The organism is Roseovarius indicus (assembly GCF_008728195.1).
Taxonomy (GTDB): domain Bacteria; phylum Pseudomonadota; class Alphaproteobacteria; order Rhodobacterales; family Rhodobacteraceae; genus Roseovarius; species Roseovarius indicus.
Genome location: NZ_CP031599.1, coordinates 341,536 through 397,578, shown reverse-complemented (window position 1 = coordinate 397,578; position 56,043 = coordinate 341,536). Strand labels below are relative to the sequence as shown.

The following is a 56,043-nucleotide window of genomic DNA, read 5'->3' as shown; positions in this document are numbered from 1 at the left end:
ACGATGAACGATCATTTCCGCAAGGCGGCACGTCGAGGGCGCCTGACCGAAGCATATGGCGGAGAACCCGAGGAACTAGCTCATGATGCCCCCGAACAGATGGCGCAATTTTGCCGTTGCGTGAACGGTCTGATACCCACCTTGCGCGATGCGGATGCCGACCTGATCCGTCGGATTGACCTTGGCGAGGAGGACCGCGCCGCTGTTGCCACCGACATGGGCCTTACGCGGAACGCGCTTGGAGTACGGCTTCACCGAGCCCGCATGGCCTTACGTGACGCGTTGACGGGCCATTGTGGAAAGTGCTGCAAGACAGGATGGGACGATTGCTACTGCCCTCCGATCGGCTGTGAAAGCCCGGAAGACGAGTTGCATTGTGCTCCAAGGGACGTAGCCAAATAGGCGAGTACTGACTCGACTAAGTGTAATGGTTTACGTCAGGGAGCGTCCACTCCTGTGAAAAGCCCGTTTTCAAGTGCCACGACGGGATAGTCCGAAATGATATGCCGAGGGGGTATATGCCGGACCCGGCAACGCCCGAGCGCTTCGTCACCTCGGAGGAAATGCTCGGCCTTGTTCAGGGTTTGAGTCGCACATGCGCCGCGAGTTCGCGCCATGCCGATGCGCCGATTTCACAGGAACTGTTTCGGCGGATAGGAGACGAAGGCCAGCGCTTGGTTGAAGCCACGAGGCTTCTGGGCCTCTGGTCCATAGATGGCGCGTACCTCCTTGCCGGATTACGTCGCGATATAGCGACCGAACTCGTGGTGCTGCTGCTGAATGTTCAGACATCGTACCAGAATTTTGCAGATCAGAAGAGCGATTCAAGGCCGCCAAATTGACGCCTCGGCAGCAAAGAAACAAGGCCGCCACGAGGACGCTGCTTGTCGCGGAACCGACCAAAGGCAAGCGAAGGAGAGCACGATGCCCGATTCACAAAAACTGCTGATGATGTAGAAGCAGCCAACCGACGCGACTTTCTTTACTATACAACCACAGCAGCAGGAACAGTTGCCGCAGGGGCCGCGGTCTGGTCATTGGCCGATTCCATGAACCCCTCGGCCGATGTGATCAGTCAGTCAACGATTGCCGTAGATTTGACCGGCGTACAATTGGGGTCGCGGATAACCGTCAAATGGGCTGGCAAGCCAGTCTTCATTTGGCGTCGCACGCCTGAGACCGTCGCAAAGGCAAGGGCCACTCCACTTGATGATCTTCCCGATCCGATTGATGACAGCGAGGGAAATCCCAATATCAATGAACCCTTGCCTGCCCTCGACGCGAACCGAGCGACCGATGAAGCAGGCGAGTGGTTGATCGTGATAAGTATCTGCACGCACCTTGGCTGTGTGCCGATCGGTCAAGATGGATCCAGCGTCGGAGAATTTGGCGGGTGGTTCTGTCCGTGTCACGGATCGCATTACGATCTGTCAGGCCGAATTCGAAAAGGTCCCGCACCGCGCAACCTCGATATTCCGCCTTATAGTCTCGGGTCCGACCTGCTGCTGAAGGTTGGAATTGCGTGATCTAGCAGAAAATACGCGAAATCTACCGTTTTCCCTGTAATGGAATGTCGTGGTGGGCGTCTCCGATCTGAAACCTTAATTGAAGGAGGCCTAGATGGACCAGAAAACCACCCAAAGCGAAAACCCAAAATCCGGCGGCTGCTGTAGCAGTCATTCCGTCAGCTTGGCCGCCGATCTCGAGCCCGTGGCCCGGGCGACTGCTTCGCCGTCCAAGGGATGCTGTTGCAGCAAAAACTGAAGCTAACCGCGAAGAAACCTTACATGGCGAGAAGGTCAGGCCAGTAATTTGGCAATGAAAGGAGATCACAGTCATGATCACGCTAAGCGCAATTGTAGGGCTCTCTACCCTGCTTCTAATCCATTCATCTCGCTCGCTGCGAAATAGCGAAATTGCCATCCCGATTTTCCTCGACCGGTGTCGCGTAGCCCTTAATTGTGAGATGGGAAATCCAAGGGAGTGGGCAAAACCTGGGGGTCACGCGGCTCTTTGGTACGCGCCGGTTAGCCGACCGTCGAGAACCGCGGCGCGGACAACGGCCACGCGGTGGGCTCCCTTGGGCGACCATCTCATGCGGCGGCGCTTGCCCATGCGGGTGTTCCCGATGTCGTCCACGCAGCCCTCTGCCCGGGACGAAGAAATCGGAAGACCCGCGCGGTACCGCCGACCATAGTCGGTCAGGCTGTCCATGTTGTTTGCAAGGTATGAGTACAGATCGCGGCACCGGGCTTGCACTCGCCGGGCCGCATCAGTCGCCACGCGGTCATCTGTAGCCAGCCGCGTGCAATCGACCATCAACCATTGGAGACTGGTCGTGGCCGTTAGAACTTTTCCATGCCAAAGGTACCATCGCAGCGTTTCGGCGGGACGTTTGAACAGCACTGGAATGCCGGAGAAGCCCCTGCTCTGCAGCAGGCCCTTTACGGCGTTCTCAACGTGCTGAATGCGCATCGAGATATGCCACCAGTCGAGAATGTGGCGAACCTTTCCACCGACGGCGACGCGCACGAGGTTCGGCAGGGCGGGTTCCCCGTCCGAAATCACCGTGACGGTTTGTTTGTGATCCCAACCGAGAGCCCTCAAGTCCTGGCGAAGCTGGCTGGCAGGTGACAGGACTGCCTGCTGAACAAGGCCGAAGCGGCGGCACTTGTCGTGGCTTTCGATCTTGCCAACCACAACATCGAGGTGTCGCTTCTGGTATTCCGGTCGGCATCGGATATGCGCACCGTCCAGGAAAACCGTCAACGCAGACGCCTCTTCGGCGGCCGAAGGAACTACAGGCTGAGTCTGCTCGCTGTCGCAGATCTCCCGGGAGACTTTGCCCAGACGATTGCGCACCGATGTATTCACCTGCTTCGCGCAAGGCAGGAAGGTTTCCAGGATTCGTGCCGCTTCCCGGAAGGAATGCCGTGCCCCAAGTTCGGCCTGAAGGCGTTGCAGTTCCGGAGTCGACCGGTCCGGAAAAAAATGAGCGAGTGGCGAAAGCGGTCCGCCCAGGACGTCGTCGGATTTTGTATCGCAGGCGCAGCGACGAATGCGCGGCGCCTTGACCTGGAACCTGCCGAAGAGGGTGTCGAGCACCCGAGGCCGATAATCATGTATGGCTCGGACCTCGTCGCAGTCAGGACATATTCTGCTGGCTTCGGAAACTTCCTCGATCTGGTCGAGCAGGATCGCATTCTGTAATTGCCCCAGGATCGTCTTCGCATCTTCGAGTAACAACCCGAACCCCTCAGGCTGCGTGCGTCGAAACGGGCGGGACAAACGGCCGAGAGGATGCCTCTTTGTGGTTCCGTTCTCAAAGGTCGTCTCGACTATAATCCGCACGTCCATGGCAGTTCCCCTCTCAATGAACCACCAACATACACAGACACCCCCAGGTTTTGCCCACTCCCGACGGGCGGAATTTCCAGGTTTCTGTACCGCGCCTCAACATACCGGCCATCGTCCAGTTCGACCCAGATCATTGAGATATCGCGAGGATCGTAGCGAACGACCACCTTTCCATCCCCGCGCCCAATGTGGCCTGCAAGGGCATCGGACCAGTACCTTATCTGGAACAGATGGATGCCGTCACGCCTGATCTTGCGCAGTTCACTCGGCAGGAAGCTCACCTGAAAGGCTTCCATCTCGAAGGGGATGTCGCCTGTCATTTGCTCTGAGAGCGCCTCCCATTTGGCAACGGGCGTGCAGCCAAGACTTGAATGAATGCTGTTGTTGTAACGGCAGATTTCCAGAGCAAACCAGCGATCGAATTCGCTCAACGTCATCGTGGCCTTGCTTTCGGCGTCATAGTCGCCCTTTGCCGCGATCGAGGATTGCGTTGTTCCCGGCAACAGGTGAACGGCCCCCATCATGGTGCCGATCAACCGTTCGATGTGACCACCGAAGTGAGGACTTGCTGGCGGTCGATAGACCAGATCGATCCCCCAATCCGCACAGGCCGACCGAAAGGCGCGCGACCGGAAATCGCGACCGTTATCGACGTGGATGCTGTGCGGTTTGCCCTGTGCCGGCCAAGGAACATCGCACGCCAATTCCGCAAGAAGTTCCTCCTTGAGGGCCACCGCCTGTGTCAGGCAAAGCGCCACTGACAGACGCGAAGGTGCCTCGAGAGAGGTGTAATATCCGGTCACCATCCGCGTTGCGACGTCGATCGCCAGCGTGACCCAAGGCCGCCCAATTGGTTTGCGTTCAAAGCCGTCGACAAGAATGATGTCCGCCGGTGTATGATCAATTTGGACGATCTCCAGTGGCATACTGGCCTTGTTCTCACCTGTGACCGGCGCAAATTTCTGGCGGGCCGCCTTTGCGCCCTCTCGTGCCTTCGCAACTTCGCGGGCATCCATCGCATCCAGACGACGCTGAACCGTTCGCCGTGTCGGCGGTTGCAAGCCCTCCTGCCAGCAAGCGCTGCGGATTTCTGTCACGACGCGCGACAAGCTCGAACGCTCCCGGCGCAAGAAATAGCGGCGAAGGTGCTCCTCGATTACCGCTTCGACTTTGCTGGATATTAACATCGTCCCGGTCGGGCGGCCCCGTTTCCGCGGAGCCAGAGCGCTGGTGCGCCCACCCTCTTCCGCCAACCGTTTTATCCAACGCCAGACCGTCGCCCTGCTGACACCAAGCTCCCAAACGGCGTCATTGATGCCACGTTCCAGGCTGCCAGTCCCATTGAGATATGCCTGAACAAGAGGGCGCAGCACCGCGGCCCTGCGCGCCTCTTCAGCACCAACAGCAACGCAGTCTTCGCCATCATCATTCATCGATATTTGCCGCAAATGTCTGTGAACCCTGTCTCAGGTTTAAGGGCAAAAATATCAGAATTAAAGGCAAAATCTCATATTTAAGGGCAAAACTCAGCCGTTGATTTCGTTGGATTTGGGAGTGGGCAAAACCTGGGGGTGTCTGTGTATGTTGGTGGTTCATTGAGAGGGGAACTGCCATGGACGTGCGGATTATAGTCGAGACGACCTTTGAGAACGGAACCACAAAGAGGCATCCTCTCGGCCGTTTGTCCCGCCCGTTTCGACGCACGCAGCCTGAGGGGTTCGGGTTGTTACTCGAAGATGCGAAGACGATCCTGGGGCAATTACAGAATGCGATCCTGCTCGACCAGATCGAGGAAGTTTCCGAAGCCAGCAGAATATGTCCTGACTGCGACGAGGTCCGAGCCATACATGATTATCGGCCTCGGGTGCTCGACACCCTCTTCGGCAGGTTCCAGGTCAAGGCGCCGCGCATTCGTCGCTGCGCCTGCGATACAAAATCCGACGACGTCCTGGGCGGACCGCTTTCGCCACTCGCTCATTTTTTTCCGGACCGGTCGACTCCGGAACTGCAACGCCTTCAGGCCGAACTTGGGGCACGGCATTCCTTCCGGGAAGCGGCACGAATCCTGGAAACCTTCCTGCCTTGCGCGAAGCAGGTGAATACATCGGTGCGCAATCGTCTGGGCAAAGTCTCCCGGGAGATCTGCGACAGCGAGCAGACTCAGCCTGTAGTTCCTTCGGCCGCCGAAGAGGCGTCTGCGTTGACGGTTTTCCTGGACGGTGCGCATATCCGATGCCGACCGGAATACCAGAAGCGACACCTCGATGTTGTGGTTGGCAAGATCGAAAGCCACGACAAGTGCCGCCGCTTCGGCCTTGTTCAGCAGGCAGTCCTGTCACCTGCCAGCCAGCTTCGCCAGGACTTGAGGGCTCTCGGTTGGGATCACAAACAAACCGTCACGGTGATTTCGGACGGGGAACCCGCCCTGCCGAACCTCGTGCGCGTCGCCGTCGGTGGAAAGGTTCGCCACATTCTCGACTGGTGGCATATCTCGATGCGCATTCAGCACGTTGAGAACGCCGTAAAGGGCCTGCTGCAGAGCAGGGGCTTCTCCGGCATTCCAGTGCTGTTCAAACGTCCCGCCGAAACGCTGCGATGGTACCTTTGGCATGGAAAAGTTCTAACGGCCACGACCAGTCTCCAATGGTTGATGGTCGATTGCACGCGGCTGGCTACAGATGACCGCGTGGCGACTGATGCGGCCCGGCGAGTGCAAGCCCGGTGCCGCGATCTGTACTCATACCTTGCAAACAACATGGACAGCCTGACCGACTATGGTCGGCGGTACCGCGCGGGTCTTCCGATTTCTTCGTCCCGGGCAGAGGGCTGCGTGGACGACATCGGGAACACCCGCATGGGCAAGCGCCGCCGCATGAGATGGTCGCCCAAGGGAGCCCACCGCGTGGCCGTTGTCCGCGCCGCGGTTCTCGACGGTCGGCTAACCGGCGCGTACCAAAGAGCCGCGTGACCCCCAGGTTTTGCCCACTCCCTTGGATTTCCCATCTCACAATTAAGGGCTACGCGACAAGGGGGCAATCATTCACGCCGAAGATATCACACCTGAAGACGCTCCGCGCATCCTGGCAATCCTCGATCGGGAGGGCCGTCTCGTTCTGGCCGGAGCTACCTGTGATGGCGGGGTCGCATGGTGCCACCCGGTCTCGGATGCCGCCGAAGCCCGCGCCGTCGTGTCCGAGGCCAGCCAGACCCGCGCGCAGGCCATGCGGGCGGCCGAGTGGCATGAACATGGCCTCGCGCGACGGCTGCGGCACCACGCCAACCTTCTCGATGCCCGTCTTGTCGATCCGCTCTGGCGTGTCTTCGCGTCTCGCGCCCTGCAGATCGCGGCGTGACGCCCGAGAGTCAGAGAAGGGCAGGGGAGGATGTGAGCCTGCGAGGACGAGAGAGAGCCTCGGGGTTCAGATCCCTTTCCTCATTCCGGAGTTTCCAATGTCCAAGATCGAACCCACCCTGGCCGCGCCGATGGCGCCGTCCAGGATTGATTTCGCCGCCGTGCTGGCTCGGCAGTCCGAGCGTGACGCGCGGATCGCAGCTTTGCGACCGGCCAACAAGGAGCGCCTCTTCGATGGCCTGACTGCCGCGGGCATCACACATGTGACTGTGTGTTTCGACGGCTATGGCGACAGCGGTCAGGTTGAGAGTATCGCTGCCTACGCTGGCGAGACCGAGGTTGTTTTCCCCAAGACCGAGATCGCCTATGCCGCATTGACCTGGGACGACCCGGAGGTCGAGACGCGGGCGCTTTCGCTGGAAGATGTCGTCGAGCAACTGGCCTACGACTTGCTGTCTGACACCCATGGAGGTTGGGAAAACAACGACGGGGCTTACGGCGAATTCTGCTTCGACGCGCGCGCGCGCTCCATCCACCTCGAGTTCAACGAGCGCTTCACCTCGTCCGAACTCACCACCCACGATTTCTGAGGGGGCGGCGATGGCACATCCCTACCACCACGCCCTGTCCTCGGTGAAGAAATGGGGCGGCACGGTCGACGACTTCATGGCAGTGCATTCCTGGTTTGACCAGAGCAAGGAGATCACGGCCGATTTTCGGCACCGGGCGCTGCGCCACCATGCGGAGGGCATCTTCATGGCCGAGACGATTTTCGGCCAGACCCTCTCGCTCTCGACCGGGCGCATCATCCCGACCCGCTGGGTGGGAGAGCAACATGTGAAGGAAGACCTCGGCTTCATTCCGAGCTTCGCCGATTGGGTGAAGGCCATTCGGCCCGAGCCTTGGATGGGTCGGACCGAACGGATCGAGGCACAGGTCGATCCGCATCTCGTCTCGCCCGTGGTCGAGGTAACGTGACATGACCGATCCCACTTATCTAAGTCTTGGCTTGCCGCTGACCGCTTCGCCACTGGCAGTGGTTCGCGCGGCGATCCGGGCGCTGCACCCCAACACACGCGCCGTTTGCGGCCTCCGAACCGCGCGCAAGCATTTCTACCGGCAAATGCTCTGCGCGCATGCCGCACGAAAGGCGGCAGACGACACGTCGATCGGCTGATCGCTCCCGGCCGACCCTTCATCCCGATTCAGTACCCGGCCTCTTGGCCGGGTCTTCCCCATTAAGGAGGTTCCCATGGCAGAATACTTCACCCATTTCTCGTGCCTGCTCGACGTCGGCAGCCCCGACAAGGCTGCCCGTGCACTCGCGCTGTTCCAGGAACTGCGCGCTGCGGATCAGGACGCCGACGACCCGGATATCGCTGGCTTCGATCTCATGCGCCAGGACGCGCCCGAGGGCAGCAGCCTCTGGATCCATGATGACGGGAACGGCGATGTCGAAGCCGTCATCCGCTTCGTCCTGCGTCTTGCTGAAGAGCTCGACCTCACCGGCCCTTGGGGGTTCCAGTATTCTCTGACCTGCTCTCGGCCACGACTCGACGCCTTTGGTGGCGGCGCGCATGCCATCGATCTCGGTGCGCGCAAATCCATCGGCTGGTCCAGCACGCAAGAATGGCTGGCCGCCGCATTGAACGGGGAGGACATCGATGCCTGAGGTGATCTGCACCACCGTCTACCAGTTCCCCGAACTCTCGGATGCCGCCAAGGAGAAGGCCCGCAACTGGTATCGCGACCTTGGACCCCACGACGACTGGTGGGATGCGGTCTATGAGGATTTCGAGCGGGTCTGCGAAATCCTCGGCATCTGCCTGAAGACCACCGCCGTCCGCCTGATGGGTGGCGGGGCGCGGGCCAAGCCTTGCATCTGGTTTTCCGGTTTCTGGAGCCAGGGCGACGGCGCCTGCTTCGAGGGCTACTGGTCCCACGCCAAGGGCGCGGCCACGCGCATCCGGGACTACGCCCCGACCGACGCGACGCTGCATGGCATCGCCGACCGTCTGCAGGCCATCCAGCGGCGAAACTTCTACCAACTCGCCGCCGAGGCCAGCCACCGTGGCCGCTACTACCATGAATACACCATGTCGATCGACGTCACGCGGGACAGTCCGAGGTGGCAGCCGCCGACCGAGGACGCCGAGGAGCTCGTGACCGAGGCGCTGCGCGATCTGGCCCGCTGGCTCTACCGCCAGCTCGAAGCCGAATACGACCACCTCACCTCGGACGAGGCCATCGAGGAGGGGATCATCGTCAACGAGTATACGTTCACGGAAGGAGGGCGGCGGTTCGGGTAACAGTGATCAAAGTGCAAGGTTCATTTGATCTTTACAGTAAGTCCATATGGACTATATTGAAGCCAATGGAGGACGCCATGTACGTTGCAGAGAAAATCCGGGAACCCGCACAGATCAACACCGTCGCGTTGAAAGCTTATGCACGCGTGGCCGATGCTTGGGGTCTCAGTCTCAAGGAAGCGGCTGGCCTTGCCGACATGTCAGAGAGCACATGGAAGCGCGCCAAGAAGCCGGATTTCGCCGGAGAGCTCACCAAGGACCAACTGCTGCGGCTCAGCGCTGTAATTGGCATCTTCAAGTCGCTCGAACTCTACTTCTCGGAGCCGCTGGCAAAAAGCTGGTTCACCCGACCGAACAAGGGGCCGCTCTTTGGTGGAAGCCGACCAGTCGACACCGCCATCGACGGGGGTTTGCCGCAGATCCTCGCGGTTCGGACCTATCTTGATGCGTTGCGTGGTGGGGCATGAAGCAGACCGAGATTTCCGATCGCGGTCTCGTTCGTCTCCTGCCCGCCACCTACCACAAGCCACCATCGCTGCGCGGTCTCGTCGATACCGATGACGAGATGGAGATCTTGGCAGAGATCGAGGGCCTGACCAGTGGGCGTCTACAGGCCGAACGCGGGCGCAACCCGCATCTGGACCCGCGCGAACTCGCTTGGCAACGCCGCAGCCGCGATCTGCGCATCTATGGGGACAGTCACGTCAACGCAGCCTTCACTTACACCCGCGTCGGCGGAAACCGCTTCAACGCCGAGGAGCGCGGCGCGTGGTACTGCGCATGGGATGTGAGGGTTTCTGTCAGCGAAGTGGCCTGGCACCGCACACGCGAACTCGGCTTTACCGGCAGCTTCCAGGACAGCGCCCGCTATGTGGAATTGCTGGCCGACTTCATCGGCGTCTTCGATGACATGACCGGTGAGGCAGATCATCCGGCGCTGCATCCGGATCCGGCTGTCGGGTATCCCGAGGGCCAAAGCCTGGCACAGCATCTACGTCGGGGCGGATCCAAGGGCCTGATTTACCCTTCGGTCCGGGCTCCTGCACCGGGCGGGAATTGCCTGGTCTGCTTCGAGCCCCACGCAATTCAGAACGTCCGGCCGGGCGCGTCTTGGGATCTTGTGTGGGATGGGACACCGCACTACTCGATTGCGGCTGTCGGCTGACAAGTTACAGCGCATGCGCCTTTGGGGGTCCGAAAAAATGAAACAGGCAAACGACAACAGCGCGGACGTCACGAACTTGAAGCCATGTGACCATCAGCCGTTCTTTGAGGCGTTGGACTGTCCGCCCCCACCGACCGACGCACTACGAGCAGCGTTTCGTAGGCGGAAGGAAGCCTTGGTGGATTCGTGCGCCGACTCGCCATCCACCAACTGACACCCATCACTTATTCCCGTCGATCCACTTCGACATGAGCCCCTTGTCGCGGAAGCATTCGTCCGGAACGGCGCGCCGTTTGATCCGGGCGAGTTTCTCCGCGAAGGCTACTTGCTTGGACGTGGGCAGCCGGTCCATGTCCGATACAGGCTTCAGCCGGGCCTGAACCTCGATCCAAGCGCTCAAAGATCGCCGGTCTTGCTGAACCTCCCAGAGCAGGAGCGTCCGGTTGCGCAGGGCGAGCGACCGCGCATAGGCAATCTGCTTGGGTGTTACGGGCAGGGCGCGGGTGCTGCTTTCCATGGTGGAACCCCCTTTCTGGCTTGGCTCTGAAAATAGAACATAACAAGAACAAAATCAAGCCAAGCGTCGGGAACACCTTGGTGCGAGAGGGAGAGAGGGGCCGGGAAAGATCAGGTCCGAGGCTGCCCGAGAGAGGGAGTCCGGGCCTGATCCTGTCCTTCATTCCGGAGTTTCCCGATGACCCATCTTGCCCCTGGTGCGCAGGCGTCCTTGCCTGCGCCCATTGTCCCGTTGGCAGCAAATCCTGCCTCTGCGATCGTTGCTGTTGCCGAAGCGCTGCAGCCCGATCTGGCGCAAGGGCTTCAGATCGACGCGCTGCGCCTGCGCCGCGAGATGGAACATGCCTTTGGCGGTTCCGATGCGACCGGTGCTTGGGACTGGAAGCTCGCCTATGAGGCGGGCGAGGTGGCGCTGGTCCTCTTTCTGCGAAAGTTCGGTCGGGCGCTGCTTGCGCGTGCCGGCTCGCCTGCGGCGCTGTTGCCGATCCTCGCCAAGGTGGCAGGTCTCTTGCCCACGCACACCCGGCGGTCGGAAGAGATGGAGCGGTTTCAGCAATTCAGCACGCCCTTGCCCATGGGACTGGCGGCACTGGCGGCAGCACAGATCACGCCCCGCGACCTGGTCCTCGAGCCGTCTGCCGGGACCGGGCTCCTGGCGATCCTTGCCGAGATCGCGGGCGGCAATCTTTCGCTGAACGAGCTGGCCGAAACCCGCGTCGATCTCCTTCGGCTGCTTTTCCCGGGCCGACCGGTCACCCGGTTCGATGCCGCGCAGATCGATGATCATCTCGACGCCTCCTCAAGCCCGAGCGTCATCCTGATGAACCCGCCCTTCTCGGCCCAAGCCAATGTCGATGGTCGGTCGACCGAGGCGACGGCCCGGCATCTGCGCTCGTCGCTCGCGCGCCTGGCCCCCGGCGGGCGGCTCGTCGCCATCACAGGGGCCGGTTTCGCGCCGGATGCGCCGGCCTCGGCCGAGACCTTCGGCCGTATGACCGAGACGGCCCATCTCGTCTTCACCAGCGCGGTGTCGGGCGCCGCTTTCGCCAAGCACGGCACCAGCTTCGAGACGCGGATTTCTGTCTTCGACAAATGCCGCGGCGGCGAGCCGGGCGGCACCACCGCAGACCTGCGCCAACCCATGTCTAGGGACGTGGCGCATCTGATGTCCCGGGTCACTGCAGAGATTCCGCCGCGCCTCGAACTGGAACAGGCCGCAAATGCAGGTCTGTTCCATTCTTCCCTCTTCCCGGGAAGTCCTGCCCGCGCCACACACACAACCACCAGCCGATCGCGCGCGACCTCTGCGGCTAAAATGGCGAAACCCGAAACGCCGATTGAGGCCGAAGAACTGTACTACGCTCTCCGCGACGCCGCCGAGGACGAAGATGCCGCACGGCTGTCCGACGCGATCTACGAGACCTTCCGTCTGCAGGCTATCGACATCCCAGACGCCGCATCGCACCCGACCAAGCTTGTGCAATCGGCGGCCATGGCCTCTGTCGCACCTCCGAAACCGAGCTATCGCCCCAAGCTTCCGGCGACCATCCTGCGCGACGGCCTGCTGTCAGACGCGCAGCTCGAGACCGTCATCTATGCGGGGGAGGCGCATGGCGCGCATCTCACGGGGTCTTGGACCGCGGATGAGACCGGAGACGTGGTCTCCGCTGCAGCGGACGATGCCGCTGACGCCGTCCACTTCCGCCGGGGTTTCTTCCTCGGCGATGGCACCGGGGCGGGCAAGGGCCGCCAGTCGGCCGGGATCCTGCTCGACAACTGGGCCCGAGGAAGACGCAAGGCGCTGTGGATCTCAAAGAGCGACAAGCTGCTGGAAGATGCGCAGCGCGACTGGTCGGCGCTCGGGCAGGAGCGCCTGCTGGTGACGCCGCTCTCGCGCTTTGCCCAAGGCCGCGACATCCCGCTTACCGAGGGCATTCTCTTCACCACCTATGCGACGCTGCGTTCGGAAGAACGAGGTGGGAAGAAATCCCGCGTCGACCAGATCGTCGACTGGCTCGGGGCAGATTTCGACGGGGTGATCCTCTTCGACGAAAGCCATGCCATGGCCAATGCCGCCGGCGGCAAAGGCGAGCGCGGCGATACCATGGCCTCGCAGCAGGGCAGGGCGGGCCTGCGCCTTCAATACAAACTTCCGAATGCCCGCGTGGTCTATGTCTCGGCGACGGGGGCGACGACGGTTCACAACCTCGCCTATGCGCAGCGGCTCGGTCTTTGGGGTGGGGAAGACTTTCCGTTCGCCACCCGCGCGGAATTCGTCGAGGCCATCGAGGCAGGCGGCGTCGCCGCGATGGAGGTCCTCGCCCGCGACCTGCGGTCGCTTGGCCTCTACACCGCCCGGTCGCTTTCCTATGACGGTGTCGAGTACGAGATGCTCGAGCATGCGCTGACCCCCGAGCAGTGCGGCATCTACGATGCCTATGCCGGGGCCTTCGCCATTATCCACAACAACCTTGCCGCCGCAATGGAGGCGGCCAACATCACGGGTGACAGCGGCACTCTGAACCGCCAGGCCAAATCCGCCGCTCGCTCGGCCTTCGAGAGCGCCAAGCAGCGCTTCTTCGGCCATCTGTTGACCAGCATGAAAACCCCCACCCTCATTTCCAGCATCGAGGCTGATCTCGCGGCAGGCCATGCGGCCGTCATCCAGATCGTCTCGACCGGCGAGGCGCTGATGGAACGCCGTCTCTCGGAGATTCCGACCGAGGAATGGAACGACATCCGCGTCGACATCACTCCCAGGGAATATGTGCTGGACTACCTCGCCCATTCCTTCCCGGTGCAGCTCTACGAGCCGTTCACCGACAGTGAGGGCAATCTGTCTTCCCGACCGGTCGTCCGCGATGGTCAGCCGGTCGAATGCCGCGAGGCAGCACGCAGGCGCGATGCGCTGATCGAGAAGCTGGCGTCACTGCCGCCCGTCCCGGGCGCGCTCGACCAGATCGTGCAGCGCTTCGGCACCGATCTCGTGGCCGAGGTCACGGGCCGCTCGCGCCGCATCGTTCGCAAGGGCGAGGGTCCTGCCGCGCGGCTTGTCGTGGAAAGCCGAGCCGGATCGGCCAACCTCGCGGAAACCGCCGCTTTCATGGATGACCAGAAGCGCATCCTGATCTTCTCCGACGCGGGCGGCACGGGGCGCAGCTATCACGCCGATCTCGGGGCCAAGAACCAGCGCCTGCGGGTCCATTACCTTCTGGAACCGGGCTGGAAGGCGGATGCTGCCATCCAGGGCCTCGGGCGGACGAACCGCACCAATCAGGCGCAGCCGCCGCTGTTCCGGCCTGTGGCCACCGATGTGAAAGCAGAGAAGCGGTTCCTCTCCACCATCGCCCGTCGTCTCGACACGCTGGGGGCCATCACGCGCGGCCAGCGCCAGACCGGCGGGCAGGGGCTGTTCCGACCCGAGGACAACCTCGAAAGCCCATACGCCCGTGATGCTTTGCGCCAACTCTACCGTCGTATCTATCGCGGCGATGTCGCGGGCTGCTCGCTCGGCGCTTTCGAGGATGCCACCGGTCTCAGCCTTACCGATGACAATGGTCTGAAGGACGAGTTGCCGCCGATCACGACCTTCCTCAATCGTCTGCTCGCGTTGACGATCAACATGCAGGCCGTGCTCTTCTCGGCTTTCGAGGAATTGCTCGATCAACGGATCGAGGGGGCCATCGCCGCCGGGTCTATGACCTCGGCCTCGAGACGCTGCGCGCCGAGAGCTTCCGCGTAACCGATGCAAGGGTCATCTACACCCATCCCGGTTCTGGCGCAGAAACCCAGCTTTTGACCATCGCGGAAAAGCGGCGCAATGCTCCGACGTCCCTCGCAGATGCGCTCGACTGGCTCGATGACCCGAAGGCGCGGCTTCTGGTCAACAGCCGCTCGGGCCGGGCCGCGGTGCAGGTGCCCGCCACCAGCCTAATGCTGGATGATGGCACCATCGAGCCACGCCTCAGGCTGATCCGGCCGACCGAGGCCAGCACTGTCCCGGCCAAGCTGATGGAGGACACCCATTGGCTCGAGGCCGACCGCGCGGCCTTCACCGCCGCATGGAATTCCGAACTGGCTGAAGTGCCCGAGTTCTCGGAATCCACGCTGCACATCGTGGCGGGCCTGCTGCTGCCGATCTGGAAGCAGCTCCCCCAGGACGAAACCCGCGTCTACCGGCTGCAGACCGATGACGGTCAGCGCATCATCGGCCGCCGTGTCTCGCCCGCCTGGGTCGCGACCACGCTTGCGAGTGACGCGCCGACTCTGTCGGCGGCGCAGGTCCATGCCCTCGTTCTGGAGGGCAAGACCGTGGTGCGGCTGGCCGAGGGGATGGAGCTCCATCGGTCCCGCGTTATGGGCGTGAACCGGATCGAGCTCTCCGGGTTCACCGAGGCCGCCAAGGACCGGCTCAAGGCCGATGGCTTCTTCTCGGAGATTATTAGTTGGAAGCTTCGGCTGTTTTGCCCGACCGACGCCGATGGCGTCGCGATACTGGATCGTCTGCTTGCACGTTGTCCTGTCGCAAGGCTACATGATCGCGGAGGTTGTTGACCCATGTATTCCAAGACCGAAGACCTCGTGCGCGATCTGGCAGAAAATGCCGAAGGCGTCTGTCGTGCCTACCTTCCCGCCGGACGGCGGGAAGGATCCTACTGGATCGTCGGCGATCTGCAGAACAACCCCGGCCGGTCGCTCTTCGTGCGGTTGACGGGTCCTGCGTCGGGACCAGGGGCAGCGGGCAAGTTTACGGATGGGGCCACAGGCGAGCATGGCGATCTCCTGGACATCATCCGCGCCCGGACGGGGATCACGCGCTTCCCCGACCTTCTCGCCGAGGCCCGAGCGCATCTTGGCCGTCCGCAGCCGGTCGTCCCGGATAAGCAAGAGCCGAGGAAGGCCAAGGCGCCCGGTGACACTCCCGCGGCAGCGGCGCGATTGTTTGCTGCCTCGAACCCGATCACAGGCACGCTTGCTGAGACCTACCTCCGTTCCCGAGGCATCACCCAATTCGGGGCGAACGGCGCCTTACGCTTCCACCCGAAGTGCTGGCATCGGGAAGAGGGGCAGACCCGGAGCATCCCCAGACCGGCGATGATCGCCGCGGTTACCGATGGGGCAGGGGCCGTGCAGGGCGTGCATCGCACCTGGCTGGCGCCTGACGGACAGGGGAAGGCGGCAGTGAATCCAGAGCGTCGGGCTATGGGTCACCTCCTCGGCAATGCTGTCAGGCTCACCCCGCAGGATGACATCCTCGTCGTCGGCGAGGGCATCGAGACCATGCTGTCCCTGTCCGAGGCGGCCCCGAGCCTTCCCGTCTGGGCGGCGCTCTCGTCGGGACACCTCGGGGCGGTCCTGCTGCCGGAGGGGCTCCAGCGCCTCTACATCGCCATCGACCGCGATCCGGCCGGGCAACGTGCGGCAGGGAGGTTGAGCGCCAGAGCCTCCGAGGTCGGGGTGCGTGTGCGGGTGCTGGAACCGCGGCTCGGGGATTTCAACGATGATCTTCGGGCGAACGGCAAGGACGCGCTGCGCCAGCATCTGGCAGGTCAGATCGGGCCAGAGGATCAGCATCGCCTGTTGGGCTGAGCTGCATCGCGCAGGGGGTCTGGGAGTGCGGGGCAAGGGGGCTGCATCCCAGTCGTGGCTCTGGATCGTCGTCCTCACCCCATCCCGGGCCTTGCGCATCCACCCGTCACCCGAGCGGCCTTCAAGAGATGGGCAGGCCGTCAAAGCGGTTGCCCCTGCAAGGTCGGCAGGGAACCTATTTCCGCCGGCGGCAGAGCCGCCTTTGCATCGCGAGGCAAATAGCTTCCCTGCCGACCTCCTCCACGCTGTTCCGGCCCCGGTGAAGCCGGGGTGAAGCCGGGGTGAAGGGGCAACCGCCCGACGGCTCGGGTCTGCCCATGAAGGCCGCGCGGGATGACGCGCGGACGAGACAGGCCCGGAGGCAAGAAACCGATGACGATCCACACCCGCGACGAGACGTATGAACCCGCCCACAGCGATCCCAGACCGCCCATGCGCTCGACGAACTGCAGCTCTATGGCTACCGCCCCTTCGACGAGCCCGATCCGCGCCCTATGCCCGATGGGCAGCGCCTCGCGGTCGCCGTCGCCGACATCTTCGACGCCCTCGTCGCGACCCTGGAAGACACCCGCATGGAACCCGACCTCGAAGAAGTTCTCTGGGGCCAGGTCAACCTCTTCCACCGCGCCACGGCCCGGATCGAGCGGTCGCTCGATGAGAACGAACAGGCGCAGCGTCGCCTCCAACGCGAGCAGGACGGCTCCGAGGTGAAATCCGTCGAGCTAGAGCGCCTGACGGCCGAAGGCCTGACGCTGATCGAACGGCGCAACTGCATGGACATGATGCGCGATCACGCCGCCTCCGAGTTTGTCCAGCACACGGGATCAGCCTGGCGCCCCCGCACCGGATCGATGGTGAACCGTCAGCACATGACCGCCGCCCTGATCGACAGCCGCGACTTCCTGGCCGCCAAGCGCCGCGCAGAGACCGAGGTATGCTCCCCGCAGGCCCCAAAGTCGCCCTCACCGGTGGGACCGACTTCAACGATCACCGCCTGATCTGGGGTAAGCTCGACCAGGTCCGGACCAAGCATCCCGACATGGTCCTTTTGCACGGTGGCAGCCCCAAAGGCGCAGAACTCATCGCCGCCAAATGGGCCGAGGCTCGCAGCGTGACGCAGGTCGCCTTCAAGCCTGATTGGACCAAGCACGCCAAGGCCGCGCCCTTCAAGCGCAACGACGCGATGCTGGATGTGCTCCCGGTCGGGGTTCTTGTCTTCCCCGGAACCGGTATCCAGGAAAACCTCGCCGACAAGGCCAAGAAGCTTGGCATCCCGGTCATGAAGTTCGAGAAGGGGGCGTGAGCCCCCGACTTCAATCCGGGACAGAACATTGTGGAAACGTCGAAGAGCGCTTGATATTGTGGTCTGGAGAGAGGCGCCAACAACATGTTCGACATATCGCAGCAAATGGAAGTGTTCCCGACGACGGTCGATCTCAAGCGGATCGACCCGTCTCTCAACATGCGGCGCTTCTATCGAATGAGCGTTCAGCCAGACCTGTTTGGCGGCGCATGCCTCGTGCGGGAATGGGGCCGTATCGGGTTTCGAGGGCAGATGCTGATCGAACAGCATGAGGACGAGGGCAGGGCGGTCAACGCGCTCATGAAGCTTGCGGCGACGAAGAATCGGAGGGGGTATCAAGCGTTCGGGAACTCATCAGAAACGACCCGGAATTCGGTCGTCTTTATGGGCACCGCTGATTGTGATGGAAATGTTGACGTACTTGACGTAGGTGAGCCTCGTCGTTGAAATGCCCAATTCACACGGTCTTTCGCCTCGATCTGGAGAAGCTTCTTCGGCTACAAGCTCCGGACAAGGGTGGCCGCAAACGGGCCTGAGCAACGCACTTCCTCTACTCGCAAGTTGTAAATGCGTTTAGATCTGATTAATGAGAACATAGTAAGAACAACGCGATGAGCCCAGCGGTATCTAGATATGGAATTTGACTTCGAGGCAGAGCTCTCAAAACTCACTCGCGAGGAGCTAGAGCGCCTCGCAAAAAGCATGATGACGAGCGGCGTTGCCCTGAGCTTCCATGGGAAGCGCTCAGCAATGCAGATTGCCAAGAAGGTCCGTCCTCGTCAGACACGCCGGGAGCCCAAGCTCCATGTCGGTTCGCCTGAAGCGCAATCAAAGAACATGCTCATCGAGGGTGAAAACCTTCAAGCCATGGTAACGCTCTACAAGTACCGCGGGCAGGTAGACCTAATCGTCACCGACCCTCCGTACAACACTGGGCAATACTTCCGTTACAACGACCGTTGGGACAACGACCCGAACGACCCCGAACTTGGGACGATTGTGTCCAGCGAAGATGGGTCGCGTCACACCAAGTGGATCAAGGCAATGATGCCGCGCCTTCAAATCATGAAGGCGATGCTGAAACCTTCTGGTGTTCTTGCAATATGCATCGACGACAACGAGCTCTTCCACTTGGGGATGATGCTGGATGAAGTCTTCGGGGAGAAGAACCGGCTTGCCATTATTAACTGGCAGAAGGCGTACTCTCCCAAAGGTGGAAAATCTGTCTCTAAGACCACTGACTACGTTCTCGTCTACGCCAAAGATAAAGGGCTGGCGAAAATGGATCTGTTGCCTATTGATCGGTCTGGGTCGAAGAATATTGATGGAGACGATAGTGGGGATTGGATTCCAACTGACCCCTCAGCACGGCAAAATCGGGAAAAGACAGCTTACGCGATCCAATCGCCCTTCACTGGCAACCTTCATTACCCGAATGGCGAGTACGAGTATGACGGAAACCTTCCTGAGGCTCGTGCCCACTGGGTAAATTTCACTAAAGCCGAAGCGAAGAAGCATCTTCGAGAATGGGGTGTCGCGTATGTCGAGAAAGACCTCGGCGATGGCCGGGGCAACGCTCTTGTCCTTTCTGGGAGTAGCGTTGCACTTGAGGGCTATAATCCTGCGAGCGACCCAGTAGTTCAACTTGCAGCGAAGAAAGCGCTTGAGCGTCGGGAGAAGGGTAACTGGCCGAAGCTGTTCTTCCGTGATGATAGGAAGAGAAGGCCGGGGGCAGGGCGTCCTCGTCTCAAGACGCCTATTGATGTCGTCCGCGCTGGCATGATCCCTACAACATTCTGGGATGAGGAGTTCTATGAGACTCCTGCTGACGTGGGGTCAGTGACGTGGCCTCACGCTCAGTCAGGTCACTCGGACATGGCCAAGAAAGAGCTTGATGAGATTGTAGGCAAGGGTCACGCCTTCGATACTGTTAAGCCGCTCCGTCTGCTCAAGAAAATCATTCAGATCTGGTGTCCGGACAATGGACTTGTGCTCGACCCCTATGCGGGATCCGGTTCAACCGGACATGCCGTTCTGGAGCTCAACATGGAGCTCGAGGCAGACCGCCGCTTTATCCTTATTGAACAAGGTGCTCCTGAGAACGGCGACAAATATGCTAGAACCCTCACCTGGCAACGCTTGCACAATGCCGTCACAGGCAAGCGGCCAAATGGGAAGAAGGCAAAGCCGCTCGGCGGTGGCTTTGAATATCGCCTTCTTACCAAGACTATCGACGCCAAGACCGTTCTCACCATGCAGCGAGACGAGCTCATTGACGTTGTGCTCACGTCGCACTGGGAGAACCATAAGCGCTCAGCACCAAGCCTGAAGCGTGTAGATGACGAGAGCTATCAGTACTTGGTCGGTCTCGATCAGAATGAAGAGGGATACTTCCTCATCTGGGACAATGGTGGGCCGGTTGGCTCTCTGAGCCTCGACACCTATAAGAAGGTTGCCCTAGAGGCAAAGAAGGCAAGTATTGAGCCGCCATTTCATGTTTACGCTCGCTACGAGATGTTCCAGTCTCCTAACGTTCGCTTCTGGAAAATTCCGGACAAGATTCTGGCGGACCTCGGCCTGAACGAGAACGACGAATACAATAACGAGGACGAGCGCGCTTAATGGAGCTCATTGATTTTCAAGAACGGGCATCAAGCCAGATTGCCCAACGATTTTTTGACTATTCAGCTAACCCTTTAATGGTGGATCGAACGACGACGATCCCTTTTCTTCAGACGCTGGTTGCAATCACCGGCAGCGGCAAGACGCTAATGCTAGCGGATGCGGTTTCGCAGATGCGAGATGGGCTCGGTGTGGCCCCTGTTGTCCTGTGGATATCGAAGGGAAGGGTGGTGGTCTCTCAGACTTTCGAGAATCTCTCCTCGGGCAAGTACGCCGACAACCTTTCCGGCTTCAACATCGTGCCGCTTCTTGAAGTCGCTCCCGATCATTTGTCGAGCGCCGACACGCCCGTTCTCTTGGTGGCGACAGTCGGCAAGTTCGCTGTCGAGGATAGCTCGAGCGAAGACCGCAAAGTGCATCGGGCCCAGCTCGACCTTGCGGAAGAGTCTCTTTGGGATCAGCTGAAGAAGCGCCGAACCGAGAAGGGACAAAGGCGTCCGCTCATCATCGTGTATGATGAAGGCCACAATCTCTCGGACTTGCAGTCTGAAAGGCTGCTGGAACTGTCACCGGATGCGCTCATCGTTGCGAGCGCGACGCTTACCTTGCCGCCGCGCCTCAACAATGTCATGGGGCGGCTTCGCAATGATAAGGGTTGGAAGGACGAGGACTTTTCAACGTCAGTCTCGAGCAGAGAAGTTGTGCTCTCGGGACTTGTAAAAGAGCGTATCTCAATCGACGGCTATATTACGCCTCTCGAGCCAGCCTTGGATAACTTGCTTGCAGACCTGAAGATCGCGCAGGAAGTTACAAGGGATCACAAGCTCCCCTTCACGCCGAAGGCCATCTACGTTTGTTCAACGAACACTGTCGATGGGATGTCCATCGCTGAGGATTTGAAGAGACCGTTCAAGGACCGGCAGGCACGTCCCATTCTCATTTGGCGTCACCTTGTTGAGGTAGCCAAAATCAAGCCAGAGAAGATAGCAGTCTACTGCCAGCTCAAGTTCTCGAAGGACTCCCCCAAGCCTACTGAAATGCACCTGTTTGACGGCGGAGAGAAGGACTATGCTCGCTTCACGGCGGGAGACTATGAGCATGTCATTTTCAATCTTGGTCTCCAGGAAGGCTGGGATGATCCCGCTTGCTGCTTTGCCTACATCGACAAGGAAATGGCTTCGGCGCGGCAAATCACTCAGGTAATAGGCCGGGTTCTGCGCCAGCCAGGGGCTGTGCACTACAACGACCCAATCCTGAACACGGCGCACTTCCACATCCGAACGGATGAGAGGGGGGTCTTTGACGATATTCTGAGGGATATCCGCAAAGACTTGGCCTCTGAGCACCCCTCTATTGCGCTGGTGGTGAAGGATGAAAAGACGCGCGGTAAGCGCGATCGGATAGACCCCCAACCTCCGCGAACCATTCCTACGGTTGGAATCGAGAGCAGTCGCGCTCTGGAACCAATTTCGCGCATCGTCAAATCAATCATGGACTTTCGTTCGGACGCCCAAAATACTGTGGGTCAAGGAAGCCGGATGCAGGTGCTTCAAAAGGTAGGGGAAGAATCCGACGCTCAGTTTGAGTGGGTTGATGTCGAACATTCAAACCGCGTCACGGCGCGCTCTGTCTTCCGGCGAGAGATTCTGCGGAGCTATCCTGGCGGCCTTCGAAGGGCAGGGGGTCCTGTGAACCTCGTGGATATCGAGGAGCCAAAGTTCGATGCGATGATTGAGCTGAGCAGTCCTGCGGCGGATCACCTGCGCACCAAAGCTCAAGAAGTAGTTGCCGCGTATATCCAGCACTCGGTCATCTTCCAGAACGATGTAGATAGTCCCTATTCTGTCGGCCCGGTGGCTATCGATCCGAACTCCAATGAGGAGTTCAAGCGCTCACTCCACGGAAAGTATTCGGGCTTGAACCCGCTTGAAGCAAAATTCGCGCGCGCTCTTGATCGAACGCAGCGGGTTTGGGCGCGAAACCCGGTCGGCAGCGGCTACTCTCTTCCCCTTCTTCACGAGGGCAAGGCCTATTGGCCGGATTTCCTTGTATGGGTTGATAAGGCTGTAGTTGTAATAGACACCAAGGGAGACCACTTGCTTGTAGAGGCTTCAGCTTCGAAACTTTTTGAGATTGATGGAGCGGAAGCTGGAAAGCGTGTGGTGCTCCGGCTCGTGTCTGAGGGGCACGTCGAAATACAGAATGGTACCGTGCATAAGCGGGCCAAGACTGGCTTTACAGTTTGGGCATGGCGAAATGGACGGCTTCAACCCACGCATTGTGAGACCGAGAAAGAGGCGGTAGAGGCGGTACTCGTTGTTGATTGAACGGTAGCTCCATAATCTCCAGATATCATTTCTTGAACAGACCTTCAGATCTGAGCTTCAACCAGTACCTCGTATGGCGTCGCTCACCGGTTCGGCTGAACGCACCTTTCTCGACCAGGTCCTGCAGATCGCGGGTTGCGGTTGCACGTGAAGTTCCGGTGATCTTGAGATAGTTGTCGGCGCTGAGGCCGCCTTTGAAACCGCCAGGGCCTTCCCGAAACATTCGAGCGATGGCCTTGGCCTGGCGTTCGTTCAAGTGGTCTCTGTGACGATCGTAGAAGTGTGCCTTGCTGATGAAGAAGCCGACGCGGTCAAGTGTTGCCTGTTGAGCCTTCAAGACAACTTCCGCGAACCAGACGAGCCAATCGGTCACGTCGAGCGTTTTTTGATGCTGCTCGAGCTGGTCGTAGTATGCCTTGCGCTCCTTCTCGATGGTGAAGGCGAGCGAGATGAGGGTTGGCTGGCCAATGTTCTGCGCCAGCGACTTTTCAGCGAGGGCGCGACCCAGGCGGCCGTTGCCGTCTTCGAATGGGTGGATGCTCTCGAAATAGAGGTGGCCTAGCCCTGCGCGCGTCAGCGCTGGAAGCGGCTCTGCTCCCCCCGGCCCGGTCTTGTTGAACCAATCCGCGTATCGCTCCATCTCAGGTATGACCCGCTCTGAGGGAGGCGCTTCGAAATGGATCGTGGGCCGGTCGAGGCGGCCGGAAACGATTTGCATAGCCTCGGCGTGTTGTCGGTAGGCCCCGATGGTTTCCAACCGACGGTCATGGGATAGGAGCATCCGATGCCAGCGGTACAGCGTCTCGTGGCTCAGCGTGTCCGCAAAGCTGGAATAGACGTCGACCATCATTTCCGCGACGCCCTGTTCGCGCGGTTTGGCAGGGTAGCTGTCCGGATCGAGGCCCAGATGGCGGCGCAGCGAAGACTGGACACTGAGCCGGTCGAGGATTTCACCCTCGATGGCGCTCGTCTGCATCGCTTCCTCGCTGAGCAGTTCGATGCGGAGTTGCTCGCGCTCCGGCTGGCTGACATGATGGACCGCGCCGAGGATTTCTCCGGACGACAGCAGAAACGTCTGCTCAAACGGCTCCAGAGCGGAGGCGTCATACCGGAAATCCGGCCAATCGGGCAGCGTCCAGTTCCAAGCCATGAGTTATAGATATCCTTTCTATAACTCATACCTAGATCACTTTTGAGGTATAGAAGTCAACTCTATCGCTCAAAGGACCTGCGAGATGGGATGACCCACAAACCGACGCGAGGCTTTGAGCTAGGCCTTTTCAAGGTGCATCAGATCTTGCTGACGCGGTCTGGGGGTCTTCGGATCGACAGGGTTTTGTTCAGGCGCTTGAATGAATGGTTCATAGCGAACGTCCGCCATGGCGCCGTCGAACCAGGCAGGCTGCACGTCACCATTGTTCCATTGGTAAAGGTAGCCAACCAGATTTTCAGATGTCTTGCAGAGGATGCGCATGATCGGTTCGCCAGTCAGGCGGGGCTTCGTGTTCATAATGCGTTCCTCCTAAATGGACCTCGCAATTCGTCACTACTGAGGTCTGAAATTCCTGTTAGCTGGTGTTAGGACTAGGTTTCTGCAACTGCAAGATGAACCGTTCCGGGTGGGCGAAAATCCACCGGCGAAATGCAAGTTATCTTTTAAGATAGGTATCTTACGGTTCATGCGGCGATGCAGCGCGAACCGCAATTTCTTCCAAGATTTTGTCGATCTCGCCCCATATGCGTGGTTCCACTTGGCCGCGGATCAGAGCCCATTTACTCAAGACGTCGAGGGGGTCGTGGTCCCGGAGGAGAGTACCCAGGCTGGTCGCATCGACTGCCAGAGATGTCCGGGCCTGCCACCGCGTGTTTCGAGTGCGTCGCTCCTCCGCGACTGGGGCGAAGACCGGCGACAGTTGCCAGTCTTTGACTGCACGGCGCAGGGCGGCACGCACCACATGTGCTGGCTCAACACCACAAGTTTGCAGCGCTGCTTCCTGTCGTTCGAGTGCGTTGACCCTGATGTCGATCTTCCGGGTCGGGTTCAAAGCGCGCGCCGATACGGGAGCTCTCAGGCTGGTATGCGGGTCAGAGCTTTCCGCGGTGACTTGGTGCGGCGCCACGGCACCTTCCGGCACACAGTCTGACTCGTGCCGATCAGCGTCAACATCAGTGGCTGGGGTGCCTGTCGTGGTTGCTGTGACCTGTGCCTCATCCTCTTTCCCGGGAACCTCGCGGTCACCTTGTTGCAGGGTGGCGGCGTAGGCTGGGTCGGGCCTGGTGATGGTCGGGATCTTCTTGCGCAATCGACTGTCCTCACGCAGCAAGAATGTTGTTGAGGATGTCCGTCGCCTCCTCGAGCGCCTCGACGACATGACGTACATGTGGGCGCATCAGGGGATTCGGATCGGCTTGCTTTTCCAGTGCCAAGGCGTGGAGAAGCCCCTTCTGGTCCATCTCCTTGTAAGTGTTCCGTCGCATCATGACGGTCTCAATCACCGGAAAACGGGTGAGCGCTTCTTCAATCAGGGCGGCGTCAGCACGGGTCGTTTTCGGGTCGACCATGTTGAGGACGACGTGGTGGCGCGGAAGGCTAGAGGGGTCGTCAACACGGGATTTCAGTTTCTCAAACCAATCAGCAGTCTGCGCGCCGACATCGAAATCAGACGTTGACAGCATGACGGGCGTCACAATGTGGTCCGCAAGCACCGCGATGCCGTCTGACCATTCGGCACCGACCCCTGCGGTATCGATGAAGATGAAGTCTGCTGTGCCTGCCATGTAGACCTGATCGATCTGATCCTCGACACCCGCCACGCTTTCGACGGTGGCCGAGCAGAGAAGCGGCGAACTCAGCCCACCGGCTTCCGCCCGAGCATGCCAGGCCCCGAGTACTCTCGTGCTGTCCGTGTCGATCAACATCACTCTGCGTCCGGCGGCGATCGCGGCGCTGATCAAGGCGCGCGAAAGCGTCGTTTTTCCACTGCCCCCTTTCCGGGCCATCGCTGCGATCACCACAAGATTTTCGTTCGGCATTCTGGCCCTCCGCAAAAATAGTGAATCGCAACGATAATACCAAAGTGTCGCTAAACGCATGAGGCGGAGGGGTCAAGCAGAAGTCGGGATGCGACCCGCGTTTGGCATGCAGCGGGTGGCGTTGTGCGATGACCGTGCGACGCCTGCCGTGGCGCCTTCAGCATTCGCCGCGGGGCACCACACACCCTCCAAATGTCGGGATGCGCTTGGCGATGTGCTGCGGACGGACTGCAGGTGACGGATAGCGTGCGCCAGACGACGGGAGGCAGCCTCGCGTATGGCGTTCTGCAGGTGACGCGAGACGGTCAGCACGCAGCAAAACCCGTCTTGCGGGGTGCAAGAGACGGGGTGCAAAAGACGCGATGCGCGATGCGGGGACCGCATCGCGTGGTGCAATGAGCGCGAAGCGCGATCCATTTGACAAGGGACGGGAAATCGCCCCTGCAGGGCGATTTTCTACATTGAGTACAAGCCCTTATGGCCGACTCCACTTGCGTTGGGAGTCGGCGGGCTTGTACGAAGTTGGCAAGAAATAGGAACGTTAACTTCAAAATGCCCCGCCGCCGCAGACTGTCAGAGATCGAGCGATCGACCATCGCCCAGGACCGCCGGAACGGCGTCTCCGCGGCGTCGTTGGCAGCCCACTACGATGTCAGCCTGAAGACGATCTACAACGTGGTGAACCACTGGGGTGAGCGTCAGACAGCGAACGGCAGCCGATCGCGGGTTGTGGGGATCCGGGTCTCGGACGACGACCTGCGCCGGTTCGACGCGGCGCTGTCGCGGCGCGGGATTGCGCACCGCTCGGATGCCATGCGCCGACTGATGCTGGCGGCCGAAGGTGTCTTCCTGCCCGACGACGAGATGTGTGACGAGTTGCGCAATCTCGGCGCCGCGCTCAACCGGGTCGGCAACAACGTGAACCAGATCGCGCGACGTTTGAACGAGGCCAAGGTGCGGGGCGAGAGACTGTCCTACCCGGCCTCAAGTCACCGTGACGTCCGCGCCCTTGCGGGTCTGGTCTTCGATCTGGCCGATCAGGTCCAGGAGATGTCGCGTGCGCGGCGCAGCCTGCTGGACCTTGAGATCAGCTCTGCCTTGGCGGGCCTCGCCGAGAGGGATGAGAATGGCGCGGAGTGATCGGGCCCGGGGCATCGACCCGGCGCTCTTCGACCGCGGCTGGAGCCGGGTTTCGGGATCCTGGCAGGGGCTTTCCAAGGGCGCGCAGATGGTTCGGGCCGCGCGCGGCTATTCGCCAGCGATCTTCAAGGCGATCTCGAAAGGGGGCTGCCACACCGGGGCGCAGCTACGGGCGCAGCTCACATATCTCACAACAAAGTCGACCCATATCCTCGACAGTCGCGGCACCCATGACGGGAAGAAGCAGCTCTCGGAAGCCGAGATCAACCGAGTGGCGCGGCGGTTCGAGAACCAGTGGAACGAGCGCTACAGCCCCAAGCTTGGCCATACGTCGCATCTGCTGATGGCATTCCCGGTTGGGGCCAGGGGTGAAGAGGTGCGCGATATCACCCAGGCGGTCTGCGAGAGGTTCTTTCAAGGTGAGGGGTCGCAATTCGACTATATTGCTGCAATACACCAAGATCGCGCGCATCCACATGCGCATATCGTTCTGAACCGCCGCAGCAAGGATGGCGAAATGTTCTTTCTCGGGAAGGATCATCACTTCAACTACGACGCCTTTCGCGAGGCGATGGTCGAGGCGGCCCAAGTTCATGGGATCCGCCTCGAGGCGACGCGTCGTCTGGATCGCGGCGTCACGACCTACCGCGCCGAGATCGATGAAATCTACAAGGCTCGCGACGAAGGTCGTCCCCCAGTTGAGCGCCAGAGAACCGGCGCTGACCTGGGGGCCGCTCTGGAAACCGTCAGGCACAAGGCGTTGATCTACCGTGGGCTCGCGGCGGAGGCGTCACGTTCGAATTTCGACGACGTGGCCGAAGCGCTCGAGCGGGCCAGCACCATCCTTGCCAGTGGCGGTCAGATTCAATCTGACGGAGCCATCTACATGTCCCAAGACGAAGCAGCGTTCGACACGCTGATCACCGAGTTTTCTCAGAACATTCGCCAGATCGAGGCGGCGATCGACAGGGCGCCGGCGGCCGAGAGGCCGGTGATCGAGCGCAAGCTGACCGACGTTCTGGCCTCGGTCGCGCATTTGAACCCGCTCGGGGATCGCTCCGCCGCCCTGGTCGATGCCCCGTCCCGGGACGGCATCTATGCAAGGCCGAACTTAAGTGAAGATCACCTCGCGCGTCTTGACGATGGAGAGGTGGCACCAAAGCTGGCCGAGGCGTTGCAAGGCACGGGCATCGATGTCGAGGCTGTGGCCGCGCGCCTGCGGGAAGGGGCAGGCAATGCCGCACTGGAGCGCCAGTGGTTGGCACAGGATCTGCAGGGGATTGCCAAAGCAAGCGACCTAGATCTCGATAAACCTGCGGACCGGGAAGAAGCGCTCGACAAGCTGGAAGCCGTGCATGTTCGGTTGGGCGATGTCCTGACTGACGTGCGCGTCCTTCGCGCGCCAACCGAGATCGACGAGGTGGATGACGCTGAGGAAGTGCTCGGTGAGCGGTTGGCGGCACCAGGGGGTGATCTCGTGAAGGACGGGCCCGACATTTTTGCCCCATCGGAGCGGCAGGCGTTCAGGGCGCTGGTGGCGCAGTTCCGCCGGACGGATTTCGATCATCCGTTCTCCGACGACCCGTCTGTAAGGCGGGCCGGCGCCGTGGAGGTTGAAGAGGCCCGCGTCGCGTTCGGCGCCTATGCGCAGAGATCTCCGCAGCATGCCGAATTGGCCTCGATGGCCTGGGAACAGATGACTGACAGTCGAATGCCGCCGCAATATGCGGTATCGGCGCAGGACCGCACGCTTCATGCTGGCGACATGGACCTCGCCTTGCGGGATCCTTCGGATCATCTCGGTCCGATCACGGAAGAGCTCCGCACCCTCGCCCGATATCGCACGGAGATGTCGGATGACGAATTCGGGCAGGCCGTTAGGGGCGAAATCAACCACCTTCGTTCGCTCGGCGCGTCGCGTGCCTATATCAGCGAGCGCAGTTTCGAGATCGAGGACCAGGCGCGACAAGACTACGCCGAGCGCCGTTATCTGGAAGAGACCGCGCCAACGGTCATGGCCTTTGTGCAAAACGCCGACGTCGAGGGCCCGCTCTCCGAGTCAGAGCAGCAGGACATCGTCCGGCAGGTCAACGAACGGCTAAGCCCCGACGCAATCGACGCACTGCGGGCCGGTAACGCGGACGTCCTGGACACATTCACCGAGGATCCGCTGCGCCAGCTGGAACTCGCCAAGACCTATCTTCAAGGCAGCGAGGTCACCGCGCATGGCCCGGCCATGGAGCGCGTTCTCGATGCTCTGGCCGAAGAGCAGATCGAGGCGCAGCGCGCGCGCCACGCCGCGGCACATGGTGAGAAGGGGATCACCCATGGATAAAGGCAAGATTGCCTTAGGAGTGTTGAGCCTCGTGCTGGTCGGTCTCGCCATGGGCTATGTCGTGGCGACCGGCTTTGTCATGTTCCGCTATGGGCTTTCTCCCACGCGTTTCGACGTCACCCTGCTTGCCCGCGAATATCGGGGTCTGTCTCAGTCTGCGCCGAAGGACTTCCTCTGGGTGAACCTCATCCTTGGCGGCTTCGGCCTGGCATCGCTGATGCTGAGCGTCACGCTTCTGGGGGATGCATTGACCCGCTTCGGGACGACGCATTGGCAGACCCGCAGCGAGATGAAGAGGAACGGTTTCTTTGCCAAGCCCGGTGGCGGCTTCCTTCTGGGCAAGCTTGGCTCCCCGAAGTCCAAGCGCCCGTTCCTTGTCTCAAAAACCTTCCCCCACGCACTGATCGTGGCGCCCACGGGCCGCGGCAAGGGCGTGGGATTTGTGATCCCGAATCTGCTCACCTACAAAGGCTCTGCCGTGGTACTCGACGTGAAAGGCGAGAACTTCCGCGAGACCTCGCGCTTCCGCGCCAGCATGGGGGACAAGGTCTTCCGCTTCGCACCGACCGACTGGGATCGACCGACCCACCGTTACAACCCGCTGGCGCGCATCGCGGCCATGACCAACCCTGACCGGCAGCAGATGGAGCTAAAACTCACCGCCAAGCTCTTCCTGCAAACCGACAACGAAAAGCTGAGCGGGCTTTTGGCCGGGGGCATCGACCTTTTTGTGGCAGCGGGCCTTCTCGCCTTCGAGCGCGGCGTGCCGACCATCGGCGAGATCTATCGCATCACAGCCTCGGGGGGCGACAAGCAGAAGGAATACTTGAAGCGTTCGCAGGAGGTGAAGAACAAGTCGGCCAAACTGATCTTCGAGCGTATGGCATCGACCAACAATGACACCCTCACTTCCTACCTCTCCCTCCTGATGACATCGGGCCTCGACACCTGGGACAACCGCGCGATCGACGCCGCCACCGCGACCTCTGACTTCTCATTCCGGGAAATCCGCCGCAGCCCACATGCGATCTATCTTGTGGTCGAGTCAGAGATGATCCACCCGTTGGCTCCGCTGATCCGTCTCTTTTTCTCAGACCTGATCGCCTCGCTGCAGGCACAGGAGCCCGCGGACGATGAACCCTGGCCCGTGATGATCATGCTCGACGAGTTCGACCGGCTGGGGAAAATGCCGATCATCGCCGAAAGCATCAAGACGCTGCGCTCCTTCGGCGGAAACCTCGCCATCGTCACCCAGACCATCCCTGCGCTGGACGAAATCTATGGCGAGAATACCCGCAGGTCGCTTCAAGGCGGCGCGGGTGTGAAGCTCTACCTCACCCCGTCAGAGCAGAAGACGATCGAGGAGTTGAGCCAGGCCGTCGGCAAGACCACCAAGCGTGTGGTAACCCGCTCCCGCGCTGTTGGCCGCAATCCGTTCGAAGGGCGCAGCGTCTCAGAGCGAACCGAGGATACCCCGCTCCTGACAGAGGATGAGGCCCGACGCATGGATCTCGATGAGGTCATCCTTGTGATCGACGCGCAGATGCCTATCCGCGCGAGAAGGGTGAAGTATTTCGAGGACCCTGCCCTGAATGTGCTGCACGCGGGTCAATCGGGGAGCTTCCCGTATCCGGACGAGGATAGACTGCGGCGGGATCGGCAAATGTCCGAAACCCGCGAGACTGTAGAAAAGCTGAAGCTGGAGCTACAGGAGGTGCGGGCGTTGAATGTCGCGCCGGACGCGGACCCAAACGCGGCGAAGCCATCGAAGACTGATCCTTTTAGTTCAACGAAGGCCCGCGGCCGCGCGGCTCGTGCTGCTGCGAGCGGCGGTGTCCAGGATCAGCTGTCGCTTGATATCGAGGGATTGGGTATCACGAGCACAGACCGGACGGCGCTTGCTTCGGCAGTTCAGACGACGAGGGCGATAATTGCCGAGCACGGGTGAATTCTCAACTGCGGACCTTCGCGCAAGGCCCGGCGAATAGCGGTTCCGAGCCCGAAACGGACGGACGCTTCGGGTCGGCTGTCTTCAACCACTTCAACCAGGAACGCAGCCTCTCCAGACGAACTCTCTTCAAAGCCAACCGCGCCGCCGCTCTTGCCGAGTGGTGCGGTCTCTGCGCGGGGTAAGGGACAACCATCCTGACCCAATGGAGACTGGTTTGCGTTCGTCTGCCAGCGCCCGGCGAAGCGCTGTTCGCAGAGTACCGGCAAATTCTCCAAAGCATCAGGCGGGCGGCGAAGTTGGCCGCGTGACCGGCAGGCCGGTTTCCAGCTTTTCTGTCAGACGCTCCAGAAAGGCGTCGCATTCGGACAGTTCCGCGTTGGTCACGTATTCGTCCGCACGGTGGGCCCGAGAGATATCGCCCGGGCCGCAGACCAGGACCGGGATACCTTGTGCCGCGATTACTCCGCCGTCGGTTCCATAATCCACCTTGCCGGCTGGCAAATGCGCGCCGAGGGCTGCAAGAAGTTCTGTTTCCGGCCCGGGCGCGATGTCGAAGCCGGGATAGCGATTGAATTCTGTGATCTGCACGGCAGCCTCGGGCCTCGTGTCGCGTGCTTTTCCGGCGATCTGCGCGGCGAGGGCGTCAATTCGATGAAGGAGGCCGTCAATGTCTTCCTCGGCGAGGTGGCGGATCTCGAATTCGAGCGTCGCGGTTTCGGGGATCATATTGAGGGCGCCGCCACCTTTGAGGCTGCCGACATGAATGGTCGAGTAGGGCACGCCGTAGCCTTCGGCTCGAGGGCCTTTCGCGGCGATGCCTTCCTGCATCACTCTGAGCGCGGAAACCAGATCGCAGGCGAGATGCAGGGCGTTGACATGGCCGGGGGCGCCGGCGGAGTGACCGGCCGACCCGCGGAACTCGATCCGGCGAGAGACCTTGCCCTTATGCCCAGTCACGATCTGCATTCCGGTCGGCTCCCCTACGACACACAGATCTGGCAGGCCGATTGTTTTTTCGAGTGAACTGACCATCTGAGAGATTCCAACGCAGCCAGCTTCTTCGTCGTAAGAGAGAGCAAGCTTGATTGGCTGTGCAAGGCGACGGCGCGATGCGTTGGCCATTGCGCGGATAGCGGCGGCAGCGAAGCCCTTCATGTCCGAAGTACCGCGACCGAAGATCCTGCCGTCGCGTTCCGTGGCGACGAAGGGATCGGTCTGCCAGCTCTGGCCGGTCACCGGCACCACGTCGAGATGCGCCGAGAGCATGATGCCGCCGGGACCCGCAGGTCCTGTGGCCGCGAAGAGACCCGCCCGCCCTCCGCCGGGCGCCTCGATCCGATGACAGGCGATGCCGAGAGGCGCGAGCAGCGAGATCGCATAGTCGGTTATCGCGGTGTAGTCCTCGGAGGTGAAGACCGACGGGAACGCGATAAGCCGCTCGAGGATCTTTCCGGTTTCCATCGGCCTACTCCGCCCGCGCGTAGGGGATGCGAACCTCGTCCTTCCCGCTCATGCGCAGGATGCGGCCGTCTTCGACCAGCACGTTCGGCTCCATCACGGTCCGGCCAAGCAGCGTCCCCTCCCTCACGACGAGGGCGCCCAGATAGATCGCGGCGCAGACGTGCCGGCCGGAGAGGATCAGCGGGTCCGTCGTTTCGACCAGTGTCGCGACGCCGTCGGGTCCAAGGATGACACGGTGGGCGTCGCCGCCGGCCAGCGGCGTGCCGGCCCGCACCACCGCGTGACCCGCGATGGCATGCGGCGGCGCCATGACACCGAGGGCCACGGCGGCGACGAGCGGAGCAAGTTCCGCAGCCGGCGTGATCGCGTTGTGAAGGACGGCCACCGATGCCCCTTCGGCATTGAACATCGCGCTGCCGAGGTCCGGCCGTGCGGCGACAAGCTGGCTGTTCCGCGCGGCAAGTCCCCGGCGGGGTCCAAGCGCGATCATCCCCGCGTCGATCAGGGGGGCGCGCTCCAGAACCAGGTCCAGCGCTTCTTCCGCGCTCCGTCCCTCCGCCATCGCCCGAAGGACCGCCTCGTTCACCGGGCGTCCGTCCGGCCCCGGCGTGTTCGGCAGGCGGTGCCCGGTGACAAGCCCGGTCTCCGAGGCCGCAAGAAACTGGAAAAGCGGCTCGGGCCGGTCTGGCCCGCTCGACATCAGCGCGGCAAAGGGGGCCGTCGCGACCTGCGCCGGCGGCGGCGTTCCGGTGGTCTCGCCCTCGGTGAAAAGGGTCGCGGTGCCACCGCGCTGCGTCTCGGCACGGAAGAGCCGACCGTCTGCCGTCAGTGCCGCAAAAACGGCGAAGCCGCCGATGGCGCCGTCGCCCACAGCCTCGGCTGCGGCGAGCGCGCGGAAGACGGCCAGCCCGGCATTGGGCCCGGCGGCACCGATCCCGACCGTCATGCCGCCAGCTCGCGCGCACGGACGTGGCAGGCCACGCCATGTCCCGGCGCAACGGCGCGGGTCTCGGGCATGGCCGTCGCGCAAACGTCCTCGGCAAGCGGGCAGCGGGTCCGGAATGGGCAGCCGGAGGGGGGATCGATGGGGCTCGGAACATCCCCCTTCAGCACGATCCGCTCCCGGTTGCGCAAGGCGGGATCGGCGACGGGAACGGCGGATAGAAGCGCCTGCGTATAGGGATGCTGCGGAGCACGGAAGATCCTGTCGCGCGGGCCGCTCTCCACCAACCTGCCAAGGTACATGACCGCAACGCGGTGGCTGATATGCTCCACCACGCTCATGTCGTGCGAAATGAACAGCATGGCCAGGCCCATCTCCTTTTGCAGCCGGATCAGCAGATTGATGACGGACGCCTGGATCGACACGTCGAGCGCCGACACCGGCTCGTCGGCGATGATAAGATCGGGTTCGGTCACCAGAGCGCGGGCGATCGAGAGCCGCTGCCGCTGGCCGCCCGAGAACTCATGCGCGAAGCGGCTCATCTGGTCGGGCCGAAGACCCACCTTGCGAAACGTCTCGGCGACGATCCGGTCCTTGTCGGCACCGGAGGCCAGGCCGTGGATCGTCAGCGGCTCACCGACGATCGCGCCGGCCGTCATGCGCGGGTTGAGCGACGCGAACGGATCCTGAAAGATCGTCTGCACCTTGCGCCAGATCGGCTTCATGCCCGACCGCGACAGCGGCGCGATATCGTACCCGTCGATCAGGATGCGTCCTTCGGTCGGGTCGTGGAGCTTCATGATCGTCTTGCCCACGGTGGACTTGCCGCAGCCCGACTCGCCGACCAGAGCCAGGGTCTCGCCGGGCCGGATCTGCAGCGAGACGCCGTTGACGGCCGCAAGGAACTTCTTCGGGCCGAACAGGCCGCCTTTGACCGGAAAGCGCTTCACCAGCGCGTCGAGTTCGAGGATCGGAGCGTCGGTCATATCCGGCCTTCCAGTTCGTCCCAGTGCCAGCACGCACTGAAATGTCCGGGTTCGGCCTCTTCGAAAGGCGGACCCTCGGCGCGGCATCTGTCGGTCGCGAAACGGCAGCGGTCCGAGAAGCGGCAGCCGGGCGGCAGCGCGTCGAGCGCGGGGACCACCCCGGGGATCTCCGCAAGTTCCGCGTCCCCGACGGGCCCCGCATGGCCCAGTACCGGAAGCGAGCCGAGCAGGCCGAGCGTGTAGGGATGTTTCGGCTTGGCGAAGACCTTCTCCACGCGTCCTTCCTCGACCTTCCGGCCGCAGTACATCACGATCACCCGATCGGCCATTTCGGCCACGACGCCCATGTCATGCGTGATCAGCACGATCGAAGCGCCTGTGCGGTCGCGCAACTCCCGCATCAGTTCCAGGATCTGGGCCTGGATGGTCACGTCGAGCGCGGTCGTCGGCTCGTCCGCGATCAGGACGCGCGGATCGCAGGACATGGCGATCGCGATCATGATCCGCTGAAGCATGCCGCCGGAGTACTGGTGAGGATAATCCTTCAGCCGCGCCTCGGGTGCGGGAATGCTGACGCGGCGCATCATCTTTATGGCGCGCTTCTCGGCTTCGGCCTTGCCCACGCCGAGGTGCTGCATGATGCCTTCGGTCATCTGCCGCCCGATCGAGAGGACCGGGTTGAGCGAGGTCAGAGGCTCCTGGAAGACCATCGACAGACCCGCACCGCGAAGCTTCCGCATCTCCCGGTCCGGCAGCGTCACCAGATCCCGGCCTTCGAAGAGGATCCGTCCCCCGGCGATGTGGCCCGCCGGATAGGGCAGAAGGCCCATGATCGACAGCGAGGTGACGCTCTTACCGGACCCGGATTCTCCCACGATCGAGAGAATCTCGCCCTTTCTGAGGTCTAAGGACATGCCGTCGACGGCGCGCACGCTGCCCTTCCGGCTCCGGAACTCGGTCGACAGGTTCTGCACGGACAAGACCGTCTCGCCCGTCGCCGTCGCGGAAGCTGTGCGCTCCGTCTCGGCCATATCGGTCATGTCGGTCATCGCTTCGCCTTCTGCCGGGGGTCGAGCGCCTCGCGGATGCCGTCGCCCAGAAGATTGAACGCCAGCACGGTAATCATGATCGCGAGGCCGGGATAGATCATGATCCAGGACGCCTGGGTGAAGTAGTCGCGTCCCGCCGACAGCATCGCGCCCCATTCCGGCGACGGCGGCTGGGCGCCGAGGCCGAGGAAGCTGAGCCCGGCGGCCGCAAGCACCGCCGACGAGACACCGAGGGTCGCGACGACGATCAGCGGTGGCACGATGTTGGGAAGCAGGTGGACGAAGATGAGCCGCATGTGCCCGGCGCCCGCGACGTAGGCCGCATCGAAATAGGCCTTATTCCGCTCCACCAGCGTCACGGAATAGGCGATCCTCGCATAGAATGGAATCGCGGCGATGCCGACGGCGATCATGGCGTTGGTCAGGCTCGGCCCGAGCACCGCAACCGCGGCGAGCGCTATGAGCGTCTCGGTAAAGGAAAAAACCACGTCGACGAGGCGCATGAGCAACCGCTCGGTCCAGCCCCGCGCATAGCCGGCCACGAGGCCCATGAGTGTGCCAACCGTCAGCGAGATTCCGACCGCGATCACCCCGACCTGAATCGTCAGGCGCGCGCCGTAGACGACCCGGCTGAACATGTCGCGGCCAAACTCGTCGGTGCCGAACCAATGGTCGGCCGAGGGCGGCGAGAGGCTCATCCCCGCGCCCATCTGATCCGGCCCGTAGGGCGCGATCCAGGGGGCGAAGAGCGCCGTGAAGATGAGGACGAGCACGAGGACGAGACCGACCCGCGCCCCCCTGTTGGCCGTCGTCGCGCCGAGGACGGCCAACATCCGTCGGCCGAAGTTGCCACGGCGGGGGGCGCCGTCTCCGACGGTTGCGGCAAGGTCGACTGCGGCTTTCACCCGGTCCTGCATCCTTCCGCTCCTCAGTGCCGGATCCGCGGATCGAGCAGCGCATAAATCACGTCCATCAGGATCGAGACCAGCACCACCACGATGGCGAACATCAGGATGAAGCCCTGGATCAGCGGATAGTCGCGCTGGAAGATCGCCTGGATCGCCATGCGGCCGACCCCGTTCCAGCCAAAGACGTTCTCGACCACGATCGCGCCGCCCATCATGTAGGTGAACTGCAGGCCCATCATCGTGACGATCGGCACCAGCCCGGCGCGAAGCGCGTGTCGGTAAAGGACGACCGCCTTCGGCAGGCCCTTCGCATGCGCCGTCCGGACGAAGTCCTGATCGAAGATGTCGATCATCGATGACCGCGTGAGCCGCGCGATGATGGCCGCGTTGGTCAGCCCCAGCGTCAGCGCCGGCAGGACGAGGTTCGCAAACCCCGTACCGGCCACTGGAAACCAGCCGAGTTGCACCGCGAAATAGAACAGAAGGATCAAACCCAGCCAGAAATGCGGCATCGAGACCCCGAGGATCGCTGTCGTCATGAGCGTCGTGTCCAGCCACGTGCCCCGTTTGTAGGCGGCGATGAACCCGAAGGTCAGCCCGATGGCCGAGGCGATGACAAGCGCAGACGCGGCGAGGATCAGCGTGTTGGGAAGACGCAGGAGAAGAAGCTCCAGCACCGGCTGCTCGCCGCGGATCGTGACGCCCAGATCGCCCTGCAGGATGCGCCCGAGATAGGAGATGTACTGTTCCACAAGCGGCCGATCGAGGCCGAGACGCTCGCGCACCGCTTCAAGCTGTTCGGGCGTGGTGCCCTGGCTCTGGGCGTACATGATCTGCACCGGGTCGCCCGGCACGAGGTGGATCAGCATCGAGACCGCGACGGTGGTGACGAAGATCGTCAGCAGAGCGGCAAGAAGGCGCTGGACGAGGAAACGGGCCATGTGCGCTTCAACTCCTCAGGCGAGGGAGAAGTGTGGGAACCGGGGGGCGGCACGATCGCCGCCCGCCCGGCACGTCTCAGGAGGCTTCCATCGCGCTGAACTGGGCGCGGTTGAACGGCCCGATCTTGAAGCCCGGCGTGTCGGCCGAGACGGCGTAGAGCCACAGCCAGCCGGGGGTGTAGATCGGCACCTGGCCGGCTTCCTCGAGCAGGATCTTGAAGGCCTCCTTGACCACCTTCTCGCGCTCGGCCGGATCGACCGTCGTGCGCGTGGCCTCGAGGATCTTGTCGAGCTCGGGCGTGTGGAAGCCTTCGTAGGCGCCCGGCGAATGCCAAAGCAGATAGAGAAGGTCCGGATCGAACCACGTCCAGCCCATGAGATCCATGTAGCCTGGTCCCTCGGCCTTGTTGTTCTCCTGCGTGTCGCGCGCGTTCAGCGTACCGATGTCCATCACCTCGATCGAGGCGTCGATGCCGACCTGCTTGAGCTGGTTCTGAAGCATCTGAAGCATCCGCTCGCGGTTGTCGCCGGTCCAGGTGGCGAGGATCACCTCCATCGGGTTGTTGGGACCGTATCCAAGCTCGGCGAGAAGCTCCTTGGCCTTCTCGGGGTCGTAGTCCTGGTCGTATTGCTGGCAGAATTCGGGATCGTTGCCGAAGACGCCGCGCGAAACGGGGCAATACTGCCGCTCCACGAGATCGCCGTAGACGACCTTGATCGCCATGTCCTTGTCGATCGCGTGGCTGACCGCGCGGCGGGCGCGGGCATCGTTGAAGGGCGGGCGGTTCACCGCGAACTGCAGGAACATGTTCTGGCCGGTGCCCTGCGCCACGTGAACCTCGACGGCCTCGTCCTCCTGAAGCGACTTCACTTCCTGAATCGGCGGCACGATGACATTCAGCTCGCCGGTGCGCAGACCGGCCACACGGGTCTGGCCTTCGGGCATGGTGCGCACGACCAGCCGGTCGGCCTTGGGCGCGCCGGGATTGTCGACGGGGCGGCCGCGGTTGACGTAGTCGGGGTTGGCATCCAGCACGATCTCCGACCCCTTGGTCCACGAGGCGAGCTTCCACGGTCCCGTGCCGATCGCCGAGCCGGTGCCGAAGTCGTCGGCCTCGGCGTTGCTGTCGCACAGCATCGAGGTGAACTGGTCGGCCATGAAGGGCACGAACGCGCCGAAGGGCGTCTCAAGGACGAATTTCACCGTCAGTTCGTCGATCTTGTCGACCGAGGTGACGTTCCCCCAACTCGCCTTCGTGAGGCTCGGGTTGTCGCTGAAGAGCGCCCTTTCCGCGGTCCACACAACGTCATCGGCGTTGAAGGGCGTGCCGTCGTGGCAGACGATGTCGTCGTGAAGCGCGAACGTGATCTCGGTCCCGTCGTCGGAGACGTCCCAGCTTTCGGCGAGATTGGGCACGACCGATCCGTCGTCGGCGAACTCGAGGAGCGAGTCGTAGATCTGGTACCAGACCTGCCGCGAAAGGGTCGAGGTCGCGCGGTGCGGATCGAGTGAGTCGATATCGCCGTCCCGCGCCCAGACGATGTCCGAGTCCGAGGCGAAGGCCTGGGACCCAAGCGCGATCGCCAACGCGCTGACCGCCAAGGATTTATATCCCCATCTCATTCTTGTTCTCCTCTGCTGAATGTAGGAGATAGCCAGCTTCGCGGCCGGCGCCTCCGGTTGTTGTACTGGAAATACTGAAACTAAAATTTCAAGTTGTCAACAAGGTGAAACTTGTGTTTTACTTTGGAGGGAGCGAGAGACACGAGATGCCTAAGAACAAGTCAGATCCGGCAGAGCCACGGGCAATCGAGAGGCTGATCCGCTCCAAGTACGATGATTTGCCGGGCAGCGAACGGGCGCTGGCGGATCGCGTTCTCGAATATCCCAACGAGGTCCTGCTCTATTCCGCGACCGAGCTGGCCGAGCGTGCGGGCGCCTCGAAGGCCGCCGTCTCGCGCTTCGTCAAGCGCCTCGGCTACGGCGACTTTCGGGACATGCAGCGCGAGATCCGGCATGCCCAGATGACTGGCGACCCGATCTTCCTGTCCGCCAAGCCTAAGAAGGGGCAGAGCAACCTTTCGCAGCACCTCGAAAGGGACATGGCCACGCTTCGCGAAACGATCGAGCAGATCGATTCCACGATGATCACCGAAGTCGCGCAGAAGATCCTCTCGGCCCGGCGCGTCGTGTGCCTCGGCTTTCGGAACAGCTACATCTTCGCGAACTACCTGCGCCGGCAGCTCATCCTCGTCCGCAAGGACGTGGCGCTCGTGCCCGGTGCCGGTCAGATGGTGATGGAGGATATCGGCGATCTCGGCCCCGACGACCTTCTCATCGCCATCGGCCTCCGACGCCGCGCCAGCCAGCTCGCGCCGGCGATGGAACTCTTTCGCGATCGGGGCGTGCCGATCGCCTATTTTACCGACCGGCGTGCCGTGCGGACACGAGATTACGCCACCTGGGTCTTTCCGTGCCAGGTGCGCGGTACGTCGCTGTTCGATTCCTATGTTGGCGTCATGAGCCTTCTGAACTTCGTCGCCACGCACACCTATCACGCCGCGGGACGCGACGGGCGCATGCGCCTGAGCGAGATCGAGGCAATGCTCGACGCTCTCGGCGAACTCGACCCGGGCACATGAGAGGAGACCACGCGCCATGCTGATCGACGAGGTTTCCGTCTACCACGTGTCCCTGCCGCTCAAGGCGCCCTGGAAGACCTCCTTCAGCGTGGAGACCGCCATCGACACGGTTCTCGTCCGCGTGCGCAGCGGCGACGTCGAGGGCTGGGGCGAGGCCGCGCCCTATGCGGTTCCGCAGTTCTGCCCGGAATGGGCGGCCGGCGCCTTCATCCTGATCCGCGATGTCTTCGCCCCCCTCGTCACGGGGCGCGAGATCGGCAGCGGCGCCGAGCTGCAGCAGCTTCTGTCGCCCTTCAAGGGCAACTGGTTCGCCAAGGCCGCGCTCGACACCGCCTGGTGGGATCTCGCCGCACGGATAGAGGATCGGCCGCTTTGGGAACTGATCGGCGGGGTCGCGCCCGAGGTCGCGGTCGGGGCGGATATTCCCGTGCAGGACAGTATCGATGCGCTCCATGATGGCGTTCGCGCGGCGGTCGATGGTGGGTTCTGCCGCACGAAGCTCAAGTTCCGACCCGACAGCGGATTTGAGATGGTGGCGTCTGTCCGCGAAGCATTTCCCGACATGCCTCTGCATATCGACTGTAACGGAGGCTTCACGCTTGGCGACATCGACCTCTTTCGGCGGCTGGACAGCCTTGGCCTGGTGATGATCGAACAGCCACTCGGTTGGCAGGACCTTATAGATCACGCGAGACTTCAGGCAGAACTCGACACGCCGCTTTGTCTCGACGAGACGATCACTTCGCTCGACTTCGCCCGACAGGCAGTCGAGACAGGCGCCACCCGCTGGGTAAACATCAAGCATGGGCGCGTCGGTGGTCTTACCAACGCCATTGAAATCCACCGCTACTGCGTGGATGCCGGCGTGCCGTGCTGGGTCGGGGGGATGCTCGAGTCGAATGTTGGCCAAGGCGTTTCGCTGGCCTTCGCGACGCTTCCCGGCATGGCCTACGCTGCCGACATCTTCCCCGCGGGGCGACTTTATGCGCAGGAGCTTGCGGACCCCGATATCACCTTGAGCGCACCGGGAAGAATTACCGCGCCGAGCCGCCCCGGCCACGGTTTCGCACCGAACCCCGAGAGGCTTTCCGCCAGAACGGTGAGCGCCGGCTGATCCGGACGCAACCACCGAAAGCGGGTTTTCGGACCCCCACGTGAACGGAGGAGGATGCTATTGAATGATGTCCGGATCATCGTGACGGGCGGTACGATCGACAAAGTCCACGACGCAAAAAGCGAGGGCCTTGCCTTCGCTCAAGACGGGTCGACGCATATTCCCGAGGTGCTACGCATAGGACGATGCCATTTCCCGGTGGTGGAGCTTCTGATGCTGAAGGACAGTCTGCTTTTCGAGGACGCCGACCGCGAGGCGATCGCAGAGGCAATAGACCGCGCCGCAGAGGATGGGATCGTTGTCACCCATGGGACAGGCACGATGGGCGAGACCGCGCGGTTTCTCGAAGGGCGGACCCCGGGGAAGACCGTTGTGTTGACCGGCGCGATGCGGCCGTTCTCGCTATTCGCCTCGGACGGGGAGTTCAATCTGGGCGGAGCAGTGATCGCCGCCCAGACACTCGATCCCGGTGTTTGGGGCGTCATGAATGGCCGCGTTTTCCCGGCGGCGATGCTTGAGAAGAACACAGAACAGGGCCGCTTCGACGTCTGATGCGGAGGAGGCAACGTCAGAACGACGGGGCTTGAGGCGGGACAGGGCGCAGCCAAGCATTTTGGTGATGCCCGAAACCGGTTGTTGCAAGTGGTTCAAAATCAGTCCCGAGATCATCCGTCAGGCCATAATGCTCTGCGTACCCTTTTCGCTATCGCTCAGAAATTTAAAGGGCTTGCTGCATGAGCGCGATATCTGCGTCAGCCACGAGGCGGCCCTGCTCTGGTCGAAAACAGTAGGTTCAACATTGCCCAGCGAAGCGGCGGAAAAGTAGGAGCCGCAAAATGGCGCCGCGCAAAACACGCGCAGCTCCCCTTAACGGGTCTTTCCCCAAATCAGAGCCTGCGACTGCTTTGTCCGCATTGTGGGCTTTGCCGAAGGCCTTGGCGAACGGCAGCTCATCGGCGTCTATCCTGTCAGCCGTTTTGCCCTCTCCGCTATCCGGACCACTTGCGCACCTGCCTTCGCCGCAGCGCTCCGCACAACCACAGGCGCCTGCACCGCACCTCGTCCGATCGCTTCGCCTGTCGTGAGCGCACCGATCCGCGATCTGCCCTTGACGCCGTTCGTATTGAAGATGCCTCGCATGATCCCGGTCGAGCCAGCGACAACGGCGGGCGCGGCCACCACCATCAGGTTGCCCGAAATCCCCCGTACGATCAGGGGCGTTGCTGCGACAAAGCCCTTCGCCAGGAAGACCATGACTAAGAACGGCACCAGCGATCCGATGTTGGCGGCGGAGTTAGGATCGCCAAGCTGTGCCAACAGAGAATTTGCCATGCCGACCACAGTTGAAAACATAGCTGCGATGACGATGGGGTAGAAGGCATAGCTGACCGTCGTCGAAACCCACCTATGGAAGAAATCCTTGGTCGCGTCGAAGAGCGACAGTGCGATCATGATCGGAGCGAGGCCAAGCATGAGTGTCAGCATCATCTTGGCGAAGATGAGTACGATGCCGGTCATGAAGCCGAGAAGGCTGAGGAGCACCAGGCCAATGCCGCCGAGGATCGCTCCGGTCATCCAGTTGAGGTTGTTGCCGATAGCGTTAAGGTATTGGCTGAACTCTGTAATCAGTCGGTCGAATTCGGCTGCGAAATAGGTAGCGCCCGCCCCGCCGCCCCCGACTGATGAAATCAGTGCGCCCGCCACATAGTCGAGCCCGCCAATGACTGCATTTGCGACAGCGTTGAAGTTGGCCCAGTTGAAGGCGAAGAGCCCTATCAGCATCAGCTTGATCAGGTACCAGAAGAAACTTGCCCCATCCATGCTGCGGAACTGGAATGCCATGTTGATGCAGACGCCGATCAGCGAAAGCGTGACCATCAGCAGGACGATCGTGCCGGTATTGCTCGCCACGGCCCCGAACTGGGACTCGGCCGCATCGGCGAGGAAGCCGTCGGCGGTTCCAACCATCCAGCTGACGATGCTCATTACCAGTTGCCTTGCGCTTCGCAGATATCCTGGACGGCGCGGGCGATCTGGTTCTGTTCGTTGCGGAGGGCCAATTGGGCTTGAGTGTGCTCCGCTTGGGTGTCGCTCGCGAACTGTTCCTCGTACTCGGTCGAAGCGGCATCCCAAGACGGGAAGCGCACATCACAGCCGCAATCGCCACTTTCGTTGATCGTCTCCCATGACCGCAACTCGTAGAGACGCATCAACGTCAGCGCCTTGTAGGCTTCCCGCGGATTGATTTCGTCCATCCAGGTCGGGCGCGCCGGACGATCGTTGCAGATCCGGTATTGTTGAGGCGACATATCGACCGTGAGATCGTTTGAGATCGGAGGCGAAGTCTGCGCCACAAGTGGGCCCGCAAGGGCGGCAAGCATGACTGCGAGGATTGGTTTTCGCATCTGGGGGGTTCCTTTTTTACTCAGCGGCAACGGAGGGGCTCTTGTTGCCTCTGCCGTCGACCGTGTCGAGGTTCAAATCTGTGGTTTGGCCCGGGAGAAAGAACTCGGTGATTCCGCGCGTGCCTTCATGGCGGCCTGCCTGAATGATCACGTCGATCGAGCCCTCAATATAATCGATCATGTCGGCATAGGTCATCGGCACATCGGTTTTCAGGGCGGCGATGGCGAGGCGGCGAACAGCAAGTTGTGGGGTCTCGGCATGGAGCGTAGTCAGCGATCCACCGTGGCCGGTATTGATTGCCTCGAGAAACGTCATCGCCTCGCGCCCGCGGACTTCGCCCAGGACGATCCGGTCGGGTCGCATGCGAAGCGTTGAGGCCAAGAGCACATCGGCACTGCGGGCATCCGTGTCCCGGTCCGCGATCAACGTCACGACATTGGGCTGCTCGGGGCGCAGCTCGGCCGCCTCCTCGATGGTGATGATCCGCTCTTCGGGCGGGATCAGCGAAAGGATCTTGCGCGCCGCGACCGTCTTGCCGGTCGATGTGCCGCCCGAGACGATCATGTTGAGCTTGTTCTCGACGCAGAAGTGCAGGGCGGCGTTGATGTCGCCGGATGTCACCACATCGCGCAGCGCGGCGTTACGTTCGCGGCGCAGGCCTTCGAGGCTGCGCTCCTTGCCATAGAGAAACCCGAGCTTGATCGCCTCGAGCGGCAGGGAGGAGAAGAATCGCAGCGATATGGAGAACCCGCCTTCTACTGCCGGCGGCTGGATCACCTGCGCGCGGATTGGCCGGTCGCGATAGAGGATCGAGACCGAGACGATGGGCTTCTTGGTGCTGAGTGTGGTCGAGGCGGCGGAGGCGATTTGATTGCCGAGGTCCTTGATCTCGGTCCGGGTCAGCGGGCTGCCCAGTGCACGCATGAAGTGATCGCCCTGAAACTCTCCCCAGACTTGTCCGTCAGGATTGATGCAGATCTCGATCGTGTCGTCGCGCAGGACTTTGGGGCCGAAACGGTCGAGCGACGCTTCCAGATAACTTGCAGCCATGTCAGAAAATCTCGAGGTCACGATCAACCATGACCGTGATCCGTGTACCCTGATCGACATGTATCACTGGCCGGATCGCCAGATAGTCCTGCATCACGCTTTGCGTACTATCGCGCAGGTCGGTGCCGACATCACTCGCAACATCGGCCGCCGCCTCGCTGTCGATTTGACCCGCTGCAGCCGCAGGCAGGGCGCCGATCAAGGAGATCAGCGCGGCGGAACCGAAGCGTTGCGCGAAACGGGTGTCGACAAACCCGGTGGTGCCAGTACGGCCGAGTTCGTCTCCACCGAAGGCGCTGATCTGCACGGTCTGATTATCGGGCAGGATGATCCGGTCCCATGCCACCATGACGCGCGATTGGGCGAGTGCGACATCGGAGCGGTAGCGCCCGATCAGCCGCGCGCCGCGCGGGATCAGGATACGCGTTCCATCGAAAGAATGGACGTCTTCCGAGACGATGGCGCGGATCGCGCCGGGCAGTGTGCTGTCGAGGGCCGTCTCTGTCACAGCCTGAATCATGGTGCCCTGAACAACCGTGTTCGATGGGTTCGCGATCACTTCGGCACGTGTCACCTGTGCAGGTTGCGCGCCCGAACGAACAAAGGCTTCATCTGCATTCAGTCGCGCGGCTTCCAGCGTATTCTCCCTATCCGCACCCGCGCCCATCCCGGAGAAGGCGATCATAGGAGACGCGATACGCTCTGCGCGGGCCTCGGCTTCGGCTGCGCGCCGCCTTTCTAGTTCGGCCAACCGCAATTCTTCTTCACTTGGTCCCAATGAGGTCGGCTCTGGTGGTGCAAGCCGTGCAAGTTCCAAGTCCATGCGGAGCTGATCCAATTCGCGATCCCGCTCGGTCAGTTGCCGCTCGAGGGCCCGCTGAGCCTCGGCGGATGCTTCCTGTAAGGTGGCAATTTGCGCCGTCAGGTCCGCAATAGCCTGCTCCGCCCCGCTATCCGCGGCCTCGGCCGGTCTTGCGCGTAGTTCCTCGAGTTCCGCTCTCAATGTCGCAAGACTTTCCATCAGCGCGAGTTCCGACTCGCTCGGACCTGTGTCCGTAGGCGGGGCTTGGCTGGGCTCCGGGGCAGAAATCGGCGCCAGATCTCCGAATCCGGGGCCGCTGCTCTGGAACTCTTCCGGCGCGGCGGTCGCCATTAGCGCTTCTGCCGACGGCTGCAGGGCAGCCCACGCCAGACCACCTGCTGCGGCGATGCCGACGACTCCAAGGATCGCGGCAAGCGGTGCAGGCCGCTTGTTTGCCTTCGCTTTGCCTGTCGATCCTTCGAGAGCCGCGAGGCGCGCGGCGAGGTCTTCCGTACCTTCGGTCATGATGTGGCCTGCCCTGCGTCCTGGACGCAAACCACATCTTCGCCAAGGCGAAGGACCCATTGTCGGTTGACGCCAGATACGCGGATAACGCCGTCACTTGAGGTGTGGCTGTTCACCGCGCGTTCTCTCCCGTTCGAATATCGGAAGATGGCGGGCACCGGTGCATTCCGTGCGAACCGGAAATACGTGAAGGTACCATCATCCCAGATGGCCGTCGGCGTGAACTCTTCTCGGGCGCTGACCGCATAGTTCGCGTTCAGCGCATCGGCCGCAACCGCCCTGGTGGGTTGCACGCGGTTTTCAGGATAGCGAAACTGCACGACATAATGCGGCGTCTCCCGGGCTTCGACGACATGGAAATAGTAGGAGCGGCGGTTGGTGTAGACGGTGATGTTGGTGGCGACGCCAGATGCTGTCGGCTTGATGGCGAAGGCACGGCCACCCGGGACACCGTCGAATTGAAAACCGACCGTATCGCCGGCGATGATCGAGCGGATGGTTTCACCCTCACCGAATTCGACTGTGGTGACACGGGTCAGTGTCGTGACGACCCGGTAAACCTGGCCTTCGGTCCAGGTCGCCACGCGCACGCGATTATCGTGAGAGCCTGGACGGGGCGTGGTTTCGGCCATGGCGGTCGTTCCCGCGAGCGCGAGAATGCTGGCGGCCAACAGCGTAGAGATTGCAGTGCGAGTCATTCAGAACGGTCCGATCGGATGGCATATTGAGTGACGGTGAAACCGAAAGGGTTTTGCCAGACATCGTCGAGGGAGCGGGTCCGTTCCGGCTGAAATTCAAACATCAATGTGGCAGTGAACGATCCATCCTGTACCCCCTGCGGGCTTGTCAGGCGCTTTCTGAGCCGCACCTGGGCGCGGTTTTCGCCAATAAGGGTGATCGATGCGATCTCAACGGCCATCTCGGCCGCAGCCCCGTAACGCGTCGGCGGATAGCTCTCCTGCCCCGATGTCCACATCGCGCGCATGCTGGCCTCGGCCGACCCGGAAGACTGTGCCAGGACGCGGCGGACACGAAGATCATTGTCGAGCTGGTTGTAAGTCTCGCGGTCGAGAAGGTAGCGGTAGATTTGTGCTTCGATCACGGCTGGCCGTTCGGCAAGGGACACGGTTTCAACCGTGGCATTGGGGAGCGCCACCCCGGTCGCGGGATCGTAGGGGACAACCACGGGAGGCGGCGTCTCGACCATCAGCGCGACAGCCGCAGCCGTCAAACAACCAAATACGCCGAAGCCTGCCCCGGAAAGGCCGATCATCCGCCAAAGCTGTTCCCGGCGCAGGGCACCGTAGACAAGTTCCTCTTCCACGAGTTCGCGCGCAGTCATCACCCCTGCCCCACTCATGGCTCAAGATCCGGCAAAGTGAAGTCCATGTAGCGGCGTTCTTCGGCAAGGGTGGCGGCATCAACCACGCCTGCATTGCCTGCGCCGAGGGTTTGGATCGCTTCCAACTCCCACATCCGGGTCATGGCGATGGCGAGTTCCGCCGTGACGCGCGTGTTATGATCCATCGAGGCTTTGAGATCCTCCATGTCCGGGATCATCTCGACCAGACGTTCCACTCGTTCGAGAGACTGTTCCGCCTCTGCGTGGCTGTTCTGCGCCGCCGCCGACATCACAGCACCTGTGGTTGCCCGGGTGGCCACGCCTTCAGCTCCCGGATTGCCGCTGGTGGCGATTTCGCGGAGAGAATCTTCGTCGAACCCTGCACTTGCCAGCGCCTGTTCAATCTGCGTGCGCATGGGCCCGGCATTGGGCCCGATGAGCGCGCTCCAATCGCCCGCCTGGATGCCTCGGATCAGGCCGGGGATGTCTTCGAAGTTGGCCTGAAGCAAGGTGTCGAGGTCCCCGCCCATGGCAAGCCCGAGGATGCTGCGCGGCCCGGTGAGCGAGGCATACATCTCGTTCAGCTGATCGAGCTGGCTTTGCAGCATGTTCAGTTGCTCCAACGCATTGTCCAGAAGATCGGTCTGGATCCCGAAATCCTGCAGCATCTGCTGAAGCTGGCGGATTTCCTGGGCAATGTTTTGGGTGTCCACCGTGGGCACACCCTGTGCCCCGGCAGGTCCGGTGACATTGAGGGCAAGTGCGAGAGCGATGCTACCGGCGAAAAGGGAACGGGGCAGGCGCAGGTTCAACGCAAATCCTCCTGACTAAAATCCATGTATTGCCGCTCGGCAGCTTGCGCTGCCGCCAAGGCGATCTGCTCGGCGCTGAGTGGCTCGGTTCGGGCGGCCTTAATCCGGGTCCGGATTGCAACCAGCCGGGCCAGTTCGGCCCGGGCATAGGTGTTGAGAGCGATGGCCTCGTGGAGATCCTCGGTCTCACCAATGCGGGTGATGATGTCCTGCACCCGCAGGGCGGCGGCACGGACCGAGACCAGCGAATAGTCGCCATAGACCCCTGCGCCGTGGGCCGAGAGGCTGAAACTCGCGTTGGCGAGGAGCACAGGGTCGATGGTGCCGAGCGCATCGATGCCGCCTACGGCCGCGAGGTAGCTGTTGTACTGCTGCGGGATCACCACGACATAGTGCTGGGTTTCCGCGAAGGGCGGCACACCGCCATAATCCTGCACATTGCCCGGACCGGCGTTATAGGCGGCGAGCGCATGGATGATGTTGCCGTCGAACATGTTCAGCATTTGTGCGAGGTATCGCGCACCGCCGGTGACCTGCAGATAGGGATCGTCGTAATAGGCCGGGTAGATCCCGAGATCGCCCGCGGTACCGGGCATGATCTGGGTAAGTCCGAAGGCCCCCACGGGTGAGCGTGCCCCAATCTGGAAACGACTTTCCTGCCAGATCAGCGCCTGCAAAAGGCAGCGCCATTGCACGAGCGAAAGGCCCGCACGGCCGACCCCGGACAGACTATGGGTGTCGCGTGCTGCGCGGATGATCAGCTCCTCGATCCCCTCCCGGGCATCGCCGAACATCCGCGCCGCCGCTGGATTGGTGTCCTCGGGTGCATAAAGACTGGCGGCCGCGCTTTCGACGTCGTCAACCGCCCCCTGCCCCGCCTCGAGCCCGGCCACGGTGCCGGCCACATCTCCAGCGCCAAGCGACATGGCATCCATCAGCCCTTCGAGGGAGGCGAGTTGCTGACGCTCGATCTCGGCCAGTTCCTCCTCGCGGCTTAGCCGGTCCTGCTGCAGTGTCAGGTCCCGATCGGTCTGCTCGAGGATCGCCTGCCGCTCTGCGAACAGGCGCAGATCGAAGGTTGGCACGCCCTGGGCGACCGCCGGCCCCGCCGCGGGAACTGCCAGTGCAAAGCCGATCATCGAGAGAGGAAGCCAGGTCCGCATTGGCTCAACTGCCCGCACCCAAGAGGACGAAATCGCAGGCCGTGTCGCGGCGCGTGACTTCCGCCCCCATGGTCGAGATCGTGGCGGTGGCGGTTCTTGCCTGCGCAGGAGCCTCGCGAAAATTAAAGCAGTTGGCTTGCGGGGGGTTATGCTGTGCACAGGCTGTCAGGGTCAGGCCGAGCCCTAGCAGCACGACGCTGCGAATGATGGTACTGGTCATGTCACTCTCCAGAAATCAGGACGTTCGCGATAATCGGCGCCGGCAAGCGCTTCGCCCTTCTCCATTCCGCCAAGGATGGTCACGAGCGGGCCGAGCGCGCTGAGATCGGCATCGATCACGACGGAACCACGGTCGTCGCGTACAAGTGCGAGCCGCGAGGCCGAGCCGACGCCCAGAAGCACGTCGAGCTCTTTCTCGGTCAGGCCGAGCATCGAGTAATCTGCAGCCGAGGCGCGAATGTTGGGCAAAAGCACCTGCGTCGGCACGGCTTCGACGATGGTCTTGCCGGTCCGGGTGCGTTCGAGCTGACTGGCATATTGGGTCATCATGACGACGACGGCGTTCTGCTTGCGGGCAGTCACCAGCCAGTTCGAGAGCCGTTCTGCGAAATAAGCGTTGTCGAGCGCCTTCCATGCCTCGTCGATGACGATGATCGTGGGCTTGCGGTCCTCGATCACGCGCTCGACCCGGCGGAAAAGATAGGACAGGACCGCCATGCGTTCCCGCTCGCTCTCGGAGTCGAGGATGCCGGTCAGATCGAAGCCTGCGACATCGCCGTCAATGCTGAAGCTGTCCTCGGCATTGGCCCCGAAGATCCAGCCATAGCGGCCCTCGGCCGTCCACTCCTGCATACGCTCGAAGAGATCGCCCTCGTCATCGGTCGAGACCAGCAGCGAGGCGAAATCCGACCAGTTTCGCAGGCCCGCATGTCCTGCGCTCGCGTTCTGGCGCACGACTTCCTGCAGTCGGTTGGTCTGAATCGGAGTTAGCGGTCGATCGCGCCGCTCTAAGAGGCTCGCGAGCCAATCAGCAAGCCATGCTTGGCCCCGCATGTCGATCTCGGTCTGGAGCGGATTGAGGCCCGTGGGCCGTCCGGCACGTATCGTCGAATAGCTGCCGCCGAGCGCACGGACGGCCATCTCCATGCCCGCGCGATAGTCGAAGACGAAGACCCGCGCACCTGCCCGCCGTGCCATGGTCATCAGGAAAGCCGCCAGTACGGATTTACCGGAGCCGGGGCGGCCCAGGATCAGCGTGTGCCCACCTGTGGGCTCGCGATCCGGCGCGCCCTGTTCGTGGAAGTTGAAGCGAAAACCACTGCGCTCGGGCGTCGGGAAGAGTGTGATGGGCACGCCCCACGGCACTTCCTTGCCAGTCTTGCCGAGCGGGGTGCGGTGAAAGGCGGCGAGATCGGTGAAGTTGTGGTTTGTGATCGCTGCCTTGCGGCTTCGCGCCCCGGTATTGCCGGGATGCTGCGCCATGAAATGCGCCCGCGCCCCGAAGGCCTCCGAGATCAGGTTGATGCCGGAGGTGGCGGAGATGTTGCGGATTTCGGCCGCGATGTCGTCAAGCGCCGTCTGGGTTCGGGCATAGACGGCCACGGTCATGTGGTGCTCGCCGAAGATCAGGCGTTTGGATTCCAGATCGTCCTGCGCGAGTTCCAGTTCCTGGGCGAGACTGACGGCTCCGTCATTGGCGGCCTGCATTAGCCGCAGCTGCCGCTTGATCCGGCCCGCCATGATGTTGGCGTTGATCGGCACAAAAGAGTGTGTGACCACCATGTCGACGGGCAGATTCAACTCGTCGAGCATCAGGCTATCTGTCTTGGCGGGGTAGTTCTTCACCGCAAAGATCGCCCCGAGCTTGTCGCTGACGGCACCGTCCGAGAGTGCGATGGTCGTGCCGCGGAAGGTGACGCGGGTATTTGCTACGTCCTCGGCGATCACACCGAGGCGCGACCGGGGGAAGAGCGGGTGCTCCTCGCCCGTGTTGAGTGAACCGAGGAAGCCCAGAAGCTCTCCGGTGCTTGCAGCCAGCAGGCGGGGCTTCAGCTCATCGAAGGAGGACAGCAGAAACCCCACAACCTCGTCGAGCTTGCGCAAGCGGCGGGTGGTGTCGGCCGCGTGTCGCGAGCGAGACGCCCCAAGTCCGAACGGCAAGCGGCTGCCGGTCTCAGGTCGCCTCAGCACCGTCAGGGTCAGCGTCTTGTCGCGCAAACCCGCGCGGCCGAGATGCGCGTGCCATCGTTCGTCGACGGCAGCCGCAAACCCTTCGCCCGGAACGGGCGGCAGGGTCACATCGACCGCTTTCGAGACCTTGTGCAGGTAGAATGAGAACTCGGTCCCGACCTGCGCCACGATGCCAGCCAGCAACCCCCCGATCCGGTCCAGATGCCCGTCCTCGCTCGTGGTGCTGTTCACCCCTTCGAGGCGGATGCACTGCATCAGCTCGTTGCCGCGTGTCCGGATCGTTCGGTCGTTTACGAGGCTCACATAAGGCAGCATCATTGAGAGCCGCTTCTCGCCCTTGACCCATGAGGGTAGCGCAGTCAGCGGATCGAGCGCCTCCGCCACGTCATTGGCAAGTCCATCACGGGGCATAGCTGTCGCCTCCGTGCAGCTTGCGGTTCGTCGTGGGCGGGGTTTCCTGCAAGGTGATCACCAGGACATCGAGAAAGTTCGGATCCCAGTCCGCGGCTTTCCAAAGCGCCGGCCAGGCCAACCCCGCGAACACAGCCACCACCCAGCTCTGCACCCAGAGAAACAGAAGCGTCGAGCCGAAGAGCCAGACCATGGCGTACATGATCGGCAAGCCCATCAGCTTGGGCGGCCTGAGAAGGCCGATGAACACGCGGGACTGGTCGGACATCGCCAAGAACTCCAGACTTGCTCAGGTCGTCCAGATGGCGGCGACGATGGTGGGTGCTGCGGCAATGCCCGCGATTGCAACCACGACCCAGAGCGCCTGACGGAAGTCGAGGATGCCAAAGAGCCAGGAAAGGAACACCCCGATCAGCGCGAGCGTTCCGATCACGATCCCCAAGGGACCGGTGATCGCATCGACAATTCCTTGAAGCAGGGTCTGCACCGGCGAGAGGTCGATGCTCTGCGCAAGCGCTGGACCCGCCAGCACGATAAGGGCCATCGCGCCGAACGCGGTGATCGCCCGCGTGCGGAGCACGCTTTGACGTTTCCTCGATGTCATGAAAGATCTCCTCTGAGCCGCTCAAACACGGCGGTCACACGGGCCACATGCCCTTGGGTTTCGCGAAATGGGGGGATGCCGCCGTGGCGTGTGACCGCCTCCGGACCAGCGTTGTAGGCCGCAAGGGCCAGAGAGCCCTCGCCGAACTGGTCGAGCATCATCAGCAGGTAGCGAGCTGATCCGTCGAGGTTCTGCGCAATGTCATGTGGGTCCACGCCGAGATCGCGGGCGGTATCCGGCATAAGCTGTCCGAGGCCTATAGCCCCGACAGGGCTACGTGCTGCGGGATTGTATGCGCTCTCGACTTCGATATTGGCCCGGTAAAGGAGCGCCCAATCAGTGACGGAAAGTCCTGCGCGACGCAGCGCACCATGCCCGGCATACCGTAGAGCCGTAGTCTCGATCGCATGGAGGATTTCTGGGGTGGCGCGGGCGGCAGATCGAGCCGGGATCGCTGTCTCGCTCGTTGCGTCAGGGACGCGAGGTTCTGCGAAGAGAAAAAGGCGCCCGTTTGCCTCTTGAGAAGAGGAAATCAATTGGCCGTCAGGACCAACCGAGAAGATGAAACCGTCGGCCAGGGCCGGGGGCGCGGAACAAACGCCTGTACCCAAAGCAACGACGAGCGCAGTCGCGCGGTCAGCTGCCTTTGACCGGAGGCGCGGCGTGGCGCTCGCGGCCACCTTCTTCAAGTGGGATGCTAGCGGTCGTACAGCCCATGTCGGCCAGGAAACTGACAAGGCCAACGATGGTTTTGAAGTCGCGGAGCTTGAGGACGCTTCGGCTGGTGACGAGCATCTTATCGTCACGCCCATCAGTGGCGACGGCGCGGATGACCCACGAGCCGTACCAGCTGTTATGGCGCTTCTCTGCTCTCTCCTTGCAGACCACCTCAATGAGGTAGCCCTCGGCGAGCAAGCCGCGCAGTCCGTCTTCTGTAACCACATTCGGGGCTTCTTCTATCATGGCCTTCCCTTGGGTCCTTGTTCTGCCTGGGTGCAGTATCAGGCCCACGGGGTCGCAACACCGTGAGCGATACAAAACAACATTAATGATAGCAAGACAATAATAACGTGTTGACGAAGTTCGCCTTGCTCCGATAACGGTGATAGCCGACAGAATGATAATCTTAAAGGCGGCAAAGGAGTTTTGCCCTGCGGTTGTTTATTGCGCGCAACGCACCGTTGCTGTTCGCGTTCCTGCTTGGAAGCATGCCGATAGCCGCGGCAGCAGATTGCGTACCTCCCGAACGACCGTTCTTGCCTCAGTCGCGAGAAGACATTCGTGCCTATGCCGATCTGCTGCGTTCTGATTTCGAGGACTACATTGCCGACATTCAGGAATACTTCCGCTGTCTTGATGCCGAGCGCCAACGGGCGTTTCAGGAGGCGCGCGAGGTCAGTGAAGACTATGGAAAACTGATCGAGCTATTGGACTGAGCAACCGCATGGGCTTAACCGCCGTCGAGATCCTCGTAGTAGACGAGTGCGGGCATGTTGCGGCGCTGATGCACGATGCGCAGGATGACTGCCGCGCCATCCGCCGCATCGAGCCGCTTGTAGAAGATCACGTGTCGCTGGCAATTGACGGACCGCATCCCCGGGACAAAGAGACTCCTGTCCCGGCCCGCGTCGGGATCCCCAGTGATCCGCTCGAAGGCGGTGACCAACTGGCGGTAATAGACGAGCCATTGGTCCCTGCCCCATGTTTCGACGGTGTAGGTGCGTATCTCTTCAAGGTCGGACTTGGCCTGTCCGGAAAGCCGAATCGTCATTCGGGTCAGCGATCAAACGCATCCGGTTCGAAGGCTTGGGCATCGAACTCGGCGAAATCCCCATTCTCGGCCAGGGTGGCTGCCATCTCGAGATCGGCCTTGAGGGCATAGAACTGCCGCGCGCCATCCTTCTCCATCAGCATCCTTACGCCGGCGCGCACGACTTCGCTCAGATTGGCGTAGGCGCCGGACTCGATCTGCGCCTGCACATATTTCTGCATCGGTTCGGTCAGGTGGACGTTTGGCATCAGACTCTCCTATCCATGCTCAATCGTATCAGATACTGCCATAAGTCTTCAAGCGCATGTTCGATCCCAACATAGGCCACAACACAGGATCGTTGCTCCACCCGCCCTTCCGTTCCCGGATTCCAGCCGGAGAACCGGGCTCGACAGTTTTCCGACACTGCCCTTCCCGGGACCATGGGCGCTGCGACACGCCGTTTGACGGGCTCATGCGGTCTGTTCTTCCGTGACCGGTTTCGTGGCCGTATTGGAACGCCATATTTTCTTTTTGTAACAGTTGTTTGTTTGGCAATGGACGTGAAAGGAGGCCGCAATTTTGGCCGCTTCCAGGACGCCTCAAGAGCTCAAACCGTCATCAGATCTTGGAAGCCGTCACGCGACACAAGCGAACAATCGCAAGTCGCCATCAATCAAATCGCCTTGCTATCGGTAATGTTGTTTCGTATCGCTGCACCATTATAGATGGAGTCGGCATCATGAAGCACGTGATCCACGGCGTGGCAACAGCCACGGCAATAAGCATATCCGGACTAATGGCCTCGTCAGGTCCGGCTCAGGCCTATCAAGTGGACTGTGCGATCCTCCTGTGCCTTGCGGGCGGCTGGCCTGCCTCCGCGCCCTGCGCCCATGCCAGAGCGGTCTTTATTCGGCGGATCACGCCATGGCCGATCGAGCCGCCCCTACAAATCTGGCGGTGTCCGATGGGTGTGTCGTTCAACGAACCAAGTCCGTTGTCGCCTATGGAACGCCTTTATGACATCACGTTTCGCGATCCGCCCGAACCGCAGGTATCGACTCCGATACCCCTTGTTCGCGTCCAGGCGGATGAACAAGCCGACATCGACATCTCAGGCGACGCCTTTGATTTCGTGCGCAGCATTCGCGTCTATCACATTCAGTACCGCCAGCATGAAAACCGAGATGGCGACTGCAATCGCACCGATTCCACGCGATTGGGGTCCTACGGAGTGCAGGGCGACTACCGATGGACAAGATCCAACGTGGGCCAAGTGCCGGCTGCATCTGGCCTGAGCATCCCGAATGGATGCGGCAGCTACTTCTACCGCTCCGTCTTCGTCGACTGGCGTGATCACGCCGGGAACTATGGTTCTGAAGAAGTTCGCTACTGACAAAATCTGCACGCGGTCTTGCCGCGCGCGTCATCACAACCCCGCACGAAAGGCTGTGCAAAGCCCCCAAAAAGGAGACGACGCCAGACCGTGAAGCCTGACGCCGTGCTAGAAAACTCCGTGAACAAGAGTTTCCTAGCGCACCGCCAAAACACCTGCAACCAGCAAAGTTGTTTTGCTGGCAAGAATGTTGTTGTCTCACGACATGGCGTCGGATCTCCAAGGAGACCTCGACCATGGAACCTACGACCGGCCTGATCCTGCGACGGATCACGCAGACAAATCTCTCTGTTGCAGCGCACAAGCTTGCCACCCTCATCCTCGATGCCATCGCCTGGAAGGATGGCTACAACGGTTTGTCGCGCGGAACGGCAGCCTTCACCCTCTCTGCCCTGGCAGAGAGGATGGGTGTCTCACGACAATATCTTTCGGTTCTTTTGAGCGAACTTGAGACGTCGGAGTTGCAGCTCGAGCGGGCGAAGCCGAATGGCAAGTTCGCGCCCTGGATCTTTCGGTTTTCCGCCTTCGACGAGGAGAGTGAAACCCAT

The 56,043-nt window shown here is 61.7% G+C and carries 55 protein-coding genes and 4 pseudogenes (2 of these 59 cut by a window edge); 29 read left to right on the top strand and 30 right to left on the bottom strand.

All coding sequences use genetic code 11. The annotated features are described in order from the left end of the window. From RIdsm_RS28205 to petA, 3 genes are all read left to right on the top strand, one after another. On the top strand, nt 1–402 hold the 3' portion of the coding sequence (locus tag RIdsm_RS28205; RefSeq protein ID WP_057821860.1) for an RNA polymerase sigma factor. 231 nt of this gene lie to the left of the window's left edge; only the last 402 of its 633 coding nucleotides appear in the window; its start codon lies off the left edge, out of view; the stop codon is at nt 400–402. 116 nt (nt 403–518) lie between these two features. Next, nucleotides 519–842 carry a hypothetical protein gene (locus tag RIdsm_RS28200; protein ID WP_143100590.1) on the top strand — a complete coding sequence of 108 codons (324 nt, stop codon included), beginning with the start codon at nt 519–521 and terminating at the stop codon, nt 840–842. A 42-nt stretch (nt 843–884) separates the two neighbouring features. Beyond that, entirely contained in the window at nt 885–1,526 is a 642-nt protein-coding gene (gene petA, locus RIdsm_RS28195; protein ID WP_074940830.1) for a ubiquinol-cytochrome c reductase iron-sulfur subunit, read from the top strand. A gap of 475 nt (nt 1,527–2,001) precedes the next feature. On the opposite strand, the gene RIdsm_RS28190 is transcribed toward petA, so the two are convergent. Together RIdsm_RS28190 and RIdsm_RS28185 are read right to left on the bottom strand one after the other, a co-directional pair. Beyond that, a complete protein-coding gene (locus tag RIdsm_RS28190; protein ID WP_151175244.1) occupies nt 2,002–3,357 on the bottom strand; it encodes an ISKra4 family transposase in 1,356 nt (451 codons plus the stop codon). Beyond that, nucleotides 3,339–4,790, bottom strand: a complete 1,452-nt coding sequence (locus tag RIdsm_RS28185; protein ID WP_244955864.1) for a Mu transposase C-terminal domain-containing protein — start codon at nt 4,788–4,790, stop codon at nt 3,339–3,341. Before RIdsm_RS28185 ends, RIdsm_RS28190 begins: the two co-directional genes overlap by 19 nt. 179 nt (nt 4,791–4,969) lie before the next feature. On the opposite strand from RIdsm_RS28185, the gene RIdsm_RS28180 reads away from it, so the two are divergent. From RIdsm_RS28180 to RIdsm_RS28140, 9 genes and pseudogenes are all read left to right on the top strand, one after another. After that, the gene (locus RIdsm_RS28180; RefSeq protein ID WP_151175244.1) at nt 4,970–6,325 is read left to right on the top strand and encodes an ISKra4 family transposase; all 1,356 of its coding nucleotides are present in this window, start codon (nt 4,970–4,972) and stop codon (nt 6,323–6,325) included. Nucleotides 6,326–6,383: 58 nt separating this feature from the next. Next, a pseudogene (locus RIdsm_RS28175) lies at nt 6,384–6,710 on the top strand (DNA repair protein RadC); the annotation flags it as partial. A 97-nt stretch (nt 6,711–6,807) separates the two neighbouring features. After that, complete coding sequence (locus tag RIdsm_RS28170; RefSeq protein WP_043872312.1) at nt 6,808–7,299, top strand: DUF6878 family protein; 492 nt, start codon at nt 6,808–6,810, stop codon at nt 7,297–7,299. A gap of 10 nt (nt 7,300–7,309) precedes the next feature. Then, complete coding sequence (locus tag RIdsm_RS28165) at nt 7,310–7,687, top strand: DUF6915 family protein (protein WP_043872313.1); 378 nt, start codon at nt 7,310–7,312, stop codon at nt 7,685–7,687. Between the two features lies 1 nt (nt 7,688). Further along, nucleotides 7,689–7,886 carry a hypothetical protein gene (locus RIdsm_RS28160; RefSeq protein ID WP_074743401.1) on the top strand — a complete coding sequence of 66 codons (198 nt, stop codon included), beginning with the start codon at nt 7,689–7,691 and terminating at the stop codon, nt 7,884–7,886. 75 nt (nt 7,887–7,961) lie between these two features. Continuing rightward, complete coding sequence (locus tag RIdsm_RS28155) at nt 7,962–8,381, top strand: hypothetical protein (RefSeq protein WP_043872314.1); 420 nt, start codon at nt 7,962–7,964, stop codon at nt 8,379–8,381. After that, a complete protein-coding gene (locus tag RIdsm_RS28150) occupies nt 8,374–9,018 on the top strand; it encodes a hypothetical protein (RefSeq protein WP_043872315.1) in 645 nt (214 codons plus the stop codon). Before RIdsm_RS28155 ends, RIdsm_RS28150 begins: the two co-directional genes overlap by 8 nt. Before the next feature lie 65 nt (nt 9,019–9,083). Further along, complete coding sequence (locus RIdsm_RS28145; RefSeq protein WP_043872363.1) at nt 9,084–9,485, top strand: MbcA/ParS/Xre antitoxin family protein; 402 nt, start codon at nt 9,084–9,086, stop codon at nt 9,483–9,485. Beyond that, nucleotides 9,482–10,183, top strand: coding sequence for an RES family NAD+ phosphorylase (locus tag RIdsm_RS28140; RefSeq protein ID WP_043872316.1), 702 nt, complete (start codon nt 9,482–9,484; stop codon nt 10,181–10,183). Before RIdsm_RS28145 ends, RIdsm_RS28140 begins: the two co-directional genes overlap by 4 nt. 220 nt (nt 10,184–10,403) lie before the next feature. Here RIdsm_RS28140 and RIdsm_RS28135 read toward each other — a convergent pair whose 3' ends face one another. Next, nucleotides 10,404–10,700 carry a hypothetical protein gene (locus tag RIdsm_RS28135; protein WP_038070134.1) on the bottom strand — a complete coding sequence of 99 codons (297 nt, stop codon included), beginning with the start codon at nt 10,698–10,700 and terminating at the stop codon, nt 10,404–10,406. Between the two features lie 177 nt (nt 10,701–10,877). On the opposite strand from RIdsm_RS28135, the gene RIdsm_RS28130 reads away from it, so the two are divergent. The 7 genes and pseudogenes from RIdsm_RS28130 (at nt 10,878) to RIdsm_RS28105 (ending at nt 22,540) form a co-directional block, all read left to right on the top strand. Beyond that, nucleotides 10,878–14,441 (top strand): strawberry notch family protein, encoded by a 3,564-nt coding sequence (locus tag RIdsm_RS28130; protein ID WP_420854138.1) that lies wholly within the window; start codon nt 10,878–10,880, stop codon nt 14,439–14,441. A gap of 53 nt (nt 14,442–14,494) precedes the next feature. Beyond that, on the top strand, nt 14,495–15,253 hold the full coding sequence (locus RIdsm_RS30955; protein WP_420854137.1) for a hypothetical protein: 759 nt from the start codon (nt 14,495–14,497) through the stop codon (nt 15,251–15,253). Between the two features lie 3 nt (nt 15,254–15,256). Further along, the gene (locus tag RIdsm_RS28125) at nt 15,257–16,288 is read left to right on the top strand and encodes a DUF7146 domain-containing protein (RefSeq protein WP_057820977.1); all 1,032 of its coding nucleotides are present in this window, start codon (nt 15,257–15,259) and stop codon (nt 16,286–16,288) included. Between the two features lie 372 nt (nt 16,289–16,660). After that, nucleotides 16,661–17,591 (top strand): annotated as a pseudogene (locus tag RIdsm_RS28120) (DUF2493 domain-containing protein). Between the two features lie 84 nt (nt 17,592–17,675). Continuing rightward, nucleotides 17,676–17,933, top strand: a pseudogene (locus RIdsm_RS28115) (WGR domain-containing protein); the annotation flags it as partial. Between the two features lie 291 nt (nt 17,934–18,224). Continuing rightward, nucleotides 18,225–20,213 (top strand): site-specific DNA-methyltransferase, encoded by a 1,989-nt coding sequence (locus RIdsm_RS28110; protein WP_057820981.1) that lies wholly within the window; start codon nt 18,225–18,227, stop codon nt 20,211–20,213. Then, complete coding sequence (locus RIdsm_RS28105; RefSeq protein ID WP_057820982.1) at nt 20,213–22,540, top strand: DEAD/DEAH box helicase; 2,328 nt, start codon at nt 20,213–20,215, stop codon at nt 22,538–22,540. The genes RIdsm_RS28110 and RIdsm_RS28105 overlap by 1 nt, the downstream gene beginning before the upstream one ends. 25 nt (nt 22,541–22,565) lie before the next feature. Here RIdsm_RS28105 and RIdsm_RS28100 read toward each other — a convergent pair whose 3' ends face one another. From RIdsm_RS28100 to RIdsm_RS28085, 4 genes are all read right to left on the bottom strand, one after another. After that, entirely contained in the window at nt 22,566–23,690 is a 1,125-nt protein-coding gene (locus RIdsm_RS28100) for a Fic family protein (protein WP_057820984.1), read from the bottom strand. A gap of 120 nt (nt 23,691–23,810) precedes the next feature. Beyond that, nucleotides 23,811–24,050 (bottom strand): hypothetical protein, encoded by a 240-nt coding sequence (locus RIdsm_RS28095; RefSeq protein ID WP_057820986.1) that lies wholly within the window; start codon nt 24,048–24,050, stop codon nt 23,811–23,813. 160 nt (nt 24,051–24,210) lie between these two features. Next, nucleotides 24,211–24,843 (bottom strand): hypothetical protein, encoded by a 633-nt coding sequence (locus tag RIdsm_RS28090; RefSeq protein ID WP_057820989.1) that lies wholly within the window; start codon nt 24,841–24,843, stop codon nt 24,211–24,213. 10 nt (nt 24,844–24,853) lie between these two features. Continuing rightward, entirely contained in the window at nt 24,854–25,573 is a 720-nt protein-coding gene (locus RIdsm_RS28085; RefSeq protein WP_043872326.1) for a ParA family protein, read from the bottom strand. 552 nt (nt 25,574–26,125) lie between these two features. On the opposite strand from RIdsm_RS28085, the gene mobC reads away from it, so the two are divergent. From mobC to RIdsm_RS30665, 4 genes and pseudogenes are all read left to right on the top strand, one after another. Beyond that, complete coding sequence (gene mobC, locus RIdsm_RS28080) at nt 26,126–26,713, top strand: plasmid mobilization relaxosome protein MobC (protein ID WP_057820990.1); 588 nt, start codon at nt 26,126–26,128, stop codon at nt 26,711–26,713. Further along, the gene (locus tag RIdsm_RS28075) at nt 26,700–29,048 is read left to right on the top strand and encodes a relaxase/mobilization nuclease domain-containing protein (protein WP_057820992.1); all 2,349 of its coding nucleotides are present in this window, start codon (nt 26,700–26,702) and stop codon (nt 29,046–29,048) included. Before mobC ends, RIdsm_RS28075 begins: the two co-directional genes overlap by 14 nt. Next, entirely contained in the window at nt 29,041–30,996 is a 1,956-nt protein-coding gene (locus RIdsm_RS28070) for a type IV secretory system conjugative DNA transfer family protein (protein ID WP_057820994.1), read from the top strand. The genes RIdsm_RS28075 and RIdsm_RS28070 overlap by 8 nt, the downstream gene beginning before the upstream one ends. Nucleotides 30,997–31,070: 74 nt before the next feature. Continuing rightward, nucleotides 31,071–31,181: pseudogene (locus tag RIdsm_RS30665) on the top strand (IS6 family transposase); the annotation flags it as partial. Between the two features lie 97 nt (nt 31,182–31,278). Here the strand turns inward: RIdsm_RS30665 and argE are convergent. The 7 genes from argE to RIdsm_RS28030 all read right to left on the bottom strand — a co-directional run bounded on the left by argE (nt 31,279) and on the right by RIdsm_RS28030 (nt 38,911). Then, the gene (argE, locus tag RIdsm_RS28060; protein ID WP_057820997.1) at nt 31,279–32,460 is read right to left on the bottom strand and encodes an acetylornithine deacetylase; all 1,182 of its coding nucleotides are present in this window, start codon (nt 32,458–32,460) and stop codon (nt 31,279–31,281) included. A 4-nt stretch (nt 32,461–32,464) separates the two neighbouring features. After that, entirely contained in the window at nt 32,465–33,406 is a 942-nt protein-coding gene (locus RIdsm_RS28055; RefSeq protein ID WP_057820999.1) for a DUF6963 family protein, read from the bottom strand. Further along, on the bottom strand, nt 33,403–34,389 hold the full coding sequence (locus RIdsm_RS28050) for an ABC transporter ATP-binding protein (RefSeq protein ID WP_057821001.1): 987 nt from the start codon (nt 34,387–34,389) through the stop codon (nt 33,403–33,405). The genes RIdsm_RS28055 and RIdsm_RS28050 overlap by 4 nt, the downstream gene beginning before the upstream one ends. Continuing rightward, on the bottom strand, nt 34,386–35,429 hold the full coding sequence (locus tag RIdsm_RS28045; RefSeq protein ID WP_244955870.1) for an ABC transporter ATP-binding protein: 1,044 nt from the start codon (nt 35,427–35,429) through the stop codon (nt 34,386–34,388). Before RIdsm_RS28045 ends, RIdsm_RS28050 begins: the two co-directional genes overlap by 4 nt. 5 nt (nt 35,430–35,434) lie before the next feature. Next, nucleotides 35,435–36,355 (bottom strand): nickel transporter permease, encoded by a 921-nt coding sequence (nikC, locus tag RIdsm_RS28040; RefSeq protein WP_082647549.1) that lies wholly within the window; start codon nt 36,353–36,355, stop codon nt 35,435–35,437. 11 nt (nt 36,356–36,366) lie between these two features. Beyond that, nucleotides 36,367–37,287 (bottom strand): ABC transporter permease, encoded by a 921-nt coding sequence (locus tag RIdsm_RS28035; protein ID WP_057821003.1) that lies wholly within the window; start codon nt 37,285–37,287, stop codon nt 36,367–36,369. 76 nt (nt 37,288–37,363) lie between these two features. Next, nucleotides 37,364–38,911, bottom strand: a complete 1,548-nt coding sequence (locus RIdsm_RS28030; protein ID WP_057821005.1) for an ABC transporter substrate-binding protein — start codon at nt 38,909–38,911, stop codon at nt 37,364–37,366. A 146-nt stretch (nt 38,912–39,057) separates the two neighbouring features. Between RIdsm_RS28030 and RIdsm_RS28025 the strand changes: the two genes are divergently transcribed. From RIdsm_RS28025 to RIdsm_RS28015, 3 genes are read left to right on the top strand one after another with little or no spacing between them, the layout of a single operon-like run. Then, nucleotides 39,058–39,930, top strand: a complete 873-nt coding sequence (locus tag RIdsm_RS28025; protein WP_057821007.1) for a MurR/RpiR family transcriptional regulator — start codon at nt 39,058–39,060, stop codon at nt 39,928–39,930. A gap of 16 nt (nt 39,931–39,946) precedes the next feature. Continuing rightward, nucleotides 39,947–41,044, top strand: a complete 1,098-nt coding sequence (menC, locus tag RIdsm_RS28020; RefSeq protein WP_057821009.1) for an o-succinylbenzoate synthase — start codon at nt 39,947–39,949, stop codon at nt 41,042–41,044. Nucleotides 41,045–41,098: 54 nt separating this feature from the next. Continuing rightward, complete coding sequence (locus RIdsm_RS28015) at nt 41,099–41,596, top strand: asparaginase domain-containing protein (RefSeq protein WP_057821011.1); 498 nt, start codon at nt 41,099–41,101, stop codon at nt 41,594–41,596. 408 nt (nt 41,597–42,004) lie between these two features. Here the strand turns inward: RIdsm_RS28015 and RIdsm_RS28005 are convergent, their stop codons facing one another. From RIdsm_RS28005 to RIdsm_RS27940, 14 genes are read right to left on the bottom strand one after another with little or no spacing between them, the layout of a single operon-like run. Next, entirely contained in the window at nt 42,005–43,030 is a 1,026-nt protein-coding gene (locus tag RIdsm_RS28005) for a TrbL/VirB6 family protein (protein WP_057821012.1), read from the bottom strand. Continuing rightward, nucleotides 43,030–43,449 carry a hypothetical protein gene (locus tag RIdsm_RS28000; protein ID WP_057821014.1) on the bottom strand — a complete coding sequence of 140 codons (420 nt, stop codon included), beginning with the start codon at nt 43,447–43,449 and terminating at the stop codon, nt 43,030–43,032. Before RIdsm_RS28000 ends, RIdsm_RS28005 begins: the two co-directional genes overlap by 1 nt. A 16-nt stretch (nt 43,450–43,465) precedes the next feature. Further along, nucleotides 43,466–44,500, bottom strand: a complete 1,035-nt coding sequence (locus RIdsm_RS27995; protein WP_057821015.1) for an ATPase, T2SS/T4P/T4SS family — start codon at nt 44,498–44,500, stop codon at nt 43,466–43,468. Nucleotide 44,501: 1 nt separating this feature from the next. Then, nucleotides 44,502–45,827, bottom strand: coding sequence for a TraB/TrbI/VirB10 family type IV secretion system protein (locus RIdsm_RS27990; RefSeq protein WP_057821016.1), 1,326 nt, complete (start codon nt 45,825–45,827; stop codon nt 44,502–44,504). Beyond that, nucleotides 45,824–46,525, bottom strand: a complete 702-nt coding sequence (locus tag RIdsm_RS27985) for a TrbG/VirB9 family P-type conjugative transfer protein (protein WP_149917110.1) — start codon at nt 46,523–46,525, stop codon at nt 45,824–45,826. The genes RIdsm_RS27990 and RIdsm_RS27985 overlap by 4 nt, the downstream gene beginning before the upstream one ends. Next, complete coding sequence (locus tag RIdsm_RS27980) at nt 46,522–47,169, bottom strand: VirB8 family type IV secretion system protein (RefSeq protein WP_057821017.1); 648 nt, start codon at nt 47,167–47,169, stop codon at nt 46,522–46,524. Before RIdsm_RS27980 ends, RIdsm_RS27985 begins: the two co-directional genes overlap by 4 nt. A gap of 14 nt (nt 47,170–47,183) precedes the next feature. After that, complete coding sequence (locus RIdsm_RS27975) at nt 47,184–47,981, bottom strand: type IV secretion system protein (RefSeq protein WP_057821019.1); 798 nt, start codon at nt 47,979–47,981, stop codon at nt 47,184–47,186. Next, nucleotides 47,978–49,144, bottom strand: coding sequence for a lytic transglycosylase domain-containing protein (locus RIdsm_RS27970; RefSeq protein ID WP_057821020.1), 1,167 nt, complete (start codon nt 49,142–49,144; stop codon nt 47,978–47,980). The genes RIdsm_RS27975 and RIdsm_RS27970 overlap by 4 nt, the downstream gene beginning before the upstream one ends. A gap of 4 nt (nt 49,145–49,148) precedes the next feature. Continuing rightward, nucleotides 49,149–49,364 carry a hypothetical protein gene (locus RIdsm_RS27965; RefSeq protein WP_057821022.1) on the bottom strand — a complete coding sequence of 72 codons (216 nt, stop codon included), beginning with the start codon at nt 49,362–49,364 and terminating at the stop codon, nt 49,149–49,151. Continuing rightward, nucleotides 49,361–51,745: a VirB4 family type IV secretion/conjugal transfer ATPase gene (locus RIdsm_RS27960; RefSeq protein WP_057821024.1), complete on the bottom strand. Its 2,385-nt coding sequence runs from the start codon at nt 51,743–51,745 to the stop codon at nt 49,361–49,363. The genes RIdsm_RS27965 and RIdsm_RS27960 overlap by 4 nt, the downstream gene beginning before the upstream one ends. Beyond that, complete coding sequence (locus RIdsm_RS27955) at nt 51,735–52,013, bottom strand: VirB3 family type IV secretion system protein (RefSeq protein WP_018065947.1); 279 nt, start codon at nt 52,011–52,013, stop codon at nt 51,735–51,737. The genes RIdsm_RS27960 and RIdsm_RS27955 overlap by 11 nt, the downstream gene beginning before the upstream one ends. Before the next feature lie 21 nt (nt 52,014–52,034). Beyond that, complete coding sequence (locus tag RIdsm_RS27950; RefSeq protein WP_036745219.1) at nt 52,035–52,289, bottom strand: TrbC/VirB2 family protein; 255 nt, start codon at nt 52,287–52,289, stop codon at nt 52,035–52,037. Between the two features lie 56 nt (nt 52,290–52,345). Then, on the bottom strand, nt 52,346–53,029 hold the full coding sequence (locus tag RIdsm_RS27945) for a lytic transglycosylase domain-containing protein (RefSeq protein ID WP_043872336.1): 684 nt from the start codon (nt 53,027–53,029) through the stop codon (nt 52,346–52,348). Next, complete coding sequence (locus RIdsm_RS27940) at nt 52,986–53,312, bottom strand: hypothetical protein (RefSeq protein WP_010138156.1); 327 nt, start codon at nt 53,310–53,312, stop codon at nt 52,986–52,988. Before RIdsm_RS27940 ends, RIdsm_RS27945 begins: the two co-directional genes overlap by 44 nt. 245 nt (nt 53,313–53,557) lie before the next feature. Between RIdsm_RS27940 and RIdsm_RS27935 the strand changes: the two genes are divergently transcribed. Next, a complete protein-coding gene (locus tag RIdsm_RS27935) occupies nt 53,558–53,785 on the top strand; it encodes a hypothetical protein (protein ID WP_057821041.1) in 228 nt (75 codons plus the stop codon). Between the two features lie 14 nt (nt 53,786–53,799). Here RIdsm_RS27935 and RIdsm_RS27930 read toward each other — a convergent pair whose 3' ends face one another. Together RIdsm_RS27930 and RIdsm_RS27925 are read right to left on the bottom strand one after the other, a co-directional pair. After that, complete coding sequence (locus tag RIdsm_RS27930; RefSeq protein WP_017468227.1) at nt 53,800–54,120, bottom strand: type II toxin-antitoxin system RelE/ParE family toxin; 321 nt, start codon at nt 54,118–54,120, stop codon at nt 53,800–53,802. Between the two features lie 5 nt (nt 54,121–54,125). Further along, nucleotides 54,126–54,368, bottom strand: coding sequence for a type II toxin-antitoxin system ParD family antitoxin (locus tag RIdsm_RS27925; protein ID WP_008336111.1), 243 nt, complete (start codon nt 54,366–54,368; stop codon nt 54,126–54,128). A 473-nt stretch (nt 54,369–54,841) separates the two neighbouring features. Between RIdsm_RS27925 and RIdsm_RS27920 the strand changes: the two genes are divergently transcribed. Both RIdsm_RS27920 and RIdsm_RS27915 read left to right on the top strand, forming a co-directional pair. Then, entirely contained in the window at nt 54,842–55,495 is a 654-nt protein-coding gene (locus tag RIdsm_RS27920; RefSeq protein WP_074940749.1) for a hypothetical protein, read from the top strand. Nucleotides 55,496–55,731: 236 nt separating this feature from the next. Beyond that, on the top strand, nt 55,732–56,043 hold the 5' portion of the coding sequence (locus RIdsm_RS27915; protein WP_007803482.1) for a hypothetical protein. Its footprint extends 531 nt past the window's final position; the window shows 312 of its 843 coding nt (coding positions 1–312); its start codon is at nt 55,732–55,734; the stop codon falls past the right edge of the window.

Coding starts and splice junctions, on each gene's coding strand:
- RIdsm_RS28200 (WP_143100590.1), top strand. CDS start 519: ATGCCGGACCCGGCAACGCCCGAGCGCTTCGTCACCTCGGAGGAAATG.
- RIdsm_RS28190 (WP_151175244.1), bottom strand. CDS start 3,357: ATGGACGTGCGGATTATAGTCGAGACGACCTTTGAGAACGGAACCACA.
- RIdsm_RS28185 (WP_244955864.1), bottom strand. CDS start 4,790: ATGAATGATGATGGCGAAGACTGCGTTGCTGTTGGTGCTGAAGAGGCG.
- RIdsm_RS28180 (WP_151175244.1), top strand. CDS start 4,970: ATGGACGTGCGGATTATAGTCGAGACGACCTTTGAGAACGGAACCACA.
- RIdsm_RS28170 (WP_043872312.1), top strand. CDS start 6,808: ATGTCCAAGATCGAACCCACCCTGGCCGCGCCGATGGCGCCGTCCAGG.
- RIdsm_RS28165 (WP_043872313.1), top strand. CDS start 7,310: ATGGCACATCCCTACCACCACGCCCTGTCCTCGGTGAAGAAATGGGGC.
- RIdsm_RS28160 (WP_074743401.1), top strand. CDS start 7,689: ATGACCGATCCCACTTATCTAAGTCTTGGCTTGCCGCTGACCGCTTCG.
- RIdsm_RS28155 (WP_043872314.1), top strand. CDS start 7,962: ATGGCAGAATACTTCACCCATTTCTCGTGCCTGCTCGACGTCGGCAGC.
- RIdsm_RS28150 (WP_043872315.1), top strand. CDS start 8,374: ATGCCTGAGGTGATCTGCACCACCGTCTACCAGTTCCCCGAACTCTCG.
- RIdsm_RS28145 (WP_043872363.1), top strand. CDS start 9,084: ATGGAGGACGCCATGTACGTTGCAGAGAAAATCCGGGAACCCGCACAG.
- RIdsm_RS28140 (WP_043872316.1), top strand. CDS start 9,482: ATGAAGCAGACCGAGATTTCCGATCGCGGTCTCGTTCGTCTCCTGCCC.
- RIdsm_RS28135 (WP_038070134.1), bottom strand. CDS start 10,700: ATGGAAAGCAGCACCCGCGCCCTGCCCGTAACACCCAAGCAGATTGCC.
- RIdsm_RS28130 (WP_420854138.1), top strand. CDS start 10,878: ATGACCCATCTTGCCCCTGGTGCGCAGGCGTCCTTGCCTGCGCCCATT.
- RIdsm_RS28125 (WP_057820977.1), top strand. CDS start 15,257: ATGTATTCCAAGACCGAAGACCTCGTGCGCGATCTGGCAGAAAATGCC.
- RIdsm_RS28110 (WP_057820981.1), top strand. CDS start 18,225: ATGGAATTTGACTTCGAGGCAGAGCTCTCAAAACTCACTCGCGAGGAG.
- RIdsm_RS28105 (WP_057820982.1), top strand. CDS start 20,213: ATGGAGCTCATTGATTTTCAAGAACGGGCATCAAGCCAGATTGCCCAA.
- RIdsm_RS28100 (WP_057820984.1), bottom strand. CDS start 23,690: ATGGCTTGGAACTGGACGCTGCCCGATTGGCCGGATTTCCGGTATGAC.
- RIdsm_RS28095 (WP_057820986.1), bottom strand. CDS start 24,050: ATGAACACGAAGCCCCGCCTGACTGGCGAACCGATCATGCGCATCCTC.
- RIdsm_RS28085 (WP_043872326.1), bottom strand. CDS start 25,573: ATGCCGAACGAAAATCTTGTGGTGATCGCAGCGATGGCCCGGAAAGGG.
- mobC (WP_057820990.1), top strand. CDS start 26,126: ATGCCCCGCCGCCGCAGACTGTCAGAGATCGAGCGATCGACCATCGCC.
- RIdsm_RS28075 (WP_057820992.1), top strand. CDS start 26,700: ATGGCGCGGAGTGATCGGGCCCGGGGCATCGACCCGGCGCTCTTCGAC.
- RIdsm_RS28070 (WP_057820994.1), top strand. CDS start 29,041: ATGGATAAAGGCAAGATTGCCTTAGGAGTGTTGAGCCTCGTGCTGGTC.
- argE (WP_057820997.1), bottom strand. CDS start 32,460: ATGGAAACCGGAAAGATCCTCGAGCGGCTTATCGCGTTCCCGTCGGTC.
- RIdsm_RS28055 (WP_057820999.1), bottom strand. CDS start 33,406: ATGACGGTCGGGATCGGTGCCGCCGGGCCCAATGCCGGGCTGGCCGTC.
- RIdsm_RS28050 (WP_057821001.1), bottom strand. CDS start 34,389: ATGACCGACGCTCCGATCCTCGAACTCGACGCGCTGGTGAAGCGCTTT.
- RIdsm_RS28045 (WP_244955870.1), bottom strand. CDS start 35,429: ATGACCGATATGGCCGAGACGGAGCGCACAGCTTCCGCGACGGCGACG.
- nikC (WP_082647549.1), bottom strand. CDS start 36,355: ATGCAGGACCGGGTGAAAGCCGCAGTCGACCTTGCCGCAACCGTCGGA.
- RIdsm_RS28035 (WP_057821003.1), bottom strand. CDS start 37,287: ATGGCCCGTTTCCTCGTCCAGCGCCTTCTTGCCGCTCTGCTGACGATC.
- RIdsm_RS28030 (WP_057821005.1), bottom strand. CDS start 38,911: ATGAGATGGGGATATAAATCCTTGGCGGTCAGCGCGTTGGCGATCGCG.
- RIdsm_RS28025 (WP_057821007.1), top strand. CDS start 39,058: ATGCCTAAGAACAAGTCAGATCCGGCAGAGCCACGGGCAATCGAGAGG.
- menC (WP_057821009.1), top strand. CDS start 39,947: ATGCTGATCGACGAGGTTTCCGTCTACCACGTGTCCCTGCCGCTCAAG.
- RIdsm_RS28015 (WP_057821011.1), top strand. CDS start 41,099: ATGCTATTGAATGATGTCCGGATCATCGTGACGGGCGGTACGATCGAC.
- RIdsm_RS28005 (WP_057821012.1), bottom strand. CDS start 43,030: ATGAGCATCGTCAGCTGGATGGTTGGAACCGCCGACGGCTTCCTCGCC.
- RIdsm_RS28000 (WP_057821014.1), bottom strand. CDS start 43,449: ATGCGAAAACCAATCCTCGCAGTCATGCTTGCCGCCCTTGCGGGCCCA.
- RIdsm_RS27995 (WP_057821015.1), bottom strand. CDS start 44,500: ATGGCTGCAAGTTATCTGGAAGCGTCGCTCGACCGTTTCGGCCCCAAA.
- RIdsm_RS27990 (WP_057821016.1), bottom strand. CDS start 45,827: ATGACCGAAGGTACGGAAGACCTCGCCGCGCGCCTCGCGGCTCTCGAA.
- RIdsm_RS27985 (WP_149917110.1), bottom strand. CDS start 46,525: ATGACTCGCACTGCAATCTCTACGCTGTTGGCCGCCAGCATTCTCGCG.
- RIdsm_RS27980 (WP_057821017.1), bottom strand. CDS start 47,169: ATGACTGCGCGCGAACTCGTGGAAGAGGAACTTGTCTACGGTGCCCTG.
- RIdsm_RS27970 (WP_057821020.1), bottom strand. CDS start 49,144: ATGCGGACCTGGCTTCCTCTCTCGATGATCGGCTTTGCACTGGCAGTT.
- RIdsm_RS27965 (WP_057821022.1), bottom strand. CDS start 49,364: ATGACCAGTACCATCATTCGCAGCGTCGTGCTGCTAGGGCTCGGCCTG.
- RIdsm_RS27960 (WP_057821024.1), bottom strand. CDS start 51,745: ATGCCCCGTGATGGACTTGCCAATGACGTGGCGGAGGCGCTCGATCCG.
- RIdsm_RS27955 (WP_018065947.1), bottom strand. CDS start 52,013: ATGTCCGACCAGTCCCGCGTGTTCATCGGCCTTCTCAGGCCGCCCAAG.
- RIdsm_RS27950 (WP_036745219.1), bottom strand. CDS start 52,289: ATGGCCCTTATCGTGCTGGCGGGTCCAGCGCTTGCGCAGAGCATCGAC.
- RIdsm_RS27940 (WP_010138156.1), bottom strand. CDS start 53,312: ATGATAGAAGAAGCCCCGAATGTGGTTACAGAAGACGGACTGCGCGGC.
- RIdsm_RS27935 (WP_057821041.1), top strand. CDS start 53,558: ATGCCGATAGCCGCGGCAGCAGATTGCGTACCTCCCGAACGACCGTTC.
- RIdsm_RS27930 (WP_017468227.1), bottom strand. CDS start 54,120: ATGACGATTCGGCTTTCCGGACAGGCCAAGTCCGACCTTGAAGAGATA.
- RIdsm_RS27925 (WP_008336111.1), bottom strand. CDS start 54,368: ATGCCAAACGTCCACCTGACCGAACCGATGCAGAAATATGTGCAGGCG.
- RIdsm_RS27920 (WP_074940749.1), top strand. CDS start 54,842: ATGAAGCACGTGATCCACGGCGTGGCAACAGCCACGGCAATAAGCATA.